Origin of the sequence: Streptomyces sp. NPDC102270, assembly GCF_044766405.1 — a bacterium.
Classification (GTDB): domain Bacteria; phylum Actinomycetota; class Actinomycetes; order Streptomycetales; family Streptomycetaceae; genus Streptomyces.
This window is the reverse complement of the sequence record NZ_JBIWLX010000014.1, coordinates 1-57,671: the sequence shown is the minus strand read 5'-3', so window position 1 is coordinate 57,671 and position 57,671 is coordinate 1. Positions and strand designations below refer to the sequence as shown.

The 57,671-nt window shown below is 71.4% G+C and carries 45 protein-coding genes and 2 pseudogenes (1 of these 47 running past the window's edge); 21 read left to right on the top strand and 26 right to left on the bottom strand.

What is annotated here, in order from left to right; genetic code table 11:
* The 4 genes from ACIRP7_RS28680 to ACIRP7_RS28665 form a co-directional block, all read left to right on the top strand.
* Window positions 1-1,230, top strand: the 3' portion of a protein-coding gene (locus ACIRP7_RS28680) for a phytoene desaturase family protein (protein WP_403665074.1). 183 nt of this gene lie to the left of the window's left edge; the window shows 1,230 of its 1,413 coding nt (coding positions 184-1,413); its start codon lies off the left edge, out of view; it ends in the stop codon at window positions 1,228-1,230.
* Between the two features lie 27 nt (window positions 1,231-1,257).
* Window positions 1,258-1,767: an O-acetyl-ADP-ribose deacetylase gene (locus ACIRP7_RS28675; RefSeq protein ID WP_403665072.1), complete on the top strand. Its 510-nt coding sequence runs from the start codon at window positions 1,258-1,260 to the stop codon at window positions 1,765-1,767.
* 190 nt (window positions 1,768-1,957) lie between these two features.
* Window positions 1,958-2,542, top strand: a complete 585-nt coding sequence (locus tag ACIRP7_RS28670; protein ID WP_403665070.1) for a hypothetical protein — start codon at window positions 1,958-1,960, stop codon at window positions 2,540-2,542.
* A gap of 241 nt (window positions 2,543-2,783) precedes the next feature.
* Window positions 2,784-6,641 (top strand): glycoside hydrolase family 2 TIM barrel-domain containing protein, encoded by a 3,858-nt coding sequence (locus tag ACIRP7_RS28665; protein WP_403665068.1) that lies wholly within the window; start codon window positions 2,784-2,786, stop codon window positions 6,639-6,641.
* A 100-nt stretch (window positions 6,642-6,741) separates the two neighbouring features.
* On the opposite strand, the gene ACIRP7_RS28660 is transcribed toward ACIRP7_RS28665, so the two are convergent.
* Both ACIRP7_RS28660 and ACIRP7_RS28655 read right to left on the bottom strand, forming a co-directional pair.
* Window positions 6,742-7,875, bottom strand: coding sequence for an MFS transporter (locus ACIRP7_RS28660; protein ID WP_403665500.1), 1,134 nt, complete (start codon window positions 7,873-7,875; stop codon window positions 6,742-6,744).
* Window positions 7,876-7,891: 16 nt separating this feature from the next.
* A complete protein-coding gene (locus ACIRP7_RS28655) occupies window positions 7,892-8,254 on the bottom strand; it encodes an ArsR/SmtB family transcription factor (RefSeq protein WP_403665066.1) in 363 nt (120 codons plus the stop codon).
* A 35-nt stretch (window positions 8,255-8,289) separates the two neighbouring features.
* On the opposite strand from ACIRP7_RS28655, the gene ACIRP7_RS28650 reads away from it, so the two are divergent.
* The 3 genes from ACIRP7_RS28650 (at window position 8,290) to ACIRP7_RS28640 (ending at window position 12,352) form a co-directional block, all read left to right on the top strand.
* Window positions 8,290-10,329 carry a heavy metal translocating P-type ATPase gene (locus tag ACIRP7_RS28650; RefSeq protein WP_403665064.1) on the top strand — a complete coding sequence of 680 codons (2,040 nt, stop codon included), beginning with the start codon at window positions 8,290-8,292 and terminating at the stop codon, window positions 10,327-10,329.
* A 61-nt stretch (window positions 10,330-10,390) separates the two neighbouring features.
* Window positions 10,391-11,860: an AlkA N-terminal domain-containing protein gene (locus ACIRP7_RS28645; RefSeq protein ID WP_403665498.1), complete on the top strand. Its 1,470-nt coding sequence runs from the start codon at window positions 10,391-10,393 to the stop codon at window positions 11,858-11,860.
* A 9-nt stretch (window positions 11,861-11,869) separates the two neighbouring features.
* On the top strand, window positions 11,870-12,352 hold the full coding sequence (locus ACIRP7_RS28640; RefSeq protein ID WP_403665062.1) for a methylated-DNA--[protein]-cysteine S-methyltransferase: 483 nt from the start codon (window positions 11,870-11,872) through the stop codon (window positions 12,350-12,352).
* Window positions 12,353-12,399: 47 nt separating this feature from the next.
* Here ACIRP7_RS28640 and ACIRP7_RS28635 read toward each other — a convergent pair whose 3' ends face one another.
* The 4 genes from ACIRP7_RS28635 to ACIRP7_RS28620 form a co-directional block, all read right to left on the bottom strand.
* Window positions 12,400-12,894 (bottom strand): GNAT family N-acetyltransferase, encoded by a 495-nt coding sequence (locus ACIRP7_RS28635; protein ID WP_403665060.1) that lies wholly within the window; start codon window positions 12,892-12,894, stop codon window positions 12,400-12,402.
* 7 nt (window positions 12,895-12,901) lie between these two features.
* Window positions 12,902-13,630 (bottom strand): SIR2 family NAD-dependent protein deacylase, encoded by a 729-nt coding sequence (locus tag ACIRP7_RS28630; protein ID WP_403665058.1) that lies wholly within the window; start codon window positions 13,628-13,630, stop codon window positions 12,902-12,904.
* 92 nt (window positions 13,631-13,722) lie between these two features.
* Complete coding sequence (locus tag ACIRP7_RS28625) at window positions 13,723-14,217, bottom strand: NUDIX domain-containing protein (protein WP_403665056.1); 495 nt, start codon at window positions 14,215-14,217, stop codon at window positions 13,723-13,725.
* Window positions 14,218-14,257: 40 nt separating this feature from the next.
* On the bottom strand, window positions 14,258-15,337 hold the full coding sequence (locus ACIRP7_RS28620; RefSeq protein WP_403665054.1) for an ADP-ribosylglycohydrolase family protein: 1,080 nt from the start codon (window positions 15,335-15,337) through the stop codon (window positions 14,258-14,260).
* Window positions 15,338-15,505: 168 nt separating this feature from the next.
* Here ACIRP7_RS28620 and ACIRP7_RS28615 point away from each other — a divergent pair, with 168 nt between their 5' ends.
* Window positions 15,506-16,648, top strand: coding sequence for a glycerate kinase (locus ACIRP7_RS28615; protein WP_403665496.1), 1,143 nt, complete (start codon window positions 15,506-15,508; stop codon window positions 16,646-16,648).
* A gap of 652 nt (window positions 16,649-17,300) precedes the next feature.
* Here the strand turns inward: ACIRP7_RS28615 and ACIRP7_RS28610 are convergent.
* Window positions 17,301-18,313: pseudogene (locus tag ACIRP7_RS28610) on the bottom strand (PucR family transcriptional regulator); the annotation flags it as partial.
* A gap of 55 nt (window positions 18,314-18,368) precedes the next feature.
* On the opposite strand from ACIRP7_RS28610, the pseudogene ACIRP7_RS28605 reads away from it, so the two are divergent.
* Window positions 18,369-19,004, top strand: a pseudogene (locus ACIRP7_RS28605) (ABC transporter substrate-binding protein); the annotation flags it as partial.
* A gap of 57 nt (window positions 19,005-19,061) precedes the next feature.
* Here the strand turns inward: ACIRP7_RS28605 and pssA are convergent.
* The 13 genes from pssA to ACIRP7_RS28540 form a co-directional block, all read right to left on the bottom strand.
* Window positions 19,062-19,880 (bottom strand): CDP-diacylglycerol--serine O-phosphatidyltransferase, encoded by an 819-nt coding sequence (pssA, locus tag ACIRP7_RS28600; protein ID WP_280854046.1) that lies wholly within the window; start codon window positions 19,878-19,880, stop codon window positions 19,062-19,064.
* Between the two features lie 22 nt (window positions 19,881-19,902).
* Window positions 19,903-20,559: a phosphatidylserine decarboxylase gene (locus ACIRP7_RS28595; RefSeq protein ID WP_393598963.1), complete on the bottom strand. Its 657-nt coding sequence runs from the start codon at window positions 20,557-20,559 to the stop codon at window positions 19,903-19,905.
* A 170-nt stretch (window positions 20,560-20,729) separates the two neighbouring features.
* Window positions 20,730-21,944: an acyl-CoA dehydrogenase family protein gene (locus ACIRP7_RS28590; protein WP_403665052.1), complete on the bottom strand. Its 1,215-nt coding sequence runs from the start codon at window positions 21,942-21,944 to the stop codon at window positions 20,730-20,732.
* A 4-nt stretch (window positions 21,945-21,948) separates the two neighbouring features.
* Window positions 21,949-22,455, bottom strand: coding sequence for a MaoC family dehydratase (locus ACIRP7_RS28585; RefSeq protein ID WP_007385824.1), 507 nt, complete (start codon window positions 22,453-22,455; stop codon window positions 21,949-21,951).
* 5 nt (window positions 22,456-22,460) lie between these two features.
* Window positions 22,461-23,423, bottom strand: coding sequence for a CoA ester lyase (locus ACIRP7_RS28580; protein ID WP_352381390.1), 963 nt, complete (start codon window positions 23,421-23,423; stop codon window positions 22,461-22,463).
* Window positions 23,420-25,447, bottom strand: coding sequence for a protein meaA (locus tag ACIRP7_RS28575; RefSeq protein WP_403665049.1), 2,028 nt, complete (start codon window positions 25,445-25,447; stop codon window positions 23,420-23,422). Before ACIRP7_RS28575 ends, ACIRP7_RS28580 begins: the two co-directional genes overlap by 4 nt.
* Before the next feature lie 17 nt (window positions 25,448-25,464).
* A complete protein-coding gene (gene ccrA, locus ACIRP7_RS28570; RefSeq protein WP_403665047.1) occupies window positions 25,465-26,808 on the bottom strand; it encodes a crotonyl-CoA carboxylase/reductase in 1,344 nt (447 codons plus the stop codon).
* A gap of 334 nt (window positions 26,809-27,142) precedes the next feature.
* On the bottom strand, window positions 27,143-27,943 hold the full coding sequence (locus ACIRP7_RS28565; RefSeq protein ID WP_403665045.1) for a hypothetical protein: 801 nt from the start codon (window positions 27,941-27,943) through the stop codon (window positions 27,143-27,145).
* Window positions 27,940-30,003: a polysaccharide deacetylase family protein gene (locus ACIRP7_RS28560; RefSeq protein ID WP_403665043.1), complete on the bottom strand. Its 2,064-nt coding sequence runs from the start codon at window positions 30,001-30,003 to the stop codon at window positions 27,940-27,942. Before ACIRP7_RS28560 ends, ACIRP7_RS28565 begins: the two co-directional genes overlap by 4 nt.
* Window positions 30,004-30,103: 100 nt before the next feature.
* A complete protein-coding gene (locus ACIRP7_RS28555; RefSeq protein ID WP_403665041.1) occupies window positions 30,104-31,600 on the bottom strand; it encodes a glycosyltransferase in 1,497 nt (498 codons plus the stop codon).
* Complete coding sequence (locus ACIRP7_RS28550; protein WP_403665039.1) at window positions 31,597-32,874, bottom strand: nucleotide sugar dehydrogenase; 1,278 nt, start codon at window positions 32,872-32,874, stop codon at window positions 31,597-31,599. Before ACIRP7_RS28550 ends, ACIRP7_RS28555 begins: the two co-directional genes overlap by 4 nt.
* A 316-nt stretch (window positions 32,875-33,190) precedes the next feature.
* Window positions 33,191-34,006 carry a TetR family transcriptional regulator gene (locus tag ACIRP7_RS28545; RefSeq protein WP_403665037.1) on the bottom strand — a complete coding sequence of 272 codons (816 nt, stop codon included), beginning with the start codon at window positions 34,004-34,006 and terminating at the stop codon, window positions 33,191-33,193.
* Between the two features lie 160 nt (window positions 34,007-34,166).
* Window positions 34,167-35,972 carry a 3-hydroxyacyl-CoA dehydrogenase family protein gene (locus ACIRP7_RS28540; protein WP_403665035.1) on the bottom strand — a complete coding sequence of 602 codons (1,806 nt, stop codon included), beginning with the start codon at window positions 35,970-35,972 and terminating at the stop codon, window positions 34,167-34,169.
* A 378-nt stretch (window positions 35,973-36,350) separates the two neighbouring features.
* Between ACIRP7_RS28540 and ACIRP7_RS28535 the strand changes: the two genes are divergently transcribed.
* Window positions 36,351-36,926, top strand: a complete 576-nt coding sequence (locus tag ACIRP7_RS28535) for an adenylosuccinate lyase (RefSeq protein ID WP_403665033.1) — start codon at window positions 36,351-36,353, stop codon at window positions 36,924-36,926.
* A 141-nt stretch (window positions 36,927-37,067) separates the two neighbouring features.
* Here ACIRP7_RS28535 and ACIRP7_RS28530 read toward each other — a convergent pair whose 3' ends face one another.
* The 4 genes from ACIRP7_RS28530 to ACIRP7_RS28515 all read right to left on the bottom strand — a co-directional run bounded on the left by ACIRP7_RS28530 (window position 37,068) and on the right by ACIRP7_RS28515 (window position 40,847).
* A complete protein-coding gene (locus ACIRP7_RS28530) occupies window positions 37,068-37,598 on the bottom strand; it encodes a GNAT family N-acetyltransferase (RefSeq protein WP_403665031.1) in 531 nt (176 codons plus the stop codon).
* 41 nt (window positions 37,599-37,639) lie between these two features.
* Window positions 37,640-38,038, bottom strand: coding sequence for a RidA family protein (locus ACIRP7_RS28525; protein WP_403665029.1), 399 nt, complete (start codon window positions 38,036-38,038; stop codon window positions 37,640-37,642).
* Window positions 38,039-38,095: 57 nt separating this feature from the next.
* Window positions 38,096-39,673 carry an alpha/beta hydrolase gene (locus tag ACIRP7_RS28520; RefSeq protein ID WP_403665027.1) on the bottom strand — a complete coding sequence of 526 codons (1,578 nt, stop codon included), beginning with the start codon at window positions 39,671-39,673 and terminating at the stop codon, window positions 38,096-38,098.
* 136 nt (window positions 39,674-39,809) lie between these two features.
* The gene (locus tag ACIRP7_RS28515) at window positions 39,810-40,847 is read right to left on the bottom strand and encodes an Rv2578c family radical SAM protein (protein ID WP_403665025.1); all 1,038 of its coding nucleotides are present in this window, start codon (window positions 40,845-40,847) and stop codon (window positions 39,810-39,812) included.
* Window positions 40,848-40,991: 144 nt separating this feature from the next.
* On the opposite strand from ACIRP7_RS28515, the gene ACIRP7_RS28510 reads away from it, so the two are divergent.
* The 4 genes from ACIRP7_RS28510 (at window position 40,992) to ACIRP7_RS28495 (ending at window position 47,401) form a co-directional block, all read left to right on the top strand.
* A complete protein-coding gene (locus tag ACIRP7_RS28510; RefSeq protein WP_212670294.1) occupies window positions 40,992-41,435 on the top strand; it encodes an SRPBCC family protein in 444 nt (147 codons plus the stop codon).
* 148 nt (window positions 41,436-41,583) lie between these two features.
* Window positions 41,584-43,935 (top strand): MFS transporter, encoded by a 2,352-nt coding sequence (locus tag ACIRP7_RS28505; protein WP_403665023.1) that lies wholly within the window; start codon window positions 41,584-41,586, stop codon window positions 43,933-43,935.
* 132 nt (window positions 43,936-44,067) lie between these two features.
* The gene (locus ACIRP7_RS28500; RefSeq protein WP_403665021.1) at window positions 44,068-46,536 is read left to right on the top strand and encodes a SpoIIE family protein phosphatase; all 2,469 of its coding nucleotides are present in this window, start codon (window positions 44,068-44,070) and stop codon (window positions 46,534-46,536) included.
* A gap of 139 nt (window positions 46,537-46,675) precedes the next feature.
* Complete coding sequence (locus tag ACIRP7_RS28495) at window positions 46,676-47,401, top strand: methyltransferase domain-containing protein (protein ID WP_403665019.1); 726 nt, start codon at window positions 46,676-46,678, stop codon at window positions 47,399-47,401.
* Window positions 47,402-47,423: 22 nt separating this feature from the next.
* On the opposite strand, the gene ACIRP7_RS28490 is transcribed toward ACIRP7_RS28495, so the two are convergent.
* On the bottom strand, window positions 47,424-48,539 hold the full coding sequence (locus tag ACIRP7_RS28490; RefSeq protein WP_403665017.1) for an acyltransferase family protein: 1,116 nt from the start codon (window positions 48,537-48,539) through the stop codon (window positions 47,424-47,426).
* Between the two features lie 146 nt (window positions 48,540-48,685).
* Here ACIRP7_RS28490 and ACIRP7_RS28485 point away from each other — a divergent pair, with 146 nt between their 5' ends.
* Genes ACIRP7_RS28485 through ACIRP7_RS28465 form a run of 5 tightly spaced genes read left to right on the top strand, consistent with a single transcriptional unit; the run spans window position 48,686 to window position 54,286 of the window.
* Complete coding sequence (locus ACIRP7_RS28485; RefSeq protein ID WP_403665015.1) at window positions 48,686-49,519, top strand: M55 family metallopeptidase; 834 nt, start codon at window positions 48,686-48,688, stop codon at window positions 49,517-49,519.
* A complete protein-coding gene (locus tag ACIRP7_RS28480; protein ID WP_403665013.1) occupies window positions 49,512-50,816 on the top strand; it encodes a M20/M25/M40 family metallo-hydrolase in 1,305 nt (434 codons plus the stop codon). Before ACIRP7_RS28485 ends, ACIRP7_RS28480 begins: the two co-directional genes overlap by 8 nt.
* A 16-nt stretch (window positions 50,817-50,832) precedes the next feature.
* Window positions 50,833-52,782, top strand: a complete 1,950-nt coding sequence (locus ACIRP7_RS28475) for an LpqB family beta-propeller domain-containing protein (protein WP_403665011.1) — start codon at window positions 50,833-50,835, stop codon at window positions 52,780-52,782.
* The gene (locus ACIRP7_RS28470; RefSeq protein ID WP_403665009.1) at window positions 52,779-53,702 is read left to right on the top strand and encodes an LD-carboxypeptidase; all 924 of its coding nucleotides are present in this window, start codon (window positions 52,779-52,781) and stop codon (window positions 53,700-53,702) included. The genes ACIRP7_RS28475 and ACIRP7_RS28470 overlap by 4 nt, the downstream gene beginning before the upstream one ends.
* A gap of 20 nt (window positions 53,703-53,722) precedes the next feature.
* Complete coding sequence (locus tag ACIRP7_RS28465) at window positions 53,723-54,286, top strand: GNAT family N-acetyltransferase (RefSeq protein ID WP_403665007.1); 564 nt, start codon at window positions 53,723-53,725, stop codon at window positions 54,284-54,286.
* On the opposite strand, the gene ACIRP7_RS28460 is transcribed toward ACIRP7_RS28465, so the two are convergent.
* Window positions 54,258-54,605, bottom strand: a complete 348-nt coding sequence (locus ACIRP7_RS28460) for a DUF6204 family protein (RefSeq protein ID WP_403665005.1) — start codon at window positions 54,603-54,605, stop codon at window positions 54,258-54,260. The genes ACIRP7_RS28465 and ACIRP7_RS28460 overlap by 29 nt on opposite strands.
* 59 nt (window positions 54,606-54,664) lie before the next feature.
* Here ACIRP7_RS28460 and ACIRP7_RS28455 point away from each other — a divergent pair, with 59 nt between their 5' ends.
* Together ACIRP7_RS28455 and ACIRP7_RS28450 are read left to right on the top strand one after the other, a co-directional pair.
* A complete protein-coding gene (locus ACIRP7_RS28455) occupies window positions 54,665-55,564 on the top strand; it encodes an arginase family protein (RefSeq protein ID WP_403665003.1) in 900 nt (299 codons plus the stop codon).
* A gap of 40 nt (window positions 55,565-55,604) precedes the next feature.
* Complete coding sequence (locus tag ACIRP7_RS28450; RefSeq protein WP_403665001.1) at window positions 55,605-57,563, top strand: DUF5107 domain-containing protein; 1,959 nt, start codon at window positions 55,605-55,607, stop codon at window positions 57,561-57,563.
* Window positions 57,564-57,671: the final 108 nt, after the last annotated feature.

Below are 57,671 nucleotides of genomic sequence, written 5' to 3'. Positions count from 1 at the left end.
GGCATCAACTCCCCGGCCTTCCGTGCCCTGCCCCTGGAGCGCTACGGGCTGGAGTGGCTGCACGCCGACCTGCCCATGGCGCACCCCTTCACCGACGGCACCGCCGCCGTGCTGTCGAGGTCGGTCGCCGAGACGGCCGCCTCGTTCGGACCACGCGACGCGGGGACGTACCGCAGGCTCGTCGAGCCGTTCCTGCCCAAGTGGGACACCCTGACCCGCGACTTCATGTCCCTGCCCGCGACCGCGCTGCCGCGCGACCCGTTCACCCTGGCCCGCTTCGGTCTCGTCGGCCTGCCCCCGTCGACCTGGCTGATGCGCCGCTTCCGCGACGAACGCGCCAAGACCCTGTTCGCCGGACTCGTCGCGCACGTCATGGCCCCGCTCGGCGGCTTCGCCACCGGAGCCATCGGCCTGGTCTTCGCCCTCGCGGCACACGCCCGCGGCTGGCCCGTGGCCCGCGGCGGCTCCCAGTCCATCTCCGACGCGCTCGCCGGGTATCTCAAGGATCTCGGCGGGAGCGTCCACACCGACTACGAGGTCAAGCGGCTCGACGACCTGCCGCCCGCCCGCGCGTATGTCTTCGACACCTCGCCCACCGCCCTGGCCCGCATCGCCGGCTTCGGCAACTACTACGAGGGCTACCGCTACGGCCCGGGCGTCTTCAAGGTCGACTACGCCCTCGACGGCCCCGTGCCGTGGACCGCGAAGGAGGCGCGCGCCGCGGGCACCGTGCAGATCGGCGCCGACAGCGCGGAGATCGGTACCGCGCTGCGTGCCGCGTCCCGCGAGGGCCGTGCGCCCGACAGGCCGTTCATGATCACCGTGCAGCCCAGCGTCGTCGACCCGAGTCGGGCCCCGGCCGGGAAGCACGTGTTCTGGGCCTACGGCCATGTGCCCAGCGGCTGGACCGGCGACCTCACCGACGCGATGGAGCGCCAACTGGAGCGCTTCGCCCCGGGGTTCCGCGACCGTGTCCTCGCCCGTGCCACCGCGGGCCCGCCCGAACTGGCCGCCCGCAACGCCAACTACGTCGGCGGCGACATCGGCTCCGGCGCGGTCACCGGACTCCAGACCCTCCTGCGTCCCAAGCTCTCCCTGTCCCCGTACGGCACTCCGCACCCGGCCGTCTTCATCTGCTCGTCGGCGACCCCGCCGGGCCCGGGCGTGCACGGCATGTCGGGACACAACGCCGCGAAGGCCGTATGGCGGAAGCTGCGCGGGCAGAACTGAGCGGTGCGGGCTGGGAGAGTGGTGGTCATGACCACCATCAGGCTCGTCCAGGGCGACATCACCCGGGAGAGCGCCGACGCCATCGTCAACGCCGCGAACTCCTCCCTCCTCGGCGGGGGAGGAGTCGACGGCGCCATCCACCGCCGCGGCGGCCCCGCGATCCTGGCGGACTGCCGGAAGCTGCGCGCCTCGCACTACGGCAAGGGCCTGGCGACCGGAAAAGCGGTGGCCACCACCGCGGGTGACCTGGACGCGCACTGGGTGATCCACACCGTCGGCCCCCGCTACAGCCGCGAGGAGGACCGCTCGCAGCTGCTGGCCTCCTGCTACCGCGAGTCCCTGCGCGTCGCCGACGAACTGGGTGCCCGGACCGTCGCCTTTCCGGCCGTCTCCGCCGGCATCTACGGCTGGCCGATCGACGACGCCGCCCGGATCGCGGTGGAGACCGTACAAGAGACCGAGACCGCGGTCGAGGAGGTCAGGTTCGTGCTGTTCGACGAGAAGGCGTACCGGGCGTTCGCGGAGCGGACCGCCTGACGGCCGAGGGCCCGTACCCTGACGGCCGAACGTCCCCGGGGCGCCGAAAACGGGGGAGCACACGGGGAACGTGCCTGTTCAGAGACCGTTTTGAGACGGAGACCGGTCGGTCGCACGCCCCGCGACCGGTTGCGGGACACCCGGCCGGTTCGCACGGTGGGCCCTACGAAGCACTTCGAAAGGACCCCGCATGCGCCCCCTCGTCTCCCGCGGCCTTCTCCTGCCGTCTCTGGTCTGTGCCGCGCTGATCCTCGGCCCGGTCGGCACCGCGGCCGCCGTCGTCGACGCGGGCCGCGGCGCGTCGGACCACGGTGTGGCCCAGACGGCGACCGCGTACGGCACCGTCGACGCGGACACCCTGACGGACCGCCTGGAGGCACTGGACCGTGCCGAACACGTCCGTGTGCTCCAGCCCCTCCAGCCCCTCCTCGACGCCGTCACCGACCTCACCGCCCTCGACGGCACCCGCCTCGACGCGAGCGAGGCGGCCGCCCACGCGAAGGCCGTGAAGGCGGCGAACGCCGAGGTCCAGGAACAGCTGCGGAAGCTGAGCGGTACGGAGCGGTCCGACCGGTCCGTCGCGTCCGCGGCGGCCGACCCCGTCGGCGATCTCCTGGCCTCGCTCCAGTCCACGATCGACGACCTGCTCGAGTCGCTGACCTCGCTGGACATCGGCGGTGTGCTGGGCGCGGTCACCGGCCTCCTGGACAGCGTGGTCGGAGCCGTCACCGGACTCCTCGGCGGCGGCCTGCCCACCTTGCCGGCCACCACCTGACCCGACGGCACCTCGGCACCCAGCCGCCCAGGCACCCCCGCGTGAGCGCACGCGGGGGTGCCGCATGTCTGCCTGTCCGCTTGCCCCCAGGACCCCACAAGGTCCGACAGAGTCATTGCCTCACACGTCTTCGGGATCTAGGTTGAGTCGCATCCTGTGCCTCAAAGTCACCAATAGCGCACAGGAATTGACGCTCCCTCAGTACGTACACCGCACTGTCGTCCCGAGGAAGGTTCCACCGATGCCCCACCCGTATCTCCCTGCCCCCATCAGCCGCAGGCGTCTGCTGGAGTCGGGGGCCGCCGTCCTCGGCGCCCTCGCCCTCTCCTCCGGCCCCCTGGCCGGCCGCGGCCACGCGGCGGAGGGCGCCCCGGAGTGGAACGGCGCCATCGACCTCTTCCGGGTGGGCACCCAGCCCCCGCACACCACCCTCATGCCCTACGCCGACGTCGGCCAGGCGCTCGCCGCCGACCGCACCCGCTCGCCGTACCGGCTGAGCCTCGACGGCACGTGGAAGTTCGCGTACGCCGACCGCCCCGACGACCGTGACACCGACTTCCACCGCACCGACGTGGACGACAAGGACTGGGACACGATTCCCGTGCCCTCGGTTTGGCAGGTGCATGGCTATGACTTCCCGATCTACATCAACATCACCTACCCCTGGTGGGGTCCCAACGGTCTCGGCGAGGAGGCACAGCCGCCCGCCGCCCCGACCCGCTACAACCCCGTCGGCCAGTACCGGCGCACCTTCACCGTGCCGAAGGACTGGTCGGGGCGGCGGACCTTCCTGCACTTCGAGGGCGTCAAGTCCGCCCACTACGTGTGGATCAACGGCGAACTCGTCGGCTACCACGAGGACTCCTACACGCCCGCCGAGTACGACATCACCCCGCACCTGAAGCCGGGCACCAACCAGATCGCCGTCGAGGTCTACCGCTACTCGGACGGCGACTGGCTGGAGGACCAGGACATGATCCGGCTGAGCGGCATCTTCCGCTCGGTCTACCTCTACTCCACCCCGGCCGTCCACCTGCGCGACTTCAAGCTGGACACCCCGCTCGGCGACGACTACACCTCCGCCGACCTCTCGGTCACCGCGAGCGTGCGCGACTACGGCGGCGCCAATCAGGGCCGCTACACGGTCGAGACCCAGCTCTACGACTCGGGCGGCCACGCGGTCTGGTCCCGCCCGCTCCAGCAGGCGGTCGCCCTCGACGCCGGCGGCGAGACGACCGTACAGGCGGCGAAGGCCGTGCCCGCGCCGAAGCTGTGGTCGGCCGAGCATCCGAACCTCTACACCGCCGTCCTGCGGCTGCGCGATCCCGCGGGCAAGGTGATCGAGACGCTCTCGCACCGCGTCGGCCTGCGCGAGTTCGCCCTGAAGGACGGGCTGATGCGCATCAACGGCAAACCCGTCTCCTTCCGCGGCACCAACCGCCACGAGATGCACCCCGACCGCGGCACCGCGCTCACCCGCGCGGACCTCGTGAAGGACATCACGATCATCAAGCGGATGAACATCAACTCGGTCCGCACCTCGCACTACCCCAATAACCCGCTGTGGCTCGAACTCGCCGACGAGTACGGCCTCTACCTCGTCGGCGAGACCAACCTGGAGACCCACGGCATCCGCGACCAGTACCCCGGCAACCACCCCGACTGGAGCGCGGCGTGCGTGGCCCGCGCCCAGAACATGGTCCACCGCGACAAGAACCACGCCTCGGTGGTGATCTGGTCCCTCGGCAACGAGGCGGGCGGCGGCAGCACCTTCGTGAACATGCGGGACTGGATCAAGTCGTACGACACCAGCCGCGTCGTCCAGTACGAGGGTGACGACCGGCCCAGCATCAGCGACATCCGCTCGGAGATGTACGAGAGCCCGGCGCGCGTGGAGCAGCGCGCCAAGGACACCGCCGACCCCCGGCCGTACGTGATGATCGAGTACTGCCACGCGATGGGGAACTCCAACGGCAACTTCAAGAAGTACTGGGACATCGTCCGCCGCTACCCCGTCCTCCAGGGCGGTTGGATCTGGGACTTCGTCGACCAGTCCCTGACCGAGCCCGTCCCGGTACGCCAGTTGCTGACCGAGAGCGGACCGGGCGCCCTGAAGGGCGAAGTCCTGCCCGCGAGCGCCAGGTTCGACCGCGACAAGGGCGTCTCGGGGGGTACGGTCTTCGCCCGCGACGCACGCCTCGACCTCACCGGCTCGCTGACCCTGGAGGCCTGGTTCACCCCGAAGGTGACGGGCGGTCACCAGCCGGTCATCGCCAAGGGCGACACCCAGTACGCCCTCAAACAGTCCGGCAAGTCACTGGAGTTCTTCATCTACGGCGGCGGCCAGTGGATCACCGCCACCTGGGCGCTCCCGGACGACTGGACGGGTCGTGAACACCACGTCGCCGGTGTCTTCGACGCGGCCGCGGGAACGTTGACCCTCCATGTGGACGGCCAGGTCAGGGCGGTCAGGAGCACCACTCAGCGGCCCAGCAGCAACACCACGCCGCTCGCGCTGGCCGTCGATGTCGACAACCCCACAAGGGAGTTCAGCGGCACCATCCGGAAGGCGCACGTGTACGCCCGCGCCCTCACCGCCGCCGAACTGGCTTCCGACGGCAGGGGTCCCGGCGACGAGGGGGTGCGGTTCTGGTTCGACGCGGCGACCGTGCGACTCACCGAGAAGCGGCCCGCCCAGAAGACCTTCTTCGCGTTCGGCGGCGACTGGGGCGACAACCCCAACGACGGCGCCTTCGTCGCGGACGGCATCGTCACCGCCGACCGCGGCCACACCGGAAAGGCCGCCGAGGTCAAGCAGATCTACCAGGCGGTCAACGCGTCCTGGGCCCCGGACGGGTCGGTGACCCTGGTCAACGAGTACCTCTTCACCAACCTCCGTGAATTCGACGGTACGTGGACCCTCTCCGCGGACGGCAAGGTGGTGCAGCGCGGAAAGCTGACACGGGACCAGCTGAGCCTGGCACCGCTGTCGAGCAAGAACATCACCGTCCCGTACAAACTCCCGAGCGCCCCCGCGCCCGGCACGGAGTACTTCCTCCAATTCTCCTTCACCATCCGGGAGCCGACCCCCTGGGCGAGGGCCGGCTTCGAGGTGGCCAAGCAGCAGCTCGCCGTCGACGCGGACAGTCCGGCGGTGACGCCGGTGCCGCTCGCGAAGGTACCGGCCCTGAGGTACGAGGACGCTTCCGGCCAAGTGACCGTCACGGGGAAGGAGTTCTCCGTCACGGTCGACAAGGGCAGTGGGACCATCACGTCGTACAAGGCCCACGGCACCCGCCTGATCACCTCGGGTCCCATCCCGAACTTCTGGCGGGCGCCCACCGACAACGACCACGGCAACGGGCAGCACACCCGCAATCAGACCTGGCGCGACGCGGGTACGAACCGCAAGGTGACCGATGTGAGCGTGCGGGCGCTGCTGGGCCGGGCCGTGGAGATCAAGGTGAGCGGCACGCTGCCGACGACGACCGAGTCGGCGTACACCACGACCTACACGGTCTTCGGCAACGGCGAGATCAAGGTCGACAACACCCTGCACCCGGGGGCGAGTTCACTGCCGTACATCCCCGAGGTCGGCACGATCCTGTTCCTGCCGCGCCGCCTGGACCGGCTGCACTACTACGGCCGCGGCCCCGAGGAGAACCACTGGGACCGCAACGACGGTACAGATGTGGGCCTTTACTCCGGGACCGTCGCCGAGCAGTGGACCCCCTACATCCGCCCGCAGGAGAACGGCAACAAGACGGATGTGCGCTGGGCCGCCCTGACGGGCCGCGACGGCGTGGGACTGCTGGTCTCCGGTGAGCCCCTGCTGGAGGTCAACGTCTCGCACTTCACACCCGAGGACCTGTCCAACGGGGTCCGCCACGACTATCAGCTCACCCCGCGTGACGCGGTCGTCCTGCGGGTGAACCACCGGCAGATGGGCGTCGGCGGCGACAACAGCTGGGGCGCGCACACCCACGACGAGTACAAGCTGTTCGCCGACCGGGACTACGCGTACACGTATCGGCTGCGCCCGCTGACGGATGTGGGCGAGGCGACGGCGGCCTCGCGACGGCCGACGGGCACGGCTTGAGCAGTGCGCCGGACGTGCCGGGCCAGGCCGTCGGGCACCTGACGGCCTCGTCGTGGCCGGTCGCGCGGTTCCCCGTGCCCCTTCGGGCGCGGGGAACGTCTCACCCGCGCCTGCGAAGGAGCCCTAGGGCCAGCACCGGCCCGCAGGCCAGCAGCACCGCCAGTACCCCGTAGCCATACGTCAAGGTCGCCGCCGCGGCCACGCCCGCGACCAGCAACGGCCCACCCGCGTCCCCGAGTTCGCGCCCGAGCTCTGCCGCCCCCATCGTCTGCCCCAGCCGTTCCGGCGGAGTCGAGGCCGCGAGCGCGGCGAACCCGAGCGGGGTGATCAGCCCCGTCCCCACGCCGATCAGGGCGGCACCCAGCAGCACACCCGCGAGCCCCGGCAGCATCGCGCAGCCCAGACCGGCCGCCGCCAGCAGCAACCCGGCACCGAGGCCACCCCGTACCGTGATCCGCCCCGCGTCCAACGCCCGCCCGGCGCGCGGCTGTACGACCGCAGCGCAGGCCGCGAGCACCGACACCGCCGCCCCCGTCGCCACCGTGCCGAGTCCCGCCACCGCACCCGACACGGGCAGGAAGCCGACGCCCACCGAGAGCGCGGCGGTCGCCCCGGCGAGCGCTGCCGTCGGGACCAGGAACACCGGGTCGGCCAGCCGCCGCGCCAGATCGAGGACCGTCTGCCGGGCCCGCGGGAGGGGCGGTACGACCGGTACGGCGATCAGTGCCCACACCGCCACGGCCGCGCCCAGCACCGCCAGCACGGTGAACAGCAGCCGCAGCCCGCCCGCCCACACCAGGACGCCGCCGAGCAGCGGGCCCAGGGTGTAGCCGACGGACTTGTGGAAGCCGTAACTCCCGAAGGCCCGCCCCTGTTTGGCGGCCGGATTCAGCCGGGAGACCAGCGCGGACGCGGCGGGGGAGAATGCGGAGGCCGCCGCACCCTGCCCCAGCCGCGCGGCCCACAGCCACCCGGGGCTGTCGGCGAGGGCGTAGAGCGCGGAGGCCACGGCGAAGGCAACCAGCCCGCCCAGGAGCACGGGGCGCGCCCCGATCCGGTCCGCGATCGTGCCGAACACCGGTTTGAGCACGACCTCGGCACCGTCGTACAGGGCGAGCAGGCCGCCCAGCACGAGCAGGGAGGTGACCGCGTCGGCCGAGTCCGCGCCGAGGTTCGCGGCGATGCCGTGCGCGCCGAAGGCGGTGGTGAACCCGGCCGCGTACAGCGGCCACATCACGCGCCGGCGCGGCTCACTCGGGGGTGTCACTGAGCCCCAGCCGCAGGTGTTCCACGTGGTACACGGCCTGGTCGAGCAGCTCGGCCACATGGTGGTCGTGCAGCGCGTAGACCACCGACCGGCCCCGGCGCTCGCCCACGACCAGGCCCAGGTTGCGCAGCAACCGCAACTGGTGCGAGCAGGCCGACTGCTCCATGCCCACCTCGGCGGCCAACTCCGTCGCCGGCAGCGGTCCTTCGCGCAGCCGCGCGAGGATCAGCAGGCGGGAGGGGGTGGACAGGGCCTGGAGGGTGGTGGCCACCTTGGCCACGTTCGCCGCGTCCAGACGTACGCGCTCGGCGGTTTCCTGCGCGGTGGTGACGGCTCCATGACCCATGGGCGGTATCTTACCCACCGCACATGAACAGATGAATGAGTCTTCATGTGTTCCTGTATGGTGGCTCGGTGTCCACGACTCTCACCCCCGTTCGCGTCCCCTCGCCCGCGCACCCGGCACCGAGCCGCCGCACCCGGGTCCTCGCCCTCCCCGAGGCCCGCTGGGCGCTCGCGTCGACCGCCGCGTTCCTGCTCGCGCTCGCACTGGACCTCGGCGGCCTGCCGTGGTGGGCCTACGGCGGGCTGTACGCGCTCGCCTATGTCACCGGCGGCTGGGAACCGGCCCTCGAAGGGCTCAGGGCGCTGCGCGAGAGGACCCTGGACGTCGACCTGCTGATGATCGTCGCCGCCCTCGGCGCGGCCGCGATCGGTCAGTTCCTGGACGGCGCCCTGCTGATCGTCATCTTCGCCACCTCCGGTGCCCTGGAGGCCCTGGCCACCGCCCGCACCGCCGACTCGGTACGGGGCCTGCTCGACCTCGCGCCCACGATGGCGACCCGGGCGACGGACGATGGCGAGGAAACGGTCCCGACGGGCGAACTCATCGCAGGCGACGTCCTGTTGATCCGGCCAGGCGAGCGCATCGGCGCCGACGGCCGGGTCCTGGACGGCGCGAGCGAGGCCGACCAGGCCACCATCACCGGTGAACCCCTCCCGGTCGCCAAGGGCCCCGGCGACGAGGTCTTCGCCGGCACCCTCAACGGCACCGGCACCCTGCGCGTCCGTGTCGAGCGCGACCCCGCCGACTCCGTGATCGCCCGCATCGTGACCATGGTCGAGGAGGCATCCCGGACCAAGGCGCCGACGCAACTGTTCATCGAGAAGATCGAGCAGCGGTACGCGGTGGGCATCGTCATCGCCACACTCGCCGTGTTCGGGGTGCCGCTGGTGTTCGGCGCCGACCTCACGGACGCGTTGCTGCGCGCGATGACCTTCATGATCGTCGCCTCGCCGTGCGCGGTCGTCCTCGCGACCATGCCGCCCCTGCTGTCCGCCATCGCCAACGCCGGGCGCCACGGAGTCCTGGTGAAGTCGGCGGTCGCGATGGAACGGCTGGGCGAGGTGGACTCCGTCGCCCTCGACAAGACGGGGACGCTGACCGAGGGCTCCCCGGAGGTCTCTGCCGTACGGCCGCTGCCGGGCTCCGGGCTGACTGCGGACGCCCTCCTCGCGCTGGCCGCCGCGGCCGAGCACCCCAGCGAGCATCCGCTGGGGCGTGCGGTGGTGAGGGCGGCGAAGGAGCGGGGGCTGCGGATCGCGGGCGCGCGGGACTTCGTCGCCGTGCCCGGGAGCGGGGTGACGGCGCTGGTCGAGGGGCGGGTGATCGGAGTCGGGCGTGCGGGTGCCCCGGTGATCGAGAGCGTGGATGCCGATGCCGATGAGACCGGGGTCGTGCATGCGGACCCGCCTCGCGCGGTCGTCCCCGGCACCGAGGACGGCGACACCGTCGTCCTGGTGACCGGCGACGGCGCCCCCCTCGGGACCCTCGCCCTCACCGACCGCCTCCGCCCCCACGCCCCGGCCGCCACCGCCGCGCTCACCGTCCTGACCGGCACGGCCCCCGTCCTGCTCACCGGCGACAACGCGCGGGCCGCCGCGAAGGTCGCCGAGGCCACCGGCCTGGTGGATGTCCGCGCCGAACTGCTGCCCGAGGGCAAGGTGGACGCCGTACGGGAGCTTCAGGACGCCGGACGCAAGGTGCTGTTCGTCGGGGACGGCGTCAACGACGCACCCGCGCTCGCCGCCGCCCACTCCGGCATCGCGATGGGCTGCGCGGGTTCCGACCTCGCGCTGGAGACCGCGGACGCGGTCGTCGTACGGGACGAGCTGGCGACCGTACCGGCAGTCGTACGACTGTCCCGGACCGCCCGCCGACTGGTCCTGCAGAACCTGGTCATCGCGGGTGCCTTCATCACCGGGCTCGTCCTGTGGGACCTCCTCGGCCACCTGCCGCTGCCCCTCGGGGTCGCCGGGCACGAGGGCTCGACGGTGCTCGTCGGCCTCAACGGGCTGCGGCTGCTGCGCGAGTCCGCGTGGCAACCGGGACAGGTGCCGTCGCAGGGCACGCGAGGTTGATGTCGGATTCTCGCCAGCCCGAGTGGGGAGGGTGGTCGATGCTGGACGCATGCAGACGGGGATGTACGCCGAGACCGAGCGCTGTGTGCGCGCCGTGCAGTCCAAGGACGCGCGGTTCGACGGATGGTTCTTCACGGCCGTCCTGACGACCCGCATCTACTGCCGGCCGAGCTGCCCGGTCGTCCCGCCCAAGCCCGAGAACATGACCTTCTACCCGAGCGCGGCCGCCTGCCAGCAGGCGGGCTTCCGCGCCTGCAAGCGGTGCCGGCCCGACACCAGCCCGGGCTCCCCGGAGTGGAACCAGCGCGCCGACCTCGTGGCCCGCGCGATGCGGCTGATCGCCGACGGCGTGGTCGACCGCGAGGGCGTGCCCGGCCTCGCCGCCCGCCTCGGCTACAGCACCCGGCAGATCGAACGCCAGCTGCTCGCCGAACTCGGCGCCGGCCCGCTCGCCCTCGCCCGCGCCCAGCGCGCCCAGACCGCGAGGATCCTCATCGAGACGACCGCGCTCCCGATGGCGGACATCGCCTTCGCGGCCGGCTTCTCCGCGATCCGCACCTTCAACGACACCGTCCGCGAGGTCTTCGCGCTCGCGCCGAGCGAGCTGCGCACGCGCGCCGCGAAGAGGTCCACGCCGGACACCCCCGGCTTTCTGTCCCTGCGCCTGCCGTTCCGCGCCCCCCTCAACCCCGACAACCTCTTCGGTCACCTCGCGGCCACCGCCGTCCCGGGCGTGGAGGAATGGCGGGACGGCGCGTACCGGCGCACACTGCGACTGCCGTACGGGCACGGCGTGGTGGCCCTCACGCCCCAACCCGACCACATCGCCTGCCGGTTGACGCTGAGCGATCTACGCGACCTGACCGTCGCCATCAGCCGTTGCCGCCGCATGCTCGACCTGGACGCCGACCCGGTCGCGATCGACGACCAGCTGCGCACGGACCCGCTCCTCGCGCCCCTGGTGGACAAGGCGCCCGGCCGACGCGTCCCGCGCACGGTCGACGAGGCGGAGTTCGCGGTACGAGCCGTGCTGGGCCAGCAGGTCTCCACGGCGGCGGCCCGCACCCACGCGGCCCGTCTGGTCACGGCCCACGGCGACCCCGTCGACGACCCCGAGGGCGGCCTGACCCACCTCTTCCCCTCTTCTGAGGCACTGGCCGCGCTCGACCCCGCCACGCTCGCGATGCCCCGCACCCGCCGCACGACCTTCACCACCCTGGTCAACCAACTGGCAGACAAGTCGCTTCAGTTGGGCGTCGAGAGCGACTGGTCGGAGACCCGCGCCCGGCTTCTCTCGCTGCCGGGCTTCGGCCCCTGGACAGTCGACGTCATCGCCATGCGCGCCCTCGGCGACCCGGACGCCTTCCTCCCGACCGACCTCGGAATCCGCCGCGCCGCCCAGGAGTTGGGCCTGCCCTCGACCCCGGCCGCACTGACGGCCCGCGCGGCGGCCTGGCGGCCCTGGCGGGCCTATGCGGTCCAGTACCTGTGGGCGACCGACAGTCACCCGATCAACTTCCTTCCCGTATAAGGACGTTCAGTGAGACAGCACACCGTGATCGACAGCCCCTACGGCCCCCTGACCCTCGTCGCCGACGACGGCGTCCTGTGCGGCCTCTACATGACCGACCAACGCCACCGCCCACCGGAGGAGACCTTCGGCACGCCGGACGACGGGTGGTCCGAGGAGGCCGAGGAACAGCTGAAGGCCTACTTCGGGGGCGAGTTGAAGGAGTTCACCCTGGAACTTCGCCTGCACGGAACCCCGTTCCAGCGCACGGTCTGGGAACAACTGCGCCGGATCCCGCACGGCGAGACCCGCACCTACGGCGAACTCGCCGACGCCCTCGGCAACCCCAAGGCCTCCCGCGCGGTCGGCCTCGCCAACGGCAGGAACCCGATCGGCATCGTCGTCCCCTGCCACCGCGTGGTCGGCGCCGACGGCAGCCTCACGGGCTACGGCGGCGGACTGGACCGCAAGCAGCGACTGCTGGACTTCGAGCGGGGGGCGGCGCTGTTCTGACCGGTACCCGGTGATTCCCCCGGGCCGGCCGGGGTGTCGAGCGACCCTCAGTCGCGCAGATCCCGTCGGTACCGGATGCCGGCCTTGCCGCCGAGGTCGGCCGGGTCCGCCGGGCCGACCGGGGTGAAGCCCGCCTTGGCCAGCACCCGCTGGGACGCGATGTTCTCGTGGCTGGTGGCCGCGCACAGTGTCTCCAGCCCGTACCGGGTCGCCGCGAGACGGCACAGCTCGCGGACGGTCGCCGTCGCCACCCCGCGGCCGGTGGCGTGCCGCGCTACCCGGTAACCGAGGTCCGCGGTGCCGTTCTCTATGTCGACGAGGTTGAACCTGCCGAGCACCGAGCCGTCCTCGGCGACGAGCACGTGGAAGGCGCAGACGCCGGCCTCCTGCTCGGCCAGCAAGGCGTCGAACCGCTCGGTGAACCGGTCGAAAAAGGCATCGCCGCGGTCGGTGACGGACGCGGCGAAGTACTCCCGGTCGGCCGACTCGAAGGCCAGGACCGCCGGGGCGTGTTCCGCGCGCAGCCGCAGAAGCTCGGGCACCGGGGCCTCAGCCCGCGCTCAGGCTGCGCAGCAGTTCGGGCAGCGCCGTGCCGATCGGCTCCCGGATCACCTCGTCGGCGCGGTCGTCGTACGGTGTCGGCTCGGCGTTGACGATGACGAGACGGGCGCCGTGGTCGGCGGCGACGCCTGCGAGGCCCGCGGCCGGCTGGACCTGGAGGGTGGTGCCGACGGCGATGAAGATCTGGCAGGCCTTGGTGATGGCCACGGCCTCGCCCATGACGACGGGGTCGAGGCGCTCGCCGAACATCACGGTCGCCGACTTGAGGATGCCGCCGCAGGGCAGGCACGGCGGGTCCGCCTCGCCTGCCTCGACCCGGGCGAGCGCGTCCTCCATCGGACCGCGGGCGTGGCACTTCGTGCAGACCACCTGCCGAGCGGTGCCGTGCAGTTCGAGGACCTTGCGGGCGGGCATCCCGGCGAGCTGGTGCAGCCCGTCCACGTTCTGCGTGATCACCCGCACCGGCACCCCGGACTTCTCCAGCTCGGCCACCGCCACGTGCGCGGCGTTGGGCTCGGCGTTCAGAGTGCGGTTCGACCGCCGCATCTGCCACGAGCGGCGGCGGATCTCCGCATCGCCCATGTAGTAGTCGTACGTCACCAGCTTCTCGGCCTCGGGATCCTTGCGCCACAGCCCGTTCGGGCCGCGGTAGTCGGGGATTCCGGAGTCGGTGGAGATACCGGCGCCGCTGAGAAGCGCGACGAGGGGCTTGGCCATGGTTCCGAGGGTAGGGCGGGTGATCCGGGTGCGGCGAGTGGATTTCCCACCGCCGGGGCGCGAGCCGTCATGAGCACCGACAGCGCGCTGGATCAGCCCACCCGGTGGCCGTTCTCCAACTCCACGGTGCCCGAGCCGTCCGCCAGGACGTCCAGCGCGGCCACGACACGGCGGCCCAGGGCCCCCGGCAGGTGGTCGGCGAGCTCCTCGCGCGGCACCAGGCGCCAGGACAGCAGCTCTTCCTCCTGGAGCCGGATCGCCTTGAGGTCGTCGTCGCCGAGGACACCGCCGTCGTAGAGGTAGGCGACCAGCGGCGGGCGGGCCGTCCCGTGCACCCAGTCCACCGCCAGCAGCCGCCCCAGTTCACGGTCCAGGCCGATCTCCTCCAGCGTCTCGCGACGCGCGCCCTGCCGCGGGGTCTCACCCTCGTCGGACTCGATCGTGCCGCCCGGAAGCGCCCAGCCCTCACGGTAGTTGGGCTCGACGAGCAGGACCCGGCCCGAGGCGTCACGGAAGAGAGCGGCGGCACCGGCGAGGATCCGGGGCAGACCGGCGATGTACGTGGCGAAGTCAGCAGTGGTGGTCATCCTCGAAGGGTAACGAGCATCGGCGGCCGCCTTCGCCCGCTCAGCGGGTGGCCTCCACCCCGGCCAAGCGCACCGTCCGCTCGGCCAGTTCGGTGATGTGGACCCCGTCGAAACCGAACACCGCGCTGCGCACCCGGTCCTCCAGCGGCTCCTTCCACTGGTCCGGGATCGCCTCCGCCCCGGTGAGCACCCCGGCCACCGAGCCCGCAGTCGCGCCGTTGGAGTCGGTGTCCAGGCCGCCCCGGACGGTGAGCGTGATGGTGCGGGTGAAGTCGCCGTCGCCGTACAGCAACCCGGCGGTCAGGACGGCCACGTTCGGGACGCTGTGGATCCAGCCGAGCCCGGCGGTCTCCTCCGAGACCGTGGTCAGCGTGTCCTCCCAGGTCATCCGGGTGTCGTGCAGGGACGCCACCCGGCGTACCGTGCGGGCGAGGCGACTGCTCGCGGGGATCACCGCGAGCGCCTCGTCCACCGCCTGCCGCACGGTGTCCACGGTGAACGCCGCCGAGATCAGTGCCGCCGCCCACATCGCCCCGTACACACCGTTCCCGGTGTGCGACAGCACCGCGTCCCGGCGGGCCAGGGAGGCGGCGCGCTGCGGGGCGCCGGGGCAGGTCCAGCCGTAGATGTCGGCGCGGATGAGCGCCCCGATCCACTCCTGGCAGGGGTTGTCGTACGTCGCCGTCAGCGGCGGTTTCAGCCCGTTGGCGAGGTTGCGGTAGGCGGCCCGCTCCGCGGTGAACGTCTGCAGATACGGCAGCCTCAGCAGCCACAGGTCGCCCACCTGCTCGGTGCTGAAGGCGAAGCCGTGGGTCTCCAGGAGGTCGAGGCCGAGGATGGCGTAGTCGACGTCGTCGTCGCGGCAGCTGCCGTGGATGCGGCCGCGCACGCACTCGCGCCACTCGGGACGCAGCTCGAAACCGTCGCTCTCGCCGACGGGCTCGGGAAGGTAGTCGGTCAGGGGCAGCGCGGCGGCCTGGCGCAGATAGCGGTCGATCCGGTCCCGCGTCCACAGGTCGCCCTGCTCGACCGGCTTGCCGAGCATGTTGCCCGCGATCCGGCCGAGCCAGCCTCCGAGGATGCGGTCGGCGAGTTCCGGCTCAGTGCCCACAAGGGTCATAGCTCCGGTTTACCCCATTCCGGAGCACCGCACAGACGGTTCGCGGGGCCTTCTCAGCCTCTGTGCTGCGCATGACGCCGGGGGGCGTCTCCGGTTAAGGTCGCAGCGGCGCGACTGGCCTTGACGTGCGCGAGGCCCGGAGAGCAAGGGGAAGACGTGACACAGCGCGTGCTCATCGCCGCGGACAAGTTCAAGGGCTCGCTCACGGCCGTGCAGGTCGCCGAGCGGGTGACGGCCGGGCTGCGCCGGGTCGTGCCGGACCTGGAGGTGGAGTCGCTGCCCGTCGCCGACGGCGGTGACGGCACCGTCGCCGCGGCGGTCGCGGCCGGTTTCGAGCGCCGGGAAGTGGCGGTCGCCGGGCCCCTCGGCCAGGAGATCACGGCCGCGTTCGCGGTACGCGCGGACACCGCCGTGGTGGAGATGGCCGAGGCCAGCGGGCTCCAGCGGCTGCCCGCGGGTGTCTTCGCCCCGCTCACGGCGTCCACGTACGGCTCCGGAGAGCTCCTGCGCGCCGCGCTGGACGCCGGTGCCCGCACCATCGTGTTCGGCGTCGGCGGCAGCGCCACCACCGACGGCGGCGCCGGCATGCTCTCCGCGCTCGGCGCCCGTTTCCTGGACGCCGACGGCGAGCCCGTGGCCCCGGGCGGCGAGGGCCTCGCCGACCTCGCCTCGGCCGACCTCTCGGGCCTGGACCCGCGGCTCGCAGCCGTCGAGTTCATCCTGGCCAGCGATGTCGACAACCCGCTGACCGGCCCCAAGGGCGCCCCGGCGGTCTACGGCCCGCAGAAGGGCGCCTCCCCGGACGACGTGGAGGCCCTGGACGGCGCCCTCGCCCACTACGCGAAGGTGCTGGAGGAGGCCGTCGGCGCGAAGGCCGCCGAGTACGCCGTCGCACCGGGGGCGGGTGCGGCCGGCGGCATCGGCTACGGCGCTCTCCTCGTCGGCGCCACGTTCCGGCCCGGGATCGAGGTCATGCTCGACGTCCTCGGCTTCGCGCCCGCGCTGGAGTGGGCGGACCTGGTGATCACCGGCGAGGGCTCCCTCGACGAGCAGACCCTGCACGGCAAGGCCCCGGCGGGCGTCGCCGCGGCCGCCCGCGCGAAGGACAAGGAGGTCGTCGCCGTCTGCGGCCGCCTCGCCCTGCCCCCGGAGGCCCTCGGCCGAGCGGGCATCCGCCGCGCCTACCCACTCACCGACGCCGAGCCCGACATCCAGAAGTGCATCACCGAGGCGGGCCCGATCCTGGAGAACGTGGCGGAACAGATCGGCCGCGACTTCCTGATTAGAACGCGTGCAGGATCCGCGGGTTGAGCCGTTGCCCGGGCCGAGCGGGCAGCTGCGCTGAGCTGGTGCACGGCCCGGGGACCGGCCCGGCCGAACTGTCGGCCGCGTTGCCCTTCTGGCGGGTCCGAGCCGCTGCCGGGACTGCCCCGTGGTCGGGGCCGGGTCGCTGCTCGGTGCCGAGTCGATGCGGGGGCTGTGCCGGGTTCGGGCGGGGCCGGGTGTTCAGGCGCAGGTACCGTCCGGGTCGTGCTGCTGCCTGGGGGCGAGCGGTCCCGGGGCTGACCTGTGGTCCGGGCCGTGCTGCTGCCTGGGGGCGAGCGGTCCCGGGGCTGACCTGTGGTCCGGGCCGTGCTGCTGCCTGGGGGCGAGCCGGTGTGGGGGCTGTGCCGGGTTCGGGCCGGGTCGGGTGTTCAGGCGCAGGTACGGTCCGGGCCGTGCTGCTGCCTGGAGGCGAGCGGTGCGAGGGCTGTGCCGTGGTCCGGGCCGGGTGTTCAGGCGCGGGCGCCGTCCGGGCCGAGCCGCTCCCGGAAGCCAGCCAGTGCCGGGCCTGAACCGCTGTCCAGGTCCAGCCGCCCGTCCAAGCGGAGCCGCGCGTTCACGCCCAGTCACGCCCCCGCACCCAGCAGCGCCTCCCCCTGCAGACCCACGGGACCCACCGCCCGCACCCAGCGCGCCACATTCACCCCCGCACCTCCGACAACCGATACGCGTCCAGTGCCAGTGTCAGCTCGATCAGGTCCCGGGGGCGGGCCAGGGAGCGGGACGTGAGTTGTTCCAGGCGTCGTAGGCGGTTGAAGACCGTGTTGCGGTGGCAGTACAACCGTCCCGCGGCCCGGCCCGCCGAACCCTCGCAGACCAGCCACACGTCGAGGGTCTCCAGGAGTACGGCCCGGTCGGGCGGGCTCCAGCTCCAGGAGGGTGCCGAACACGTCCTTCACCAGCCGGTCGGCCAGCTCCGGCTGGCTCACCACCAGCGCGGTCGGCATCCGCTGGTCGAGGCGTACGACCGCGGTGGCGTCCGGCGGACACGTGCGCAGCGCCAGCTCGGCGAGCCGCCGGGCCCGGCCCAGCTCGGCCAGCCCCGGCACCACCGGACTGATCCCGCCCGGACCCGAACAACGCCCCTCCAGCGCACGGGCCACCCCGTCCAGGCCCTGCCCGGGCGCGAGCGCCACCACCGCCACCTCGCCGTCCGCCCGCATCCGCCAGATGAACCGGAACCCGGCTCCCCGCACCGGCCGCTCGGCCGCCTCCCGCCGCTCGGCCCGCAGCACCACCACCGCGTACCGCCCGTGTTCCGGCAGATCGAGCCCCGCAGCCGCCCGCGCCGCGAGCCCGGGAGTCGCCTGGGCCCTCCAGCAGGGCGTCGAGGAGCGCCTGGAGCTGTTCGTCGGTACGCCGCCTGAGCTCCGCCTCGGTGGCCCGGTACGCCTCCGACGCCGTCTGCGCCTGCGCGTCCACCGCCGACCACACCATCGTCGTCGACCGCATCAGCGCCGCGAGCCGCTCCGGCTCCCGCCCGGCCGTCCCCTCCACGAGCGCGTCCCACACCAGATAGCCGGCGTTCCGGTAGGCGTGCACCAGGAGGTCCAGCGGCAGCCCCTGGTGGGCCCGGCGCCGGCCCGCGTCCTCGGCGTACTCCAGGTCGCGCCGCGGTGAGTCCCGGGGCGCGGAGATCGTCTCGATGCCGATCCCGCATGACGGTCGCCGAAAACCTGCGCGCGGGCGCCCTGGGCGGCACCCGTCTGCGAAGGGGGCCGGGCTGACCGTCGTCGAGCAGAAGATCAAGCCCACCGACAACGACATGACCGCCCAGGTCACCGCCCTCAAGCAGGCCGGTGTCAAGGCGATCGTGCTCAGCGCGGGCCCGCGCCAGGCGGCCTCGCTGGTCGGGGTGGCGGCGGCGAGCGGCTTCGCCGTACCGGTCATCGGCAACAACTCCGCCTTCGCACCGCAGCTCCTCGCCACCCAGGCGGGCCCGGCCCTGACGAAGAACTACTACGTGGCCTCGCCCTCGCTCCCCATCGGCGCGGACACCCCGCAGGCGAAGAAGCTGGTCGCCGACTACCGGGCCGCCTACCCGGACGACTCGCTGGACAACGGCATCGTGGCCGGCTGGACCGCCGCGTCGGCCTTCGGCGAGGCTCTGAAGAAGGCCTGCTCCAACAAGGACCTCAGCAGGGAGGGTGTGGACAAGGCCCTGTTGTCGATCGACTCCTACGACATCGGCTTCGGCGTCGGTCAGGACTTCACCGACCCCACGGCCCCGTCCTCCCGCGAGAGCGTGATCCTCCAGCCGGACAAGGGCGTCACGGGCGGCATGAAGGTCGTACGGGAGGCCGGCGCCTCGGAGGTGGCCAGGACGTACACCCCGGGAGCCTGAGAACGACTGAGGGGCTCGAACCGGCGTCGGTTCGAGCCCCTCACCCATCAACAACCGCTACGGCAGCTGCGCCGCCCGCGCCTCGCGCCGGTTGCCCCGGAAGTTGTTCACCCGCCGGGCCGTGGCGAACAAGGGGATCACGGCGCCCATGACGAGCTGCAGGGCGCAGCCGGTCTGGAGCAGGAGCTGGCCGCTGGGAGCGCCGAAGGCCCAGGCCGCGAGCAGCCCCATCGCCAGCACGATCCAGGAGAGCATGGCCACCGCGAGCCGCCCCCGCGGCTTCGGGTACTCCACCCGGCTCACCATCAGCCACGCGGTGCCCAGGATCGCCAGGAGCGTCGCCACGAAGGGCAGCTCCAGCAGCACGATCGCGACCACCGTGAGCGCGCCGAACGGGGACGGCATGCCCTGGAACATGCCGTTCGCCACGGTCACGCAGGAGAATCTGGCCAGCCGGAGGACCACCGCAAGCAGCACCACCACGGCACCCACCGCCGCCACCCGCTGCGAGGCGTCGTCAGCGACCATGCCGTAGACGAGCACGAAGTACGCCGGCGCGAGGCCGAAGCTGATCAGGTCCGAGAGGTTGTCCAGCTCGGCGCCCATCGGCGAGGAGCGCAGCTTGCGCGCCACCAGGCCGTCGAAGAGGTCGAAGACCGCCGCGCACAGCATCAGGATGACCGCCGTGGCCGCGCTGTTGCGCGCCATGCCGGATTCCTGGCTGTCGGTCAGGTGCGGGATCAGGATGCCGGTGGTGGTGAAGTACACCGCCATGAAGCCGCACGTGGCGTTGCCGAGGGTGAGGGTGTCCGCTATCGACAGGCGGAGAGAAAGAGGCATCTCCTCGTCGTCGTCGACCTCGTCGGCCTCGGGCACCCAGCCCGCCTGGGTCTCAGGATCAATCACGGTCAATGCGAGTCACCCCAGCCACCGTCTTCTGCCCGACCTCGACCGCGACCTCCACGCCCTCGGGCAGGTAGATGTCGACGCGCGAGCCGAACCGGATCAGACCGATGCGGTCACCCTGCTCGACCTTCGTGCCCTGCGGGATGTAGGGGACGATGCGACGGGCCACCGCGCCGGCGATCTGGATCATCTCGATGTCACCGAGTTCGGTGTCGAAGTGCCAGACGACGCGCTCGTTGTTCTCGCTCTCCTTGTTGAACGCCGGAACGAACCCGCCGGGGATGTGCTCGACCGACGTCACCGTGCCGGAGAGCGGCGCGCGGTTGACGTGGACGTTGAGCGGGCTCATGAAGATCGCGACGCGGGTGCGACCGTCCTTCCACGGCATGATGCTCTGCACCACACCGTCGGCGGGCGAGATGACCCGGCCCGGGGCGATCTCGCGCTCGGGGTCGCGGAAGAACCACAGCATGCCCGCCGCCAGCGCGGTGGCGGGCACGGCGACGGCCTTGGCGGCGCCGGACTTGCGCGCGCGTACCAGGCTCAGTGCTGCGGTGGCGACGGTCGGCAGGAGCCACGGCGATGCTCCGCGCGCGAGGCGTACGCCTGCCCGGCTGTCGCGAGGTGCAGAGGTTTGGCTGTGGGGCATGGATGACCTTCGTAGCGGATGATGCCGCGCACTAGACGGGGGACGGCGGCTTTCCGGGATCGTACCGGTCGCGGGCCACAACTGGGCAAGCCAGGAAGCCGAGTCGGCGGCTGAACCGTCCTGACGGGGTGTGATCTTCTTCTCCAAGAAAACACCCCGTATCCGGACATCTAGCCCTGGAACCGATACTCTTCGAGCAGCCTACGACCGATGATCATTTTCTGGATCTCGGCGGTACCTTCACCGATCAGCAGCATCGGAGCCTCACGGTAGAGGCGCTCGATCTCGTACTCCTTGGAGAAGCCGTAGCCGCCGTGGATTCGGAAGGCGTCTTCGACGACCTCCTTGCAGTATTCGGAGGCGAGGTACTTCGCCATCCCTGCCTCAAGGTCGTTTCGCTCCCCGGAGTCCTTTTTGCGTGCCGCGTTGACCATCATCGCATGCGCGGCCTCGACCTTGGTAGCCATCTCGGCCAGCTTGAACTGAATCGCCTGGTGCTGAGCGATCGGCTTGCCGAAAGTGTGACGCTGCTGGGCGTACGAGACGCCCAGCTCGAAGGCACGCTGAGCGACGCCGCAGCCACGCGCCGCCACATTCACGCGGCCCACCTCGACGCCGTCCATCATTTGGTAAAAACCTCGGCCGGTGACCCCGCCGAGCACCCGATCGGCCGGAAGCCGCAGGCCATCCATGATCAGCTCGGTGGTGTCGACGCCCTTGTAGCCCATCTTGTCGATCTTCCCGGGGATGGTGAGGCCGGGGCGGACCTCTCCGAAGCCGGGTTCCTTCTCGATCAGGAAGGTCGTCATCGACTTGTGCGGTTTGGCGGCCGCCTCTTCGGGGGAGTGTCCTTCGTCACTTCGGACGAGAACGGCGACCAAAGTTGACGTTCCGCCATTCGTGAGCCACATCTTCTGGCCGTTCAGGACGTATTCGTCGCCGTCCCTGACCGCCTTGGAGGTGATGGCGGACACGTCGGAACCGAGGCCCGGCTCGGACATCGAGAAGGCGCCCCGCACGTCGCCGGCCGCCATCCGCGGCAGGAAGTGGTCCTTCTGCTCCTGCGTGCCGTGCTGCTTGAGCATGTACGCCACGATGAAGTGGGTGTTGATGATGCCGGACACCGACATCCAGCCGCGGGCGATCTCCTCCACGCACAGCGCGTACGTCAGGAGGGACTCGCCCAGACCGCCGTACTCCTCGGGGATCATCAGGCCGAACAGGCCCAACTCCTTGAGCCCGTCGACGATCTGCTGCGGGTACTCGTCGCGGTGCTCCAGCTCGGTCGCGACCGGGATGATCTCCTTGTCCACGAAGTCCCGGACGGTGGACAGGATCTCCTGCTGGATGTCCGTGAGGCCGTGGGTCTGGGCGAGGCGTGCCATGGGCTCAACCCTCCTGAAGTTCCGGGCGGCCGGGCTGCTCGCCGCCGCGCTCCTTGATGTAGGTCTCGGTGGGCACCATGACCTTGCGGCGGAACACGCAGACCAGCGTGCCGTCCTGCTTGTAGCCCTTGGTCTCGACGTACACGATCCCGCGGTCGTTCTTCGACTTGGAGGGCCACTTGTCGAGCACGGTCGTCTGGCCGTAGATCGTGTCGCCGTGGAAGGTCGGCGCCACGTGCTTGAGCGACTCGATCTCCAGGTTGGCGATCGCCTTGCCGGAGACGTCCGGTACGGACATGCCGAGCAGCAGGGAGTAGATGTAGTTCCCGACCACGACGTTCTTGCCGAAGTCCGTCGTCTTCTCGGCGTAGTTGACGTCCATGTGGAGCGGGTGGTGGTTCATGGTCAGGAGACAGAAGAGATGGTCGTCGTACTCCGTGACCGTCTTCCCGGGCCAGTGCTTGTAGACCGCCCCGACCTCGAACTCCTCGTAGGTGCGTCCGAACTGCATCGCGCTCAGGCCTCCGGGATCTCGAACTTCGACGTGCGCTGCATGCCGGCCGCACGCCCCTTGCCGGAGATGACCAGCGCCATCTTGCGGCTGGCCTCGTCGATCATCTCGTCGCCGAGCATCGCCGAGCCCTTCTTGCCACCCGCCTCGGAGGTGTAGTAGTCGTACGCGTCCAGGATCAGCTCGGCGTGGTCGTAGTCCTCCTGGGAGGGCGAGAAGATCTCGTTGGACGCCTCGACCTGGCCCGGGTGCAGCACCCACTTGCCGTCGAAGCCGAGGGCCGCGGCACGCTGGGCGACCTCGCGGTAGCCGTCGATGTTGCGGATCTGCAGGTAGGGGCCGTCGATCGCCTGGAGGTTGTTGGCGCGGGCCGCCATCAGGATCTTCATCAGGATGTAGTGGTAGGCGTCCGCCGGGTAGCCGGGCGGCTGCTCGCCCACGACCAGCGACTTCATGTTGATCGACGCCATGAAGTCGGCCGGCCCGAAGATGATCGTCTCGACGCGTTGGGACGCGGTGGCGATCTCGTTGACGTTGTTGAGGCCCTGCGCGTTCTCGATCTGCGCCTCGATGCCGATCTTGCCGACCTCGAAGCCCATCGTCTTCTCGATCTGGGTCAGCAGGAGGTCGAGCGCCACGATCTGCTCGGCGCTCTGCACCTTCGGCAGCATGATGCAGTCGAGGTTCTGGCCGGCCCCCTCGACGACCGTGACGACATCGCGGTACGTCCACTCCGTCGTCCAGTCGTTGACCCGCACGACCCTCGTCTTGCCCGTCCAGTCGCCCTCGTTGAGGAACTTGACGATGGTGTGCCGCGCCTCGGGCTTGGCGAGCGGGGCGCACGCGTCCTCCAGGTCGAGGAAGACCTGGTCCGCCGGGAGGCCCTGCGCCTTCTCCAGGAAGCGGGGGTTGCTGCCCGGTACGGCCAGGCAGGAGCGCCGCGGGCGAAGGCGGTTGACGGTCGTCATGCGGGGACCTCCAGGGGGTCGAGCTTGTTCGCTTTCCGGATCTCGTCGACGATGCGGCCGATGATGCCGGTGATGTCGAAGTCCTTCGGGGTGAAGACAGCGGCCACTCCGGCTGCCCGCAATTGCTCGGCGTCTCCATTGGGGATGATCCCACCGGCAATGACAGGTACATCTGTGGCGCCTGCCACATGCAGCCTCTCGAGCACGTCCGGCACCAGCTGGGCGTGCGAGCCGGACAGGATCGACAGACCGACCGCGTGCACGTCCTCGGCGAGGGCCGCGTCCACGATCTGCTCGGGGGTCAGCCGGATGCCCTGGTAGACCACCTCGAAGCCCGCGTCACGCGCGCGTACGGCTATCTGCTCGGCCCCGTTGGAGTGCCCGTCCAGGCCCGGCTTGCCGACCAGGAAGCGCAGCTTGCCGACGCCGAGGTCCCTGGCGGTCACCTCGACCCGGCGGCGGACGTCGGCCATGGCCGAGCCCGCCTCCGCGGGAACCGCCACCGGCGCCGAGGAGACACCGGTGGGCGCCCGGAACTCGCCGAACACCTCCCGCAGGGCCCCGGCCCACTCCCCGGTCGTGACCCCCGCGCGGGCGCACTCCACGGTGGCTTCCATGAGGTTGTCGGTGCCCTTGGCGGCCTCCTTCAGCCTCTCCAGCGCCTTGCAGGGGCGCGGGTGGTTGAAGGGCGGCAGGTAGCGGGTGTCACGCCAGTGCTGGAGTCCGGCGATCACCCGGGCCTCGACGGCCGGGTCCACCGTCTGGATGGCGGTGTCCAGGTCGGCGGTCAGCGGGTTCGGCTCGGTCGTCTCGAAGATGTTGACGCCGATGATCTTCTCCTGCCCGGACTCGATACGGGCCCGGCGCTCGGCGTGCGAGGAGACGAGCTGCGACTTGAGGTAGCCCGACTCGACGGCGGCCATCGCGCCGCCCATCTCCTGGATCCGGTCGATCTCGGCGAGGGACTCCTCGACCAGCGTGCTCACCTTCGCCTCGACGACGTGCGAGCCCTCGAAGATGTCCTCGTACTCCAGCAGGTCGCTCTCGTAGGCCAGCACCTGCTGCATCCGCAGCGACCACTGCTGGTCCCAGGGCCGGGGGAGCCCCAGGGCCTCGTTCCAGGCCGGCAGCTGGACGGCACGCGCGCGTGCGTCCTTCGAGAGGGTCACGGCCAGCATCTCGAGGACGATCCGCTGGACGTTGTTCTCCGGCTGCGCCTCGGTCAGCCCGAGCGAGTTGACCTGGACGCCGTACCGGAAGCGGCGGTGCTTGGGGTTCTCGATGCCGTAGCGCTCACGGGTGACCTTGTCCCAGATGCGGCCGAAGGCACGCATCTTGCACATCTCCTCGATGAACCGGACGCCCGCGTTCACGAAGAAGGAGATCCGGCCGACGACATCGCCCATGCGTTCCTGCCGCACCTGGCCGGAGTCGCGGACGGCGTCCAGGACCGCGATCGCCGTCGACATCGCGTACGCGATCTCCTGAACCGGCGTGGCGCCCGCCTCCTGCAGGTGGTAGCTGCAGATGTTGATCGGGTTCCACTTCGGGATGTGGGAGACCGTGTACGCGATCATGTCGGTCGTCAGACGCAGGCTCGGCCCCGGCGGGAAGACGTGCGTCCCCCGGGACAGGTACTCCTTGACGATGTCGTTCTGGGTCGTGCCCTGGAGCTGGGTGATGTCCGCGCCCTGCTCCTCGGCGACGACCTGGTAGAGCGCCAGAAGCCACATGGCGGTGGCGTTGATCGTCATCGAGGTGTTCATCTGCTCCAGGGGGATGTCCTGGAACAGCCGGCGCATGTCACCGAGGTGCGCGATCGGCACGCCGACCCGGCCCACCTCGCCGCGGGCGAGGACGTGGTCGGAGTCGTAGCCGGTCTGCGTCGGCAGGTCGAACGCCACCGACAGACCGGTCTGGCCCTTGGCGAGGTTGCGCCGGTACAGCTCGTTGGACGCCTCGGCCGTGGAGTGACCGGCGTACGTGCGCATGAGCCACGGCCGGTCCTTCTGACGCTCAGTCATCTATGGCCCCGGGTGTCTCAGATGTTGCGGAAGCGGTTGATGGCGTCGATGTGCTGGGCGCGCTTCTCCTCGTCGCGCACTCCCAGGCCCTCCTCGGGGGACAGGCACAGGACGCCGACCTTGCCCTGGTGGAGGTTGCGGTGCACGTCGTAGGCCGCCTGGCCGGTCTCCTCCAGGGAGTACACCTTCGACAGGGTCGGGTGGATCTTGCCCTTCGCGATCAGCCGGTTGGCCTCCCAGGCCTCGCGGTAGTTGGCGAAGTGCGAGCCGATGATCCGCTTCAGCGACATCCACAGGTAGCGGTTGTCGTACTCGTGCATGTAGCCCGAGGTCGAGGCGCAGGTGGTGATGGTGCCGCCCTTGCGGGTGACGAACACGGACGCGCCGAAGGTCTCGCGGCCGGGGTGCTCGAAGACGATGTCGATGTCCTCGCCGCCGGTGAGCTCGCGGATGCGCTTGCCGAAGCGCTTCCACTCCTTGGGGTCCTGGGTGTTCTCGTCCTTCCAGAACTTGTAGTCCTCGGCGTTGCGGTCGATGATCGCGTCGGCGCCCATGGCCCGGCAGATCTCCGCCTTCTGGGGGCTGCTCACCACGCAGATCGGGTTGGCGCCGCCCGCCAGCGCGAACTGTGTGGCGTACGAGCCGAGTCCGCCGCTCGCGCCCCAGATCAGGACGTTGTCGCCCTGCTTCATCCCGGCGCCGTTGCGGGAGACCAGCTGGCGGTAGGCGGTGGAGTTGACCAGCCCGGGGGCGGCCGCCTCCTCCCACGACAGGTGGTCGGGCTTGGGCATCAGCTGGTTGGACTTGACGAGCGCGATCTCGGCGAGACCGCCGAAGTTGGTCTCGAAGCCCCAGATCCGCTGCTCGGGGTCGAGCATGGTGTCGTTGTGGCCGTCGGAGGACTCCAGCTCCACGCTCAGGCAGTGCGCGACGACCTCGTCGCCGGGCTTCCAGGCGTTGACGCCCGGGCCGGTGCGCAGGACGACGCCCGCGAGGTCGGAGCCGATGATGTGGTACGGCAGGTCGTGCCGCTTGGCCAGCTCGTTGGTGCGGCCGTAGCGCTCCAGGAACCCGAAGGTCGACAGCGGCTCGAAGATCGAGGTCCACACCGAGTTGTAGTTGACACTCGATGCCATCACGGCGACGAGCGCCTCGCCCGGGCCCAGCTCGGGCAGGGCCACCTCGTCGAGGTGGATCGACTTGCGCGGGTCCTTGTCGCGGGTCTCGAGGCCCGCGAACATCTCCGTCTCGTCCTTGTGCACGGTGATCGCGCGGTACGACTCGGGGAGCGGCAGAGCGGCGAAGTCGCCCGGAGTCGAGTCCGGCGACTGGATCGCGTCCAGGATGTCCTTCACGGTCACGGTGTTGCCTCCGGCGAATGGCGTCTTGAGGGCAGACGCTGAGGGTTACGTCGGTGCCGTCGGTTCGGCGGTCATGCTGTTCGGCAGCGCTTTGTGGCGCGGGAGGTTGCCTGTGACGCAGGCGTCCGGGCGGGCAAATCGATGACTTGCTGGGACAGCCGGCGTACGCATGGTCTCTGCACGCCGGCCGCCCGGACTCCCTCAACGTAAGACACCGCGTGCCACCGTGCAAGGCACTGAGTGCCAGAGATTGCTCTCAGATGAAATCTTTACGTAACAAATGAGCGATGATCGATCAAACCTGCCGGCGTGTAGGGTGTTCGTCCCGTTTATGTCATTCCGGCTGTGCCGAGAAGTCACGGAACATGAACTCGGTGTTGTCACCGCGGATGCCGACGCCGCCGGGCTGGTACAGGCCTCCAGGTGAGGCGTCGGTCACGTCCAGCACCTGGTGGCCCGCGAGTTCCAGCGTGATACGCACCCGGCCGTCCGGGAGATCGATGGCGGTGGCCACCGCGAGGGTCCAGGCATCCGGCGCGAACACGGCCGACGCCGTGGCGAGGGTCACATAGGTGCCCCCGTTGGCCGGGCCGCCGGGCGTCTTGCGCTTCACCACGACCTGCCCGTCCCGCCGGACCACGCTGACCGCGTAGCACTCCTGCTCACTGTGGAAGCGCAGCCACAGATGGACACCGTCGTACGGCTGTGCCGGGGTCCGCGGTGTCGTCACCAGGTCCGTCAGACGCAGCCGCAGGGACAACCGGGTGTCACCGAAGTCCCGGCGCCGCGAGGCCAGCCGGAAGACCGCCGAGTCCGTGGCCCGGACGGACTCCGCGTCGGGACGCTCACCGTCGGGATGTCCCGACCAGCCGGCGCCGTCGAGCCCGAACAGCGAGCCGCTGGTCATGGTCCAGTCGGGGGAGTGACGTGCGCCGGGGGCGTCGGGGTGCCAGTAGGCGAACTCGTTGGTGACCAGGCCCCGTTCGGGAAACTCGGGCCGGAACTCCGAGGATGCGCCGCCCCGGCCGGCGTCGCGCAGCGTCAGTCCGCCCGCGAACGCCGACACCAGCAGCACGGCGAGCAGGACCCCGGTGAGGAGTCCTGCCCGCCGACGCCGCACGAGCCGCCGGATCACGCCGTACGCCCTCCGTCGACCGCGCAGTCCGTGAACCCGGGCCACGGCTGGACCGGTGACCGCCGGTACACGCCGAGGGCGATGCCGCCGGTGCCGCCCGCTGCGGGCACGGACGTATGCACCAGCCCGGCGCCCACCGCGATGTCCGTCCTCCGCGCTCCGACCGTCACCCGGACATAGCGTTCCGCGGCTTCCGGCAGCTTGCGGGAGAGCACGGTACGAGGATGGGCGCCGGGCCCGGACAGGAGTGTGATCCAGCCGCGGGAGAGGCGGACCGTGAGCTGGTCCGGGGCGCCGCGGCGCACCACGACCGAGCTGTGCAGGCCCTCCTCCGACAGTCCCGTCAGCCGGGTGTTCAGCGTGTAGCCGGACCAGTGCGCGGTGTTGCCGGGCCGGTAGGCGGCGAAGGTCCAGCGGCGCGGGCCGATCGGCTGCACGCCACCGGCCCCGATCACCGCCCGCGCCCGGCGGCCGTCCCCGTCGGACCAGCCGGCCGGGCCGTCGAAGGGCCGGGCGGCGGCGGGCGGGCCGGGCAGCGGGGCGGTCTCCACGTGGGCGAACGCGGGCCAGGACGGCCCGGTCTCCCCGCGGGACAGGGCCAGGGCGATCCCGCCGGTGCCGCGCACCCCGCTGCTGTTCGGCACCGTGAACCGGTGGCGGCCGTCCACCACCGCCTCGGTCCGGGCGCCGTCCACGGTCAGCCGGACCTCGTGGGAGGGGCCGGGAGTCAGCGGGTGCTCGGCGAGGACACGGTTCCGTGTCCGGCCGCCGACCATCTGGGCGGTGCCGTGGGAGACACGCACCCCGACCGTGGCGTCCCCGCCGACCCGCGCGAACACCGTGGCGCTGCCGCCTCGCGCGGGCAGGGCGGTCAGCCCGGCGGTCACCGAGTAGTGGTCCCAGTCGGCGGCGCCGTACGGAGCGTAGGCACCGTAGACGTAGCGGTCGGAAACCGAGCCCTTCCCGGTGAGCACGTCGGTGCTTCCGAGCGGCTTCCAGCTGATGCCCGTCCAGCGCTCCGGGAAGCGCAGCGGGTCGCCCGACGGAGGCACCGGCGTCCGGGCCGCGACCTGTGCAAGCAGGGCGTCCGGGCTGGTGTCCGCGAAGACCTCGAGACGCTGGTACTCCTGGTGGACCGCCGATCTGCGGGCCGCCGGCTCGGGCGAGAACGTCTTGTCCGTCAGGGCCGCGGCGAAGGTCCGCTCGATCAGGTCCCGCACGTACGACGTCTGCTGCGGGTCCGCCGATTCCGAGAACGGGTAGGCGAACAGGCTGGGCCGGGGCAGGCCGTGCCGCTCGAAGTCCGCCAGGGAGCTGGTGAAGTCCGCCCTGACCCTGCGCTGGTAGTGGTCCGTACTCTCCAGGCCTCCGGTGGAGGCGAGGTACCTGCGGTGGGCGAGCAGCGAGCCCAGTTCGCCGTGCGGGCCGATCCGGGTGCGGCTGTGCAGGTCGTGGGTGTGGTCCTCGAAGTCCCAGCGGCCCGAGCGGGCCATCCGCGCGATCTCCTGCCAGGACAGGTAGTAGGGCCGGTGCCGGCCCACCCTGCCGGTGATGAGGAACGAGACGGCGTTCATGCGGTGCCGCGCGAGAATGCGGTCCCCGTAGGTCCACAGGCCGTGCGTGCCGTCGTCGAAGGTCAGCATCACCGAGCGCGGCGGCACCGGGCCGCCGAGCAGGTAGGCGACGAACTCGTCGGTGGTGAGGGTGTGGTAGCCCGCCGCCTGCAGGGCACTGAGCTGCCGTTCGAACACGGCGGGGTCCACGATGTACCGACTTCCGCTGTGCGGCTCGAGGTCGTGGTAGGTGAGGATCACCGGCGCCGCGCGCTCCGGAAGACCGGCTCCGACGGCCTTCCAGCGCGCGGTGGTCGCCGCGTCGACCCGCGCGGCCGGCACGCTCACCTGGCGGGTGACGTTGCGCTGGTCGACGTAGACCCGCCAGGCGACCACGAAGGGCACGGTGAGCACCAGTGCGGTCAGGGCGGCCAGCGCGGTGCGCACGGTGCCACGGCGCAGACGGGCGGTGAGGCGGGCCCGCCTCCCGGTCACAGGGCGGTCCACGGCTGCCAGCTCCCCCGGGTCAGCACCAGCAGATACAGGGCGATGACGACGCCCGTGGCCAGCAGCGCGGCCAGAGCGCGCCCGACGGCTCGTACGGCCTTCATGACAGGCTCCTCGACCAGACGCCGCGCCGGATGGTCAGCAGCGAGTACGGCAGCAGCCAGGACAGCACCACCGATGACAACAGGCTCATCAGCGGCCGGTACCGCCACCGTGTGGAGCGTGGGTTGTCCGCCTTGAAGGCCAGGCCCCACACCACGCCCTTGAGGAGGACGCCCGCCAGATACAGCCCGGTCAGGAACCACAGCCCGTGGTACGGCGCCCAGACCAGGTGGCGCACCGCCATCAGCGGGGCACACAGCACCCACAGGACGTGCCCGTAGAAGAGCACCGCCGGACCGAGTCCGCGCCGCCACATGAAGGTGCCGGTGAAGAACAGATTGCGGATGAAGCTCTTCTTCCAGCGCACCTGCTGCCGCATGAAAGGCCTGAATCGAGCGGGCACGGTCGTCCAGACCTTCGCGGACTGCACATAGCCGATACGCCACGGAAGTTCCGGATGGTTCTGCTCGGTGACGAAAGGAGAATCGGCGTACTGTGCCTTGAGTTTGAGCCCCTTCCATTTCTGGCCCAGGACGTATCCGGTCAGCTGGCGGTCGGTGGCGAAACGGAATTCACCGCCGAGGAAACGGTCACCGGCCCAGGCGGGGAGGTAGTTCACAATGGCGTCCCGGCGGAACACGGCGAGCGGTCCGGACACGCACGAGACGGACCCGAAGGTCGCCTCCGCGGCCTTGGCGACCCGGAACTGACCCTCGTACCAGACGTCCTGCGCCTTGGACAGCACGCTCTCGTCGGCGTTCAGCGCCCGGGCGTGGCCGCTGACCGCGCCCAGCTCCCGGTGCACCGTCAACGCCCTCACGCACCGCCGAAGGGCGTCGGGGGCGAGCACGCAGTCGGAGTCGGTGAAGGCGAGGACATCCCCGTCGGCGAGCTCCGCGGCCCGGACCAGGGCGTGCTTCTTGCCGACGTTGCGGTCCAGGTACAGAACCCGCAGGGGCAGTTCGCGCGACAGGCGCCGCAGCACCGCGCGGGTGCCGTCGGTGGAGGCGTCGTCGACCACCACGATCTGCAGGTCCGGGTAGTCGCTCCCGGCCATGGAACGCACACACGCCTCGATGCCGTCCTCCTCGTCCTTGACCGCCACCAGGAAGCTCACCCGCGGTCGCACGGGCAGCTCGGGGAACCGGTCCAGGTGGCGCGGGCGCCCGCGCAGCGTCCGCCGGGAGGGGTCGTCGTAGCGGCTGTAGGCGATGAACAGCATGGAGACCGTCACCGTCAGGACCAGGAAGCCGTACCCGAGCACCAGGGGAGCCTGGACCAGCCGGGGCGCCTCATGGGCCAGGATCAGCAGCAGCGGGAGCAGCACGATCACCACGAGCAGACGGCGCGCGGCGTGCCGTACCCCCGGGTCCATGCGGTCGGTCAGCGCGGCGAGGCGGGCCCGGCCGGGCCGCGGCGCACCGCGCTGACCGGGCACGAACGGGGAGGGCTCGGGCCCGCCGGGCGTGGCGGGCCGCTGGGCCTGGACGCTCATACCACCGCCCGGTGCTTGAAGTCCTGCAGCCGGTAGGTGGTGTCCAGGACCGAGAGGTCGTCCCCGATCCACGACAGGTCCTGCCGCGGGTGCACGCCGTGGACCAGCACCAGGTCCCAGTCCCGCTCGCCGGGCTCCGGCTCGGAGCGCAGCAGCCGGCCGCCCAGGGACACCTGCGGGATGAGCGGATCCGTGTACGCCACCTCGGCGCCGGCCTCGCCGAGGGCGCTCATGATCTCCAGGGAGGGTGACTCCCGGAGGTCGGCCACCCCTGGCTTGTACGTCACCCCGACCACCAGCACCCGGGCCGTGCGCAGCGGTACGCCCCGGTCGGCGAGGACCTCCCGGGCGCGCTGCACCACCGCGTGCGGCCGGGTGGCGATCGCGGTCATCGCCGTGTCGATCAGCGGCGAGGCGACCCGCTTCTCGCGCAATTGCCACAGCAGATAGTGCGGGTCGCAGGGGATGCAGTGCCCGCCCACTCCGGGGCCGGGGAAGAACGGCATGAACCCGTACGGCTTGGTGGCCGCCGCCTGGATGACCTCCAGGGCCTCCAGGCCCAACTCCCCGCAGATGGTGGCGAACTCGTTGGCCAGGGCGATGTTCACCGCGCGGAAGGTGTTCTCCAGCAGCTTGGTCATCTCGGCGGCCTCGGGCGAGAGCACCTCGTGCACCTCGGCGCCGGTGCGCCGCAGGACGTCGGCGGCGCGCCGGGTGCACTCGGGACTGACCCCTCCGACCACCCGCGGGGTCGTGCTCTGGGTGTGTTCGGTGCTGCCCGGGTCGATGCGCTCCGGGGCGTAGGCCACGCTCAGGTCCTCGGGCACCCGCAGTCCGCGCTCGGCCAGGGGGTCGAGGAGCAGGTCCCGGGTGGTGCCGACGTAGCTGGTCGAGGTCAGCACGAGGGTCTGCCCCGGGACCGCGTGGGCCGCGGCGGTGGCACAGGCACCCGACAGGGCCCGCAGGTCGGGCACCAGGTGGTCGTCCACGGGGGTCGGGACGCAGATCAGGATCGCCTCGGCGGCGCGCAGGGCCGTGGGGTCCGTGGTCAGGACGAACCGGTCGGCACCGGGGCCGTCACCGGTGTGGGTGCGCAGTCGGCGGTGGTCGTCAGGGACCAGATCGACGCGGTGGGCGCGGATGGCGTCCAGCCGGGCGGGGTCCACGTCGAGGCCTATGACGGTGAGACCCGATTCCAGCAGGGCGAGAGCCGTGGGCAGCCCGACATAGCCGAGCCCGATGATGCCGACGACGGGTGGCGTGGAAAAGGACAAGGAAATCCCCCCTGAAGAATTCCGCGGGCAGGCGGCACAAAGGATTGCGAGGGCGCGCGCCGAGCCTCATTCCCCTGTTTCCCCGAGGCTTTTCCCGGCGTCCGCGCCAAGAGCGCGGGCCTCCCCAGGCCCGCGGTCTTTCTTACCGATGGTCCGACAGCCTGCCATGCCGCCGGACCACGAGAGGGATTTTCGGTGAAGATCGCCAAGGAGCTGGATCATCCTTGGTGAAGAGTTCGAAGAGAAACATTTCTTCGAACGCGAAAGGGGCCGGTACCGGGGTTTTCCCGGTACCGGCCCTCGATGTCTGCGGGCGTCAGGAGTGCTCTTTGAGCGCCTGCTCGATGGTGCGCATGACCTCGTCCAGCGGGGCGTCGGTCCGGGCGACCGCGACCAGGACCTCGCCCTGAGTGGAGAGCGTCGCCGCGGCCGGCTGCGCAGAGGCCGTGGTGCGGCCCGCCCCGATCCCCGTCCCGAAGGTCTTCCGCACGATCGCGAAGGCATGGTCCAGCTGCGCCTCGACGTCCCCCTGCCCGCCGGCCCGCAGCCACCGCCGCAGCACGTGGTTGTGCGCGGTGACCACGGCCGACGCGGCGACCTCCGCCAGCAGGGGATCGTCGTTGGCGTCGTCGTCATGGGCGTGCTCGTCGAAGTGCCCGAGCAGATACCGCGTGAACAGCCGCTCGTAGCGGGCCACCGAGGCGATCTCCGCCTCCCGCAGCGTCGGCACCTCGCGCGTCAGCTTGTAGCGGGCGACCGAGATCTCCGGCCGGGCCGCGTACATCTTCATGACTTCCTTGATGCCGCGGCACACCGTGTCGAGCGGGTGCTCGTGCGCGGGGGCCGCGTTGAGGACGGCCTCCGCCCTGACCAGGGTGTCGTCGTGGTCCGGGAAGATCGCCTCTTCCTTGGAGCGGAAGTGGCGGAAGAAGGTGCGGCGGGCGACACCGGCCGCGGCCGCGATCTCGTCGACGGTCGTCGCCTCGTACCCCTTGGTGGAGAACAGCTCCATCGCGGCGGCGGCCAGTTCTCGGCGCATCTTGAGCCGCTGGGCGGCCGCGCGGCTGCCTGCGGCACTCTCCGGCACATCGGGCGTGGCTGGTGTACGGGACGACTTGGCGGGCTGGGGCATGACCCGAACGTACTGCATGTGCGCAGGTTGGTGCGCGTGTCCGGGGTTTGTCCCGTGCGGGGCGGGCGGGGAGCCGCCGGGTCCCGTGGGCGGGGGAGGACTGCCCGGATCGAGCAGTCCGCCCCAGTCCTCGCCGCCGGTGAACCAGTCGCCGACGTGCTCAGCGGCGGGCATATTCGCGGAAGCCACGGCCGGTCTTGCGGCCGAGGCAGCCCGCGGCCACCAGGTGCTCCAGAAGCGGGGCCGGAGCCAGACCCGGGTCGCGGAACTCGCGGTGCAGGACCTTCTCGATGGCGAGCGAGACGTCCAGGCCGACGACGTCCAGGAGTTCGAAGGGGCCCATCGGGTAGCCGCCGCCCAGCTTCATCGCCGCGTCGATGTCGTCGAGGGACGCGTAGTGCTCCTGCACCATCTTGATCGCGTTGTTGAGGTACGGGAAGAGCAGGGCGTTCACGATGAAGCCCGCGCGGTCGCCGCAGTCCACGGCGTGCTTCTTGATCCTGACGCAGACCTCGCGGACCGTCGCGTGGACGTCCTCGGCCGTCAGGACCGTGCGCACGACCTCGACCAGCTTCATCGCCGGCGCCGGGTTGAAGAAGTGCATCCCGATCACGTCCTGCGGACGCGAGGTGGCGCGGGCGCACGCGACGACGGGCAGTGAGGAGGTCGTGGTGGCCAGGACCGCGCCCGGTTTGCAGACCTTGTCCAGCGCCTGGAACAGCTGCTGCTTGATCTCCAGGTCCTCGGCGACGGCCTCGACGGCCAGGTCGACGTCCGCGAAGGACTCGTACGAGCCCGCCGCGGTGATCCGGTCCAGGGTCTGCGCCGCCGCCTCGGCGGTCATCCGGCCCTTGTCGACAGAGCGCGAAAGAGACTTGCCGATACGGGCCTTGGCCGTCTGCGCCTTCTCCTCGCTGCGGGCGGCGAGCACGACCTCGTACCCGGCCTTGGCGAACACCTCCGCGATACCGGACGCCATGGTCCCGGACCCCGCGACACCGACGGAGCGGACCTCACGGCCCTCGACCCCCGCCGAGCTCTCCAGCGGTGTCAGCGCGTCCGGCACGACCGTCGCGCTGCCCGGAGCCTCGTACGTGTAGAAGCCGCGTCCCGACTTACGGCCGGTCAGGCCCGCCTCGCTGAGCTGCTTGAGGATCGGGGCGGGGGCGTGCAGCCGGTCCTGGGACTCGGCGTACATGGCCTCCAGGACCGTGCGCGCGGTGTCGACGCCGATCAGGTCGAGCAGGGCGAGGGGGCCCATGGGCAGACCGCAGCCGAGCCGCATCGCCGCGTCGATGTCCTCGCGGGAGGCGTACTTCGCCTCGTACATCGCGGCCGCCTGGTTGAGGTAGCCGAACAGCAGCCCGTCGGCGACGAACCCGGGCCGGTCGCCGACCGCGACGGGCTCCTTGCCGAGGTCGAGGGCGAGGTTGGTGACCGCGGTGACGGCCGTCGGGGCGGTGAGCACCGAGGAGACCACCTCGACCAGTTTCATCGCGGGCGCCGGGTTGAAGAAGTGCAGGCCCAGCACCCGCTCCGGGCGGGCCGAGTCGGCGGCCAGGCGGGTCACGGACAGGGCGTTGGTGCCGGTCGCGAGAATCGTCTCGGGGCGCACGATCCCGTCGAGCTCGCGGAAGATCTGGTGCTTGATCTCGTACGACTCCGGAGCCACCTCGATGACGAGGTCGGCGTCGGCCGCCGCCCGCAGGTCGCTGGAGGTGCGGATACGGCCGAGGACACCGGCCCGCTCCTGCTCGGTGAGCCGGCCGCGCTCCACGGCGCGGGCGGTCGTGGTCTCCAGGACGGCGACGGCCTTGGCGGCCTGCGCCTCGCTGATGTCGATGCCGACGACCTCGCGGCCGGCCCGGGCGAGGACCTCGGCGATGCCGGTGCCCATGGTGCCGAGGCCGATGACGGCGATCGTCCTGAGCGGGGACAGGGAGGGGTCGGACAGGGGAGTGGCCATCGCGGAACTCCAGGAATGAGGGTGACGACTGGGTGCGCGACCCGGTACGCCGAGAGGCGCACCGGGTGCGTGAAGAGAGCTGCTGTATGCGGGTGTTGCCGGGCTGCGAGCGCACACGCCCGGACCGTCGTCGCAGGCCCTGCACAGGCCCGGAGAACGGTGGAACCGACCGGCCCTGTCCCAGGCCGGGTCGTACTGGTGGTACGCGAGGTACCGAACCGACTGCTCTCGCGGCGGCTGCGTCACCAGGCCACCGCAAGGAGTTCCGCGAGTGGGTAACTCGCTCGTCTGAGCTTAACCGGTGGGTAACGAGCGCGCCAGCCCCCGGATTTGTGATGTACGTCCCGCGCCCCGGGCGGGCCGCCTAACCTCGGGTTCATGGACGAAGAGTTGCGATCGCTCACGGAGCGCTTACGGCAGGAGTCGGGAGCGCCGGCCGCCTTCGGCCGCCTGGTGGCGAGCGAGGACCTGGACGAGCTGGCCGCCGTGCTCACCGAACCCGGACAGCCGTTGTGGGCCAGGGAGCTGGCCGCGTTCCGGCTCGGCCTCGCCGGGGACCGCCGGGCCTTCGAGTCGCTCGTCCTGCTCCTCAACCATCGCGATCCGCCGCGCTGCGCCGCCGCCGCGTACGCCCTCGCCCGGCTCGACGACCCGCGCACCGCCCGCGCGGCCGCCACCCTCGCCACCAACGAACTCCGGGTCGCCTACGCCCTGCACCCGGTCCGGCTGCTGGCCGAGCTGCGCGCCCCCGAGTCCGTGCCGGCCCTCATCACCACGCTGGAGCGCCGGCTGCGCCCGCACGACCCCTACCGCCGCGTCGCGCTCGCCTGCGTGGAGGGCCTCGGCACCCTGGCCGACTCCCGCGCCAGACCCGTACTGAACGAGGCCCTCGCGCATCCGGCGCTCGCGGAGGCGGCGGTGCACGCGCTGGCGCGGATTCCGAAGCAGCGGTGAGCCGGCGGGCGGCGGGGTGTCCGCGTCGGCCGCCGCCGGCGACCTCCGTGCCCGGCAGCGCGCCCACGCCGCAGGGGAGTGGTCCGGCGGAGGGTACGGACGCGGTGAGGACGTCCGTGCTCCGGCACAGCCGACGGGCGGTCAGGCGCTGAGCCTCCGCGCGTACCGCACCTCCGGCACCGGGACGCCGTCCGCCTCGAAGCGCTCCTCGGCGCCGTCGGCCGCGAATCCCGCCCGCTCGTAGAAGCGCCGGGCACGGGTGTTCTCCTTGAGCACCCACAGGAACATGCGGTCGTGGCCCACGGCCGTGCGGTGGCGCAGGGACTCCAGCAGCAGGGCGTGTCCGATGCCGGCGCCGTAGTGCCGAGGTTCCACGTAGACGGCGTACAACTCGACGTCCGGGGTGCAGACTTCGCCGTCCCGGTACGGGCCGTGACAGGACCAGCCGAGGACCTCGCCGTCCCGCTCGGCCACGAGGTTCACCACGCTGCCGTCCCCCTTCCCGAAGCGGCTGCGGTGCCGCTCGGCGTCCTGCGCCACGCTCATCGCGTCGAGGTACGACTGCGGGATCAGGCCCTGGTAAGCGCTCTGCCAGCCGCGGACCCGGATCTCGGCCACGCGGTCGCAGTCGGCGAGGGTCATGGGGCGGATGAAAAGGTGATCGTCGTCCATGGCGGCACCCTAGGCACCCCCCGCCCGGTCCGGCCTCGGAATTATTCGCTCACCACCGCGAACGCCTCCACCTCCATCAGGAACTCCGGCCGCACCAGCCCCGCCACCCGCACGGCCGAGGCAGCCGGCAGCCGGTCGTCGGATATGTGCTCGGCGCGGGCCGCACGGATCGCCGGCATGTCGGACATGTCCATGACGAAGTAGGTCAGTTTGACGACATCGTCGAAGGTCGCTCCGGCGGCGGCCAGGCAGCGGCGGAGGTTCTCGAAGACCTGGCGGGCCTGGGCCACCGCGTCGCCGTCCCCGACGAGATTGCCGTCCTCGTCGAGGGCGACCTGGCCCGAGACCGCGACGAAACGGCCGCGGCCCAGCACCACGTGGGAGTACTGGGCCGCGGGGGCGACGCCGTCGGGGGAGGGAATCCTGGTCAGCTCACTCATGCGTCCATGGTGGACCACGGCACTGACAACGCCCGTCCCCGACGGAGCGTCAGGCGCTCAGCCGCGGGAGCCGAGCAGCCTGTGCAGCGCCGCGCCGCGCGAGGACGTCGACGCCGCCTTGGCGGTCAGCGGTTTCGGATCGGGCAGCGCCTGGCAGACCGCGTCGGCCTCGCCGCCGCCACGCGGCACCTTGCCGTCGGTCAGATACGTGGCCAGGTACGTGTCCAGGCACTTGCTCCCGCTCAGTGTGATGCCGTGGTTGCCGCCGCCCTCCTCGACGACCAGGCTGGAGTCGGCCAGCAGACGGTGGACCGTCGCACCGCCCTCGTACGGGGTGGCCGCGTCGTTCGTCGCCTGGAAGAGCAGCGCCGGCGGGATCTTGCCGTTGGCGATGTTCACCGGGCTCAGCGACCTCGTGGGCCAGAACGCGCACGGCGCGTTGTACCAGGCGTTGTTCCAGGCCATGAACGGCGCCTTCTCGTACACGGCCCAGTTGTCCTTCTGCCACTGGCGCCAGTCGCGCGGCCAGGAGGCGTCACGGCACTGCACCGAGGTGTAGATGCTGTAGCCGTTGTCCCCGGAGGCGTCGACGGCGGCGAAGTTCTCGTACGCCTCGACCAGCGGATCGGCCTTCTTGTCGTTCACGTACGCGGCGAACGCCTCGGCCAGGTAGGGCCAGTAGCCGTTGTAGTAGCCGCCCGGGATGAAGGTGTCCTCCAGCTCGGAGGCACCGACCTTGCCGCCCGCCGGCTTCTTGGCGAGGGCCGCCCGCATCGCGTACCACTCGGCCTCGATCCTCTCCGGATCGGTGCCGAGCCTGTACTTGGCGTCGTACTTGGCGATCCAGGCCATCAGCACCCGGTGCCGGTCGTTGAAGGCGTAGTCCTGGGCGAGGTTGTCGTCGTACCAGACGCCGGTCGGGTCCACGATCGAGTCCAGGACCAGGCGGCGCACCTGGTGCGGGAAGAGCTTCGCGTAGACCGCGCCCAGATAGGTGCCGTAGGAGTAGCCGAAGTAGTTGATCCTCCTGGCGCCGAGGGCCCGGCGGATGGAGTCCATGTCCCGCACGGCACTGACGGTGTCGATGTACGGCAGCACGCTCGCGTACTTCCGGCCGCAGGCGGCGGCGAAGGACTTGGCGCGCTTGAGGTTGGCCCGCTCGATCACGGGTGTGCTCGGCACGGAGTTCGGGCGCACCGGGTTGAAGTGGCCCGGCTTGCAGTCGAGGGCGGGCTTGCTCTTGCCCACCCCGCGCGGGTCGAAGCCGATGACGTCGTACTGGGCCGCGACCGCCTTGGGCAGGCCGGAGGCGATGAACCCGGCGAAGGTCAGACCGCTGCCGCCGGGACCGCCGGGGTTGACCAGCAGCGGGCCCTGGTACTTCTTCGCGGTGTGCGGGACGCGGGACAGAGCCAGGGTGATCTGCCGCCCGCGCGGGTTGGCGTGATCGAGCGGCACCTTGAGGGAGGCGCACTGGAGCGTCGGGTAGTCGGCGGTGCCGCACTTCTTCCAGGTGAGCTTCGCGGCTTGGGCGGATGGCGTGGCCTGCGGGGCGCTGGCGTCGGCGGGGACGGCGGTGAAGGTCCCTGCCACGACGACCGCCGCACCGCACAGCACGGCTGCGCGTTTTCTCATGAGGTCCTCCCAGGACGGAGGGTTCCGGAACCGCGAGGGTCACGGTCCACGCCGCATCGTCCCGGAAAGTCCGCCCGGAAGAACCTGTTCTGACAATAGTTGACCCGATTGGTCAGTCCGATGCGCTCGAACGCTCTCAGATCAACGTGAGTTGGACAGGTTCGGACACCGGCTCGACCTCGGGCTCCGGCTCCCGGATCCGCCGTGGCATCCCCGCGCCCGCGGGACCGATGCCGTACTCCTGGGCCAGCTCGTGGACCTGACGGGTGATCCGGCGCTGGTACCACTTCGGGGCGTAGGAGCCGTCCGCGTAGAGCCGCTCGTAACGGCGTACCAGATGCGGGTGCTCCCGGTTCAGCCAGGCCATGAACCACTCGCGGGCGCCCGGCCGCAGATGCAGCACCAGCGGGGTGACCGACGTGGCGCCCGCGGCGGCGATCGCGCGCACGGTGGCCCGCAGTTGCGCGGGGCTGTCGCTCAGGAACGGGATCACCGGCGCCATCAGCACCCCGCACCCGATGCCGTGCTCGCCCAGCGTCCGTACGACGTCCAGGCGCCGCTCCGGAGCGGGCGTACCCGGCTCCACCGTGCGCCACAGTTCCGGGTCGGTGAAGCCGACCGAGACCGAGATGCCGATGTCCGTCACCGCGGCGGCCTGCCGGAGCAGGTCGAGGTCGCGCAGGATCAGGGTGCCCTTCGTCAGGATCGAGAAGGGGTTCGCCCGGTCGCGCAGGGCGGCGAGGATGCCCGGCATCAGCCGGTAGCGGCCCTCCGCGCGCTGGTAGCAGTCGACGTTGGTGCCCATCGCTATGTGGTCGCCCATCCAGCGGCGCGAGCCCAGCTGGCGGCGCAGCAGGTCCGGGGCGTTCACCTTGACCACGATCTGCGAGTCGAAGCCGAGACCGGTGTCCAGGTCGAGATAGCTGTGGGTCTTGCGGGCGAAGCAGTACACGCACGCGTGGGAGCAGCCGCGGTAGGGGTTCACCGTCCACTCGAAGGGCATGCGGGAGGCGCCGGGCACCCGGTTGATGATCGAGCGGGCCCGGATCTCGTGGAACGTGATCCCGGCGAACTCGGGTGTGTCGACGGTGCGGCTGACCACCGCGTCGGCGCCGAAGAGAGCGGCGTCGGCCCGTCCGTGTTCCGCGGACTCGGTGAGGTTCTCCCAGCGCATGAGGCCTCCTCGGTAGCACTGCCCTTCGAGTGAAACACTTGTTCGATTTTCTGCGCAACCCCGATTTGGGCGCCCGTGGGCGGGGGTGGTTGGCTTGCTCCCAGCCCGAGAACACCCGAGAACCCGAAGTCCTGGAGGAAGTCGATGGCGCAGGTCGAGGCCACTACGGAGCGGATCGTCGCGGCGGACGCGGAGAAGGTGTTCGACGCCGTCGCCGACTACAGCGGCACACGCGGGAAGGTCCTCCCCGAGCAGTTCAGCGAGTACGAGGTGCGCGAGGGCGGCGACGGCGAGGGCACCCTCGTCCACTGGAAGCTCCAGGCCACCAGCAAGCGCATCCGCGACTGCCTCCTGGAGGTCACCGAGCCCACCGACGGCGAGCTCGTCGAGAAGGACCGCAACTCCTCCATGGTCACCACCTGGCGGGTCACCCCGGCCGGTGAGGGCAAGTCCCGGGTCGTGGTGACCACCACCTGGCAGGGCGCCGGCGGCATCGGCGGCTTCTTCGAGAAGACCTTCGCCCCCAAGGGCCTCGGCCGGATCTACGACTCCCTGCTCGACCGGCTCGCCGCCGAGGTCGAGAAGTAAGTCCCTGGCACCGGGCGGACGTTGATCCCGGTCACCGGATCGAGTGGATCTCCGTACGGCCCACCGGCCTGCCGTAACTCGTCGCGCTTGCTCGTAGTTGTCGCCTTATGCGGGAAATGCGTGGCAGGTGCGACGAGGGGAGCGGGACGTGGGCGTGACCACTGCGACGCACGGGGAACGGGTCGAAGCGCCACCGCAGGCCCCCGCCCCGGCCGTCGAACTCGGCCCGCGCCGGGTGCGGTTCGTCTTCTTCGGGCTGATGCTCGCGCTGCTCCTCGCCGCGCTGGAGCAGATGATCGTCGCCACCGCGCTCCCGAGGATCGTCGGTGAACTGCACGGCCTGGACCGGATGTCCTGGGCGATCACCGCCTACCTGCTCACCGCCACCATCGGACTGCCGGTCTACGGCAAGCTCGGCGACATCCTCGGCCGCAAGGGCGTCTTCCAGTTCGCGATCCTCGTCTTCGTGGCCGGCTCCGCCCTCGCCGGACGGGCCGCGACCATGGACCAGTTGATCGCCTTCCGCGCGGTGCAGGGCGTCGGCGCGGGCGGCCTCATGATCGGTGTGCAGGCGATCATCGCCGACATCGTGCCGCCCCGGCAGCGCGGCCGCTTCATGGGCCTGATCGGCGCCGCCTTCGGACTCGCCTCCGTCGCGGGCCCGCTGCTCGGCGGCTACTTCACCGACCACCTCTCCTGGCGCTGGTGCTTCTACATCAACGTGCCCTTCGGACTGCTCACCCTGGCCGTCGTCACCGCCGTGCTGAAGCTGCCGAAGCCGCGGGTGCGGCCCCGGTTCGACGTTCTCGGCGCACTGCTGCTCGCCGCGGCCTCCACCTGCCTGGTGCTGCTGACCAGTTGGGGCGGCACCGAGTACCCCTGGGACTCACGCGTGATCCTCGGCCTCGGAGCCGGAGCGGCGGCCTCCACCGCCCTCTTCCTGGTCGCCGAGCACTTCGCCGCCGAACCCCTCATCCCGCTGCGGCTGTTCAGGGACTCCGTCTTCACCGTGACCGGCCTGGTGGGTCTGGTGATCGGGGTCGCGCTCTTCGGGGCCGCCAGCTATCTGCCGACCTTCCTCCAGATGGTCGACGGGGCGAGCGCCACCGAGTCCGGCCTGCTGATGCTGCCCATGATGGCCGGCATCGTCGGCGCCTCCGTCGTCGCCGGACAGCTCATCAGCCACACCGGGCACTACCGGATCTGGCCGATCCTCGGCAGCGCCCTCTCCGCCGTCGGCATGTGGCTGCTGTCCCGGCTCGAGGTCGACACACCCCGGCTGCACTACAGCATCTGGATGGCCGTCCTCGGCACCGGGATCGGCATGGTGATGCCGGTGCTGATCCTGGCCGTGCAGAACTCTGTCCGCCCGGCCGACCTCGGCACCGCCACCAGCGCCAACAACTACTTCCGGCAGATCGGCGGCAGCGTCGGAGCGGCGATCTTCGGCACCCTCTTCGCCGACCGGCTCGCGGACTCGCTGCGACACCGGCTCCCCACCGCGCAGGGGCTGCCCGACCCCGAGTCCCTCACCCCGCAGCTCGTCCGCGCCCTGCCCCCCGCGCTGCGCGACGGCTACATCCGGGCCTACGCCGACGCCATGCCGAGGATCTTCCTCTACCTCGTGCCGGTGCTCGTCCTCGGTCTGCTCATCGCCTTCTTCCTCAAGGAGAAACCGCTGGTGACCCACCACACCGTCGACACGGACACCGCCCCCGTCCCGCACGCCCGACCGGCACGCACCGCAGGGGCACCCGTGGGCGGCACCGTGCAGCACAGCGACGGGACCGCCGTGCCCCGGGCCGCCCTCACCCTGATCGACATGGCCGGAGCGCAGATCGGGCGCGGCAGCAGCGGCGAGGACGGGCGGTTCGCGCTGTCGACGCCCGGAGCGGGGTCGTACGTCCTCATCGCCGCCGCGAACGGCCACCAGCCGCAGGCCGTCTCCGTCACGATCGGCGCGCGCCCCGTCGAACTGGACATCGTCCTCGGCGGCGCCGGACGGCTCACCGGCCGTGTACTCACCGACGGCACACCCGTGCGGGACGCCACCGTCACCCTCACCGACGCGCACGGCCAGGTCGTGGCCACCACCCGCAGCGGGCATGACGGCGTCTACGTGATCACCGAACTGGTCGCGGGGGAGTACACCCTCGCCGCCGGCGCGCCCGCGTTCCGCCCCGTCGCGCTCCCCGTCACCGTCCGGGCCTCCCGGGACACCCGCCTGGACGTCGAACTCGCCGGCGGCGCCGTGCTGCGCGGCACCGTGCGGGCCGGTGGCGGACGGTCCGTCGAGGACGCGCGCGTGACGCTCCTGGACATCGCCGGCAACGTGGTGGACACCCTCACGACCGGCCCCGACGGCACCTTCCGCTTCGGCGACCTGTCCGGCGGCGAGTACACCGTCATCGCCGCCGGTTACCCGCCGGCCGCCACCGTCCTCCAGGTGGCCGGAGGCGGCCGCACGGAGCGGGATCTCCAGCTGGGACACGAAGGCTGACGGAGCGTCAGCGCGGGGCGCGCGCCGGAGTGAGCCGGTCCGTCCCAATTCCCGCGTTGCCGCACACCGTCACGGCCCGGCGCCGTACGGTGGAGCAGGCGGCACAGATCTTGCGGAGAGAGGGCCTGGGCCATGGACCGTGGCACCGAGAGGGGCGTACCTCCCAGCCGCGGAGCTGGGAACGGCGTGGCGGACGGACCCGCCGCCGCCGGACGTGTCCCGCTGGCCGTGGTCGTGGTGGACCGCGACGGCCTGGTCTCCCACTGGAGCCGGGGCGCGAGCCGCCTGTTCGGCGCCGGCAAGGAAGAGGCCATCGGCCGCGCCGCGGCCGACCTGCTGCCCGTCTCCGGAGCCCTCCCCGACGAGGAAGCCGGCCCGGCCTACGGCGGGTACGCGGCCTACGACGGCCTCGGACCCGACCTGGAGTCCTCCCTGGACGGCGGTCTGTCCTACCCGGCCGCCGGCCGCGCCCGTCTCACCGTGCCAGGCGCGGACCGCGTCGACGTCATGTGGTGGGCCTACCCGCTGGTCGGCCCCGGCCGGGAGCGTCTGCTGGTGCTGGCCGCCGACGCGGGCGGACTCCGCCGGGATCCCGACCCGGACGAGCAGGGAGCGGCCGTCGAGCGGATCGCGCCCGCCTTCGCCCTGCACACCGACTTCCCGGGCGCCGACGAACTCGCCCACCGGCTCCCCGAGATCCTGCCCAGCATGAGCGTCGGTGAAAGCGCCCGCATCGTCGCGCAGATCCTCGAACTGGGCTATCCGGTCCTGGAGTTCAGCCAGAACGACCGGGTGCCCGTCACCGCCGACTGGGGTGTGCCCCGGCGCGCCGAGCGCAGGGCCCGCCGTGAGCGGGCGGCCCGAGCGGCCGCACAGGGCCTGCCGGTGCCGCAGGACGAACCGGACGAGGGCGAGGACCTCGAGTACGTCGCCGTACGCGAGCGGCTGGAGTTCCTCAACGAGGTCAGCGGGAAGATCGGCACCTCCCTCGACCTCTCGCAGACCATCGTCGAGGTCAGCAGGGCCGTCGTGCCCCGCTTCACCGACGTCGCCGGCACCTATCTGCGCGAACAGGTCGTCGCCGGCGAGGGCTTCCCGGACGGTGTGCCCGACACCACCACCATGTGGCACCGGGTGGCCCTGGAGCACACCGACGAACCCGGCCGCTGGGACGACGTGGTGCCGGTCGGCGAGGCCATGCCGTTCCCCGCGCACACCCCGTTCTTCCAGTGCATGACCACCGGTGAGCCCGTCCTCGTGCCGCGCATCAGCGAACAGATGGGGCACGCGATCGCCTCGCAGTTCGAGAAGCGGGACATCAGGCCGCTGATCACCGGCCGCTCCATGCTCGTCGTCCCGCTCAAGGCCCGCAATGTGGTCCTTGGGTTCATGATCCTGCTACGGCACCCCGAGCGCGTCGAGTTCAACGACATGGACCGCGTCACCGGCGCCGAACTCGCCGCCCGCGCGGGCCTCGTGCTCGACAACGCGCGCATGTACACCTTCCAGGAGTCCGTCGCCGAGACCCTCCAGGACAGCATGCTGCCCCACATCCCGCCGCGCATGGCGGGCTGTGACATCGCCACCCGCTATCTGCCGGGCACGCTCCTCGGGCGCGTCGGCGGCGACTGGTTCGACTCCGTGAAACTGCCCGGCGCGCGCACGGCCCTGGTCGTCGGGGACGTCATGGGGCACGGGCTCAACTCGGCTGCCATGATGGGCCAGTTGCGTACGGCCGTGCAGACCATGGCCGCGCTCGACCTGCCGCCGGCCCAGCTGCTGCGCAATCTCGACGACCTCGCCCAGCGGCTCGGCGACACCTACCTCGCGACCTGCCTGTACGCCGTCTACGACCCGATCGCGAGCGAACTCCACCTCGCCAACGCGGGCCACATCCCGCCGGTGATCGTGCGGGCCGCGGACGGGCGCAGCGAGCTGCTCGACCTGCCCACCGGTGCGCCCATCGGCGTCGGCGGGGTGCCGTTCGAGGCGGTACGCGTGCGGGTGGAGCCCGGAGACCGGCTGCTGATGTGCACGGACGGGCTGGTGGAAGTGCGGGGCGAGGACATCGGAGTGGGGCTCGCGACGCTCACCGAGTCCGCCGCGCACCCGGCCGCCTCCATGGACGACGCCTGCGACGCGATCATCCGTGCGCTCAACCCGCGCGGGGGACGCAAGGACGACGTGGCGCTGCTCATGGCCCGACTCAACGGCATCGAGCCGGACGACGTGGCCGAGTGGCGGATCTTGCTCGATCCGGCCGAGGTGGGGCGGGCCCGTGCGGTGGTGCGGGAGCAGCTTCACGACTGGGGCCTCGCGAAGCTGGCCGACGGCGCGGAGCTCATGGTGAGCGAGCTGGTCACCAACGCCGTACGGCACTCGCACAGCCGGCCCGTCGAGCTGCGGCTCGTGCGGGAGGACACCTTGCTGTGCGAGGTGGACGACGACGACCACGAGCTGCCGAACCTGCTGAGCGCGGGGCCCGCCGATGAGCGAGGACGAGGACTCAGGGTGGTCAGCACACTGGCCCGGGCATGGGGGGCGAGCCGTACCAAGGCTGGGAAGACCGTCTGGTTCGAACTGACCCTGCCGCGCCGCTGAGCGGCCCCCACAGGGGGCGTGTCTCTCGAACTGGCAGTGAAGGATTGCGCCGTGCGCTTGTCCGAGTGAGCCCGGCGCGATACACCGTACTGGCCCGTCAAGTGTGACGGGTTTGTGGCACATCCTGGGGAGTTGGGGCATGAGCGTGACTGGTCGGTACCGGGAGTCCTGGGAGGGCTTCTGGCGGGAGGCCCCGGGGCGGCAGGGGGCCGTGTTCTGGGACGCGGAACCGGTGTTGACCGCCGGAGTCCACCTCGCCCACTTCGAGCCGCTCCTGGTCGATCCGGGACTGCCCCTCGTGGACCTGGGCTGCGGGAACGGCACCCAGAGCCGCTTCCTCGCCGCCCACTTCACCCAGGTCATCGGCGTGGACCTGGCCGCCGCCGCCCTCGACCGCGCCCGCGACGCCGACCCGGAGGGACAGGTGACGTACCGGCTGCTGGACGCCTCCGACAAGAGCGAGCCGGAGAACCTGCACGCCGAACTCGGCGACGTCAACGTCTACATGCGGGGCGTGCTGCACCAGGCCGCGCCCGAGGACCGGCAGCAGCTGGTCGACGGGATCGCCACGCTCGTCGGGGAGCGCGGCCGGGCCTTCCTCGTCGAGCTCTCCGAGGCCGCCAAGGCCGTCCTGGTGGGCCTGGCGCAGAGCCCCGACGGACCACCCGCCAAGCTGGCACCCGTCTTCGCGCACGGCATCGCACCGGGAGAGGTCGCCGACGAGGCGGTGCCCGTGTACCTCGGGGCGGCCGGGCTGACGATCGTGGCGAGCGGTGAACTGCCGCTCATGACCACCGAGTACCGCTCCGACGGCACCCGGATCGAACTGCCGTCGAAGTGGTGGGCGGTGGGACGCACCGCCTGAGCGCCCTGCGCGCCGGTGCGGCCTAGCGGTGTCCCTGAGAGGGCACCCGGACCGCGCCGGGCGGGGTCTTCCGGAACGCCCACTCCATCCGCGGCTCCATCACACACCGGAAGACCCGCCGCACGGGCGCGGTGCACAGCGCGGTCACCACCACACCGGCCACGAGCGTGACGGCGATCTCGCCGAGCGGGGTGTGCGCCCACCGGTGACCGGCCCAGTCGACGTGGTTGCCGGCCTGCACGACGAAACCGTGCAGCAGATAGCCGTAGAGCGTGCCCGCGCCCAGCGTCGTGAACCACATGCGGCGCCCCGGCACCCAGGACAGGAAGCAGGCGACCAGGACGAGCGAGCAGGCGAAGAGCGCCAGCGTCATCGGCGGCCCGTACCAGGCCGGCACGCCGAAGTGCTCGGCGGCGTCGCGGTGGAAGAACCAGGCGTAGTCCATGCGCGGGACCGCCCAGTACGAGAACACCATCGCCCCGGCGAAGACCGGAACAGCGAGCAGCCGCACGCGCCACTGGCGTACCAGCGAGAAGTGCTCCGGGCGCAGACACAGGCCGAGCACGAAGTACGGCAGGAACTGCAGGGTGCGCTGGAGGTCGAGGTCGTGGCCGATGGACGGGCTGAGCGTGGCGAGCGCGGCGATCGCGAGGGCGATCGGCAGCGGCCACCGCACGACGCGCCAGATCGGGGTGGTCAGCCGCCAGATGAACAGGGCGGCCAGGAACCACGTCAGGTACAGCGGGTCCAGCAGGCTGATGTCGCGGTCCGGGACGCCGTCGGACCACCGGGTGAAATAGGTGTACGCCGTCTCGAACACGACGTAGGGGACGACGACCCCGGTGACCAGCCGCTTGATCTTCGCCGGGCTCGCGTCGAAGGAGCGGGAGAAGTAGCCCGAGATGATGATGAACGCCGGCATGTGGAAGGCGTAGACGAGCGTGTACAGCGCGGTGACGGTACGGCTGCCGGAGCGCAGCGGCTCCCAGGCGTGTCCCATGGCCACCAGCACGATCGCCAGGTACTTGGCGTTGTCGAAGAACGCGTCGCGCTGCTTCGGACGTCCGGGCGCGCTTCCCGGCGCGGCGGTCGCCGTCGCGGGCCGTGCCGGCCGGACCGGCTGTGCGGTGTCGCTCACTCTTCTCCTCGACCGTCTCCTGTGGAACCCGCGAGGGAGGATACGCGTCTCCTGGGAGTTGCCTGTGCGGCAGGGGTGAGCGCCATGGGGCTCGCCTCACCCCTCGCGGGCGACGCAAACCTCCGCGACGCGTAACGTGGCGGACCATGAAGATCCTGATCAGCGCCGACATGGAGGGCGCCACCGGCGTGACCTGGCCGGCCGACGTGCTGCCGGGCACACCGCAGTGGGAGCGGTGCCGGTCGATGTTCACCTCGGACGTGAACGCCGCCGTGCTGGGCTTCTTCGACGGCGGCGCCGACGAGGTACTCGTCAACGAGGCCCACTGGACCATGCGCAACCTGCTCCTGGAGCGGCTCGACGAGCGGGCGCAGATGCTCACCGGGCGGCACAAGGACCTCTCCATGGTCGAGGGCGTCCAGCACGGTGACGTCGACGGCATCGCGTTCCTCGGCTACCACGCGGGCGCGGGCCAGGAGGGCGTCCTCGCCCACACCTACCTCGCCAACTCCATCACCGGGGTCTGGCTGAACGACGTCCCCGCGAGCGAGGGACACCTCAACGCGCATGTGGTGGCGGAGTACGGCGTGCCCGTCGTCCTCGTCACCGGGGACGACGTGGCCTGCGAGGACGCCCTCGGCTACGCCCCCGAGGCGCTGAAGGTCGCCGTCAAGGACCACGTCTCGCGCTATGCCGCCGTGTGCCGCACACCGGCCCGCACCGCCGCCGACATCAGGGCCGCCGCCAAGGCGGCCGTACAGCTGGCGGTTCGTCAGGAGCCCGTACAGGCAGGACCGTTCACGATCGCCGTCGAGTTCGACGCCGAGCACCTCGCCATGGCCGCCACCGTGGTGCCGGGCGTGCGGCGGATCGGGGAACGGAAGGTGGCGTACACCAGCGAGACCATGTACGCGGGAATCCGCACGTTCAAGGCGGTCACCACCATCGTCTCGGCCGCCGTGGAGGAGCAGTATGGCTGACCAGCAGGCACTGGAGGAGGTCGTCCGGTTCACCTCCGACCTCATCCGCATCGACACCACCAACCGGGGCGGCGGCGACTGCCAGGAGCGCCCCGCCGCCGAGTACGCGGCCGAGCAACTGGCCGGGGCGGGCCCTGAGCCCCTGATGCTGGAGCGCACCAAGGGCCGTACGAACGTCGTCGCCCGCATCGAGGGCACCGACCCGTCGGCGGACGCGCTGCTCGTCCACGGTCATCTGGACGTGGTGCCCGCCGAGGCCGCGGACTGGAGCGTGCACCCCTTCTCCGGGGAGGTCCGCGACGGGGTCGTCTGGGGGCGCGGGGCGGTCGACATGAAGAACATGGACGCGATGATCCTGGCCGTGGTGCGGGCGTGGGCCCGGCGGGGCGTACGGCCCCGGCGGGATCTCGTGATCGCGTTCACCGCCGACGAGGAGGCCAGTGCCGTGGACGGCTCCGGGTTCCTCGCCGACGAGCACCCCGAGCTCTTCGAGGGCTGCACGGAGGGGGTCAGCGAGTCGGGGGCGTTCACCTTCCACGACGGCGCCGGGCGGCAGATCTACCCCATCGCGGCGGGGGAGCGGGGCACCGGCTGGCTCAAGCTCACCGCGCGCGGCCGCGCCGGACACGGCTCCAAGGTCAACAAGGAGAACGCGGTCACCCGGCTCGCCGCCGCCGTGACCCGCATCGGCGAGCACGAGTGGCCCCTGCGGCTCACCCCGACCGTCCGCGCGGCCCTCACCGAACTCGCCGCGCTGTACGGCATCGAGACCGACCTCACCGATGTGGACCGGCTGCTGGAGAAGCTGGGCCCCGCCGCCCAGCTGGTCGAGGCGACCGTCCGCAACAGCGCCAACCCGACCATGCTGGAGGCCGGTTACAAGCTCAACGTGATCCCGGGGGAGGCCGTGGCCTACGTCGACGGCCGCTGTCTGCCCGGCGGCGAGGACGAGTTCAGCGCGACCCTGGACCACCTCACCGGGCCCGACGTGGACTGGGAGTTCAGCCACCGCGAGGTCGCCCTCCAGGCGCCGGTCGACTCGCCGACGTACGCCCGGATGCGTGCCGCCGTCGAGGAGTTCGCGCCCGAGGGGCATGTGGTGCCGTACTGCATGTCCGGCGGCACGGACGCCAAGCAGTTCTCCCGCCTCGGCATCACCGGGTACGGGTTCGCGCCCCTGAAGCTCCCGGAGGGCTTCGACTACCAGGCCCTGTTCCACGGGGTCGACGAGCGCGTCCCCGTCGAGGCACTGCACTTCGGCGTGCGGGTACTCGACCGCTTCCTGCGAACGGCCTGAGCGAGTGGGGGAGAACGTGCAGACGTCGCCATACGGTTCCTGGCCCTCGCCCATCGACGCGGCGCTCGCGGCCGCGCACGACGGGCACCCCGAATGGCTGGGCTTCGTCGGGGACGAGGTGTGGTGGACCGAACCCCGGCCCGCCGAGGGCGGCCGCCGCACCCTGGTGCGCAGACGCGCCGACGGAACCGAGGAGCCGGTGCTGCCCGCACCGTGGAACGTGCGCAGCCGGGTCATCGAGTACGGCGGCCACCCCTGGGCCGGTGCGGTGGTCGACGGCGCGCCGCTCGTGGTGTTCGTGCACTTCGCCGACCAGCGGCTGTACCGGTACGAGTTCGGCGGCGAGCCGGTCCCGCTCACGCCCGTCTCCCCGGTGGGCGGCGGACTGCGCTGGGCGGAGCCGCAGTTGCGGCTCGACCTCGGCGAAGTGTGGTGTGTCCTGGAGGAGTTCACCGGGGACGGGCCCACCGTCGTTCGCCGGGTCCTCGTCGCCGTACCGCTCGACGGCTCGGCCGCGCGGGACCGCGACGCGGTGCGTGAACTCACCGACGACCGCCACCGGTTCGTCACCGGCCCGCGTATCTCTCCCGACGGCACGCGCGCGGCCTGGCTCGCCTGGGACCACCCGCGCATGCCCTGGGACGGCACGGAACTGGTCGTCGCCGAGGTCCTGGGCGGCATGCTCCAGGAGCCCCGCACGGTGGCCGGCGGCCCCGAGGAGTCCATCGCCCAGGCCGACTGGTCGCCCGACGGCCGTCTGCTGTACGCGAGCGACCGCACCGGCTGGTGGAACCTCTACCGCGACGGAGAGCAACTGTGCCCGCGCGAGGAGGAGTTCGGCGGCGCCCTCTGGAAGCTCGGCCACCGCTGGTTCGCCCCGCTGGACAGCGGACTGATCGCCGTCGTGCACGGCACCGGCTCGACCGCGCTCGGCATCCTGGACCCCGAGACCGGCGAACTCGTCGACGCGGCGGGCCCCTGGACCGAGTTCGCGCCCACCCTCGCGGTGCACGGCGAGCGAGTTGTCGCCGTCGGCGCCAGCCCCCGCACCGCCTACGAGGTCGTCGAGCTGGACACACGCACCGGCCGGGCCCGGGTGATCGGAGCCCCGCACGCCGACCCCGTCGACCCCGCGTACTACCCCGAGCCCCTGATCCGCGTCTTCACCGGACCGGACGGCCGGGACATCCACGCCCACGTCTACCCGCCCCACCACCCCGGGTACACGGCGCCGGGCGACGGACTGCCGCCGTACGTCGTCTGGGCGCACGGCGGACCGACCGGGCACGCGCCCCTCGTCCTCGACCTCTCGATCGCCTACTTCACCTCGCGCGGGATCGGCGTCGCCGAGGTCAACTACGGCGGCTCGACCGGATACGGACGCGAGTACCGGGACCGGCTGCGCGAGCAGTGGGGCGTGGTCGACGTCGAGGACTGCGCTGCCGTCGCGCTCGCCCTCGCCGACGAGGGCACCGCCGACCGCGACCGGCTCGCCGTGCGCGGCGGCAGCGCCGGCGGCTGGACCGCGGCCGCCTCGCTCACCACGACGGACGTCTACGCCTGCGGCACGATCGTCTATCCGATCCTCGACCTGACCGGCTGGGGCACGGGGGAGACCCACGACTTCGAGTCCCAGTACCTGGAGAGCCTCGTCGGACCGCTCGCCGAGGTCCCCGGACGGTACGCGGAACGCTCGCCCGTCGAGCACGCGGACCGGATCACCGCGCCCTTCCTGCTGCTCCAGGGCCTGGACGACGTGATCTGCCCGCCCGCGCAGTGCGAGCGGTTCCTCGCCAGGATCGCGGGACGGCAGGTGCCGCACGCCTACCTCGCCTTCGAGGGGGAGGGGCACGGGTTCCGGCGCGCTGACACGATGGTCCGCGCACTGGAAGCCGAACTCTCCCTGTACGCCCAGGTGTTCGGGCTGAACCCGCCCGGCGTCCCGACATTGGAGCTCACCAGGTGAAGGAACTCGTACGGCCGGCGAGGCTCGCGCCCGGAGCCCGCGTGGCCGTCGTCGCCCCCAGCGGACCGGTGCCGGAGGAGCGCCTCCAGGCCGGACTGGACGTGCTGCGCGGCTGGGACCTCGATCCCGTGGCCGCACCCCATGTCCTCGACCGGCACGGTGAGTTCACCTATCTGGCGGGCACGGACGCCGACCGGGCGGCCGACCTCCAGAACGCCTGGTGCGACCCCTCCGTGGACGCCGTGCTGTGCGCCCGCGGGGGATACGGGGTGATGCGCATGGTCGAACTGCTCGACTGGGACGCCCTGCGCGCGGCCGGGCCCAAGGTGCTCGTCGGGTTCAGCGATGTCACCGCGCTGCACGAGGCGTTCGCCGCCCGGCTCGGCCTGGTCACGCTGTACGGCCCGATGGCCGCCGGCATCGACTTCATCAAGAACGCGCGGGCCCAGGAGCATCTGAGGTCCACGCTGTTCGCGCCGGAGACGGTCCGCACGATCGCCTCCGGCGGCACGGCGCTGGTCCCCGGCCGGGCCCGCGGTGTCACCCTGGGTGGCTGCCTGTGCCTGCTCGCCTCCGAACTGGGCTCCGCGTACGCCAGGGCCGGTGCGCGCGGCGGACTGCTCTGCCTGGAGGACGTCGGCGAGGAGACGTACCGCCTCGACCGCTGTCTGACCCAACTCCTGCGCGCCGACTGGCTCGACGGGGTGCGCGGGGTGCTCCTCGGCTCGTGGGAGAGGTGCGAACCGTACGAGAGGGTGCGGGCGCTGCTCCTGGACCGGCTCGGTGGCCTCGGCGTGCCCGTCGTCGAGGAGTTCGGGTTCGGGCACTGCGAGGGGGCGCTGACCATCCCGTTCGGTGTGTCCGCCGAACTCGACGCCGACGCGGGCACCCTGACCCTCGACGAGCCGGCCCTCCGCTGACGGCGTCGTAGGGTGGCGGGATGCCGCACACCGCATCCCGCTATCTCGCCGAAGGCCCCCGCGTGGGCATTCGTCCCTTCACCTACGAGGACGCCGCCGAGTTCACCGCCCGGGCCCGGGAGAGCAAGGAACTGCACCAGCCGTGGTTGTTCCCGCCGGACAGCGAGAGCGCGTATCTCGCGTATGCCGGCCGGCTGATCGAGGACCCTTCCAAGGCGGGGTTCCTGGTCTGCGAGAAGGACGCGGAGCGGGGCGACGGGGCCATCGCCGGATTCATCAACATCAACAACATCGTCCAGGGCGGCTTCCGGTGCGGGGCCCTCGGCTACGGCGCCTTCGCGCACGCCGCCGGGCGCGGCCTGATGCGCGAGGGGCTGGACCTCGTGATCGGCCACGCCTTCGGGCCGATGCGGCTGCACCGCCTGGAGATCAACGCGCAGCCCCGCAACACCGCCTCCCTGGCCCTCGCCCGCAGTTGCGGCTTCCGGCTGGAAGGGTTCTCCCCGAAGATGATCTACATCGACGGGGACTGGCGGGACCACGAGCGCTGGGCGATCACCGCCGAGATGCGGGCTTCCGGTTGATCTTCATGATGTCGAGGTCCGTGACCGTCGACCTCAGGTCGCGAAAGCCGTAGCCGAGTCCCCGGAGTGCCGTCTCCGCACGGTCCTCGGCGATCGCGCCCGCCATCTCCTCGCCGTCCGCCGCGTCCGACACCACCACGTAGCGCATCGAGAAGTGCTTCAGCGGCACCGGCTCGTACGACAGCGAGCCCTCCTCGGAGAACCGCATGCTCGCCATGGAGTGGTCCGCCGCCTCGGCGAGCAGCCGGGCGCGGGCCTCGTCCGTGAGCCCCTCCCACGTGCCGCGGACGATCACCCGGTAGGTGTGCTGCTCACTCACTGCCACTCCCTCACGCATCTCCGTGGACGGTCGACTGTACGTCGGCGAGGATGATCCGCATGCGGAATATCGTCGTGCTGGACGCCCCCTCCAACCTCGGCCTGCGTCCGCCCGCCCCCGGTACCGTGCCCGGCTGCTACAAGCTCGCCGGCGCCCTCCGGGAGCAGCGGATCGTACAGCGGCTGCACGCCCTGGAGGGCGGGGTGGTGGTGCCGCCGCGCTACGACCGGGGGGACTGGCAGGAGGGCGACGGCGTCTTCAACGCCGCCGCGATCGCCGCGTACACCGTGCGGCTGGCCGACCGCATCGAGCGCCATGTGCGCGCCGGGGACTTCCCCGTCGTCCTCGGCGGCGACTGCTCCATCCAGCTCGGCGCCTCGCTCGCCCTGCGCCGCATGGGCCGCTACGGACTGGCCGCGGTCGACGCCTCTTCGGACTTCCGGCACCCCGGCAACTCCGACCGGATCGGCGCGGCGGGTGGCGAGGAGGTCGCGCTGGGCACCGGGCGCGGGCAGGAGGACCTGACGGATCTGGAGGGGCTGAAGCCCTATCTGCGCGACGAGGACGTGCGGTTTTTCGGTATTCGCGATGCCTTCGAGGAGGACCGGGCCGAACTTGCCGCCCTGAAGATCCCGGTCGTGACCGTCGGCGACCTCCGGGAGTGGGGCGCGGACGCCCTGGCCCGGGCCACCGCCCAGGCCTTCGAGACCCCCGAGATCGACGGCTTCTGGGTGCACCTGGACGCCGACTGCCTCGACCCGTCCGTGATGCCCGCCGTCGACAGCCCCGACCCGGACGGCCTCCTGCCGGCCGAACTCGTCGCGCTGCTGCGGCCGTTGCTCGCCTCCCCCTCCTGCGTCGGCCTCAACATCACCATCTACGACCCCGACCTGGACCCCGAGGGCACCGCGGGCGCACTGCTGACCGACATCGTCGTGGACGCCTTTGCGCAATCCTGACCGGCAGCTCCCCTGGCCGACTCACCGACGAGCGGTTTCCATGGTGATCGTGACGACGATCCGGCGAGACGTACTCACCCTGCCCGCCGCACCGCTGGGCCCGGACAACCCCCTGCCCCCGCTGCGGCTCCTCCACGATGGGGGTACCTCCCACGCCCTCAAGGCAGTGGGGGAGCATCGCATCGACGTACGCGACCGGGACGACCTCCCCCGGGAGATGGCCCGGCAGGCCGGTTACGGGCAGCTCGGGAGCCTGCTGCCCGTCCGCGTCCGGGACGGCTACGGCAGAGAGCGCGCACCCCGCGAGCTGGAGACGATCGTGATCGAGAACGACCGGCTCAGGGCCACGGTCCTCCCCGGTCTCGGCGGCCGGATCGCCTCCCTCTTCCACAAGCCGACGGGGCGCGAACTCCTCTACCGCAACCCGGTGTTCCAGCCCGCGAACTTCGCCCTGAACGGCGCCTGGTTCTCCGGCGGCATCGAGTGGAACATCGGCGCCACCGGTCACACCACCCTGTCCTGCGCCCCCCTGCACGCCGCGCGCGTGCCCGCCCCGGACGGGGGAGAGATGCTCCGCCTGTGGGAGTGGGAGCGCCTGCGCGACCTGCCCTTCCAGGTAGACCTCTGGCTGCCGGAGGGTTCGGACTTCCTGTACGCCGGGGTACGGATCCGCAATCCGCACGAACGCCCGGTGCCGGCCTACTGGTGGTCGAACATCGCCGTGCCCGAGCAGCGCACGGTGCTCGCCCCGGCCGAGGAGGCCTGGCACTTCGGATACGAGCGGCACCTGAGCCGGGTGGCCGTCCCGCCGGACCCGCAGGCCGGCCCTCATGCCGCCGACTATTTCTACGATCTGCCCGACGCGCAGCGCCGCTGGATCGCCGCCCTCGACTCCGAGGGGCACGGGCTGGTCCAGACGTCCACCGACGTGCTGCGCGGCCGCAAGCTGTTCGTGTGGGGGACCGGCACCGGCGGCCGGCGCTGGCAGGAGTGGCTGACCGAACCCGGCACCGGCGGCTACTGCGAGATCCAGGCCGGACTCACCCGCACCCAACTGGAGCACGTACGGCTGGAAGCGCAGAGCGAGCTGGCCTGGCTGGAGGCGTACGGGCCGCTCGGCGCGTCGCCGGTACCGGCCGAGGCGGAGGCGCGCCTGGAGGCCGTACTGCCGCGTGCCGCCGTCGACGAGGCCTGCGCCGCCTGGAAGCCGTACGCCGACACCGAACCCGGCGAGACTCTGGCCGCCGGGTCGGGCTGGGGCGCCCTGGAAGTGCTGCGCGCCGACCTGAAGTTGCCCGGCACACCCTTCGACGAGAGCACCCTCGGCGAGGCACAGGCGCCCTGGCTGGAGCTGCTGCGGGCCGGGTCCTTCCCCGAACCGCGCCGGGTACGGCCGCCCGGCGAGAGCCTGGTCGCGCCGCACTGGCGGGACATGCTGGAGACCGCACCCGCCACCCCGCTCACCGAGTACCACCTGGGAGTGGCCCAGTGGCACGCCGGTGACCGGGCGCAGGCGGTGCGCAGTTGGGAGCGGGGGCTCGAACTGGCGCCCTCGCGCTGGCCGTTGCTGCGCTGTCTCGCCGTCGCCGACCGGGAGGCCGGCAACCGCGAGCGGGCCGCCGACCGGTACGCAGAAGCCTTCGACGACCTGTGCCACGAGCGGCGCGACTACGGCGAGTCGTGGACGGCGGCCACCGCCGCGCTCGGCCGCGAGACGCTGGAGGCGCTGCTCGCGGCGGGGCGTACGGCCGAGGCGCGCGCCGTGTGGGAGCGGCTGTCCCCGGTGATCCGGGGACGCGGCAGGTTCCGGCTGATCGAGGCCCGGCTGCTGCTCGAAGAGGAACGGCCCGACGCGGCCCGGGCCGTCTTCGACGAGGGCTTCGAGATCGCCGACCTGCGGGAGGGCGCCGAGGCGATCGGCGACCTGTGGAACCGCGTCAGCTCCCCCGAAGAACCGCTGCCGCCGCACTATGACTTCCGTATGCGGCCCGAGACATGAGGCCGCGGGCCCACTAGCTGTACTGACCCGTGAGGTTGGGGACGCGGCTGGCGGGTGGTTGGCCTTTCAGCGCGGTGTGTCCGCGGTGGTGATTGTAGGTGTGTAGCC

Excerpts from the sequence above, each read along its gene's own strand:
- ACIRP7_RS28495 (WP_403665019.1), top strand. The coding sequence starts at position 46,676 with ATGAGCGTGACTGGTCGGTACCGGGAGTCCTGGGAGGGCTTCTGGCGG.
- ACIRP7_RS28545 (WP_403665037.1), bottom strand. The coding sequence starts at position 34,006 with ATGCCCCAGCCCGCCAAGTCGTCCCGTACACCAGCCACGCCCGATGTG.
- ACIRP7_RS28525 (WP_403665029.1), bottom strand. The coding sequence starts at position 38,038 with ATGAGTGAGCTGACCAGGATTCCCTCCCCCGACGGCGTCGCCCCCGCG.
- ACIRP7_RS28660 (WP_403665500.1), bottom strand. The coding sequence starts at position 7,875 with ATGTGGCCGCTGTACGCGGCCGGGTTCACCACCGCCTTCGGCGCGCAC.
- ACIRP7_RS28650 (WP_403665064.1), top strand. The coding sequence starts at position 8,290 with ATGAGTCTTCATGTGTTCCTGTATGGTGGCTCGGTGTCCACGACTCTC.
- ACIRP7_RS28675 (WP_403665072.1), top strand. The coding sequence starts at position 1,258 with ATGACCACCATCAGGCTCGTCCAGGGCGACATCACCCGGGAGAGCGCC.
- ACIRP7_RS28625 (WP_403665056.1), bottom strand. The coding sequence starts at position 14,217 with ATGACCACCACTGCTGACTTCGCCACGTACATCGCCGGTCTGCCCCGG.
- ACIRP7_RS28665 (WP_403665068.1), top strand. The coding sequence starts at position 2,784 with ATGCCCCACCCGTATCTCCCTGCCCCCATCAGCCGCAGGCGTCTGCTG.
- ACIRP7_RS28520 (WP_403665027.1), bottom strand. The coding sequence starts at position 39,673 with ATGAGAAAACGCGCAGCCGTGCTGTGCGGTGCGGCGGTCGTCGTGGCA.
- ACIRP7_RS28595 (WP_393598963.1), bottom strand. The coding sequence starts at position 20,559 with ATGCCCCACAGCCAAACCTCTGCACCTCGCGACAGCCGGGCAGGCGTA.
- ACIRP7_RS28485 (WP_403665015.1), top strand. The coding sequence starts at position 48,686 with ATGAAGATCCTGATCAGCGCCGACATGGAGGGCGCCACCGGCGTGACC.
- ACIRP7_RS28515 (WP_403665025.1), bottom strand. The coding sequence starts at position 40,847 with ATGCGCTGGGAGAACCTCACCGAGTCCGCGGAACACGGACGGGCCGAC.
- ACIRP7_RS28540 (WP_403665035.1), bottom strand. The coding sequence starts at position 35,972 with ATGGCCACTCCCCTGTCCGACCCCTCCCTGTCCCCGCTCAGGACGATC.
- ACIRP7_RS28480 (WP_403665013.1), top strand. The coding sequence starts at position 49,512 with ATGGCTGACCAGCAGGCACTGGAGGAGGTCGTCCGGTTCACCTCCGAC.
- ACIRP7_RS28530 (WP_403665031.1), bottom strand. The coding sequence starts at position 37,598 with ATGGACGACGATCACCTTTTCATCCGCCCCATGACCCTCGCCGACTGC.
- ACIRP7_RS28585 (WP_007385824.1), bottom strand. The coding sequence starts at position 22,455 with ATGCAGTTCGGACGCACCTACGAGGAGTTCGAGGTCGGGGCGGTCTAC.
- ACIRP7_RS28455 (WP_403665003.1), top strand. The coding sequence starts at position 54,665 with ATGCGGAATATCGTCGTGCTGGACGCCCCCTCCAACCTCGGCCTGCGT.
- ACIRP7_RS28555 (WP_403665041.1), bottom strand. The coding sequence starts at position 31,600 with ATGAGCGTCCAGGCCCAGCGGCCCGCCACGCCCGGCGGGCCCGAGCCC.
- ACIRP7_RS28575 (WP_403665049.1), bottom strand. The coding sequence starts at position 25,447 with ATGACTGAGCGTCAGAAGGACCGGCCGTGGCTCATGCGCACGTACGCC.
- ACIRP7_RS28655 (WP_403665066.1), bottom strand. The coding sequence starts at position 8,254 with ATGGGTCATGGAGCCGTCACCACCGCGCAGGAAACCGCCGAGCGCGTA.
- ACIRP7_RS28465 (WP_403665007.1), top strand. The coding sequence starts at position 53,723 with ATGCCGCACACCGCATCCCGCTATCTCGCCGAAGGCCCCCGCGTGGGC.
- ACIRP7_RS28630 (WP_403665058.1), bottom strand. The coding sequence starts at position 13,630 with ATGGCCAAGCCCCTCGTCGCGCTTCTCAGCGGCGCCGGTATCTCCACC.
- ACIRP7_RS28510 (WP_212670294.1), top strand. The coding sequence starts at position 40,992 with ATGGCGCAGGTCGAGGCCACTACGGAGCGGATCGTCGCGGCGGACGCG.
- ACIRP7_RS28620 (WP_403665054.1), bottom strand. The coding sequence starts at position 15,337 with ATGACCCTTGTGGGCACTGAGCCGGAACTCGCCGACCGCATCCTCGGA.
- ACIRP7_RS28450 (WP_403665001.1), top strand. The coding sequence starts at position 55,605 with ATGGTGATCGTGACGACGATCCGGCGAGACGTACTCACCCTGCCCGCC.
- ACIRP7_RS28500 (WP_403665021.1), top strand. The coding sequence starts at position 44,068 with ATGGACCGTGGCACCGAGAGGGGCGTACCTCCCAGCCGCGGAGCTGGG.
- ACIRP7_RS28590 (WP_403665052.1), bottom strand. The coding sequence starts at position 21,944 with ATGGCACGCCTCGCCCAGACCCACGGCCTCACGGACATCCAGCAGGAG.
- ACIRP7_RS28670 (WP_403665070.1), top strand. The coding sequence starts at position 1,958 with ATGCGCCCCCTCGTCTCCCGCGGCCTTCTCCTGCCGTCTCTGGTCTGT.
- ACIRP7_RS28645 (WP_403665498.1), top strand. The coding sequence starts at position 10,391 with ATGTACGCCGAGACCGAGCGCTGTGTGCGCGCCGTGCAGTCCAAGGAC.
- ACIRP7_RS28535 (WP_403665033.1), top strand. The coding sequence starts at position 36,351 with ATGGACGAAGAGTTGCGATCGCTCACGGAGCGCTTACGGCAGGAGTCG.
- ACIRP7_RS28580 (WP_352381390.1), bottom strand. The coding sequence starts at position 23,423 with ATGACGACCGTCAACCGCCTTCGCCCGCGGCGCTCCTGCCTGGCCGTA.